Annotated in this window: 49 protein-coding genes and 3 pseudogenes (2 of these 52 only partly in view); 28 read left to right on the forward strand and 24 right to left on the reverse strand. The window is 61.7% G+C overall.

What is annotated here, in order from left to right; all coding sequences use genetic code 11:
• From IB234_RS05045 to IB234_RS05055, 3 genes are all read left to right on the forward strand, one after another.
• A protein-coding gene (locus IB234_RS05045; protein ID WP_192314830.1) for an MliC family protein crosses the window boundary here: on the forward strand, positions 1–162 show its 3' portion. Its footprint begins 150 nt before the window's first position; 162 of the gene's 312 nt are visible here — the last part of the coding sequence; the start codon falls outside the window, past its left edge; its stop codon occupies positions 160–162.
• A gap of 194 nt (positions 163–356) precedes the next feature.
• Positions 357–1421: a class II fructose-bisphosphate aldolase gene (fba, locus tag IB234_RS05050; protein WP_192314833.1), complete on the forward strand. Its 1065-nt coding sequence runs from the start codon at positions 357–359 to the stop codon at positions 1419–1421.
• A 60-nt stretch (positions 1422–1481) separates the two neighbouring features.
• Positions 1482–1925 carry a hypothetical protein gene (locus tag IB234_RS05055; RefSeq protein ID WP_192314836.1) on the forward strand — a complete coding sequence of 148 codons (444 nt, stop codon included), beginning with the start codon at positions 1482–1484 and terminating at the stop codon, positions 1923–1925.
• On the opposite strand, the gene IB234_RS05060 is transcribed toward IB234_RS05055, so the two are convergent.
• Positions 1922–2335 (reverse strand): hypothetical protein, encoded by a 414-nt coding sequence (locus IB234_RS05060; protein WP_192314839.1) that lies wholly within the window; start codon positions 2333–2335, stop codon positions 1922–1924. The two genes, IB234_RS05055 and IB234_RS05060, sit on opposite strands and share 4 nt — an antisense overlap.
• A gap of 667 nt (positions 2336–3002) precedes the next feature.
• Here IB234_RS05060 and IB234_RS24335 point away from each other — a divergent pair.
• The 5 genes and pseudogenes from IB234_RS24335 to IB234_RS05080 all read left to right on the forward strand — a co-directional run.
• Positions 3003–3821, forward strand: a pseudogene (locus IB234_RS24335) (cache domain-containing protein); the annotation flags it as partial.
• Between the two features lie 270 nt (positions 3822–4091).
• Positions 4092–4682: pseudogene (locus tag IB234_RS24340) on the forward strand (methyl-accepting chemotaxis protein); the annotation flags it as partial.
• A gap of 75 nt (positions 4683–4757) precedes the next feature.
• Positions 4758–5255, forward strand: a complete 498-nt coding sequence (locus IB234_RS05070; RefSeq protein ID WP_192314845.1) for a YgjP-like metallopeptidase domain-containing protein — start codon at positions 4758–4760, stop codon at positions 5253–5255.
• A gap of 421 nt (positions 5256–5676) precedes the next feature.
• A complete protein-coding gene (locus IB234_RS05075; protein WP_192314849.1) occupies positions 5677–6729 on the forward strand; it encodes a cyclic nucleotide-binding domain-containing protein in 1053 nt (350 codons plus the stop codon).
• A gap of 95 nt (positions 6730–6824) precedes the next feature.
• Positions 6825–7496 (forward strand): substrate-binding periplasmic protein, encoded by a 672-nt coding sequence (locus IB234_RS05080; protein WP_192314852.1) that lies wholly within the window; start codon positions 6825–6827, stop codon positions 7494–7496.
• Positions 7497–7503: 7 nt separating this feature from the next.
• Here the strand turns inward: IB234_RS05080 and IB234_RS05085 are convergent, their stop codons facing one another.
• The 6 genes from IB234_RS05085 to IB234_RS05110 all read right to left on the reverse strand — a co-directional run bounded on the left by IB234_RS05085 (position 7504) and on the right by IB234_RS05110 (position 12827).
• Positions 7504–7974, reverse strand: coding sequence for a transcription elongation factor GreAB (locus IB234_RS05085; protein ID WP_192314856.1), 471 nt, complete (start codon positions 7972–7974; stop codon positions 7504–7506).
• Between the two features lie 61 nt (positions 7975–8035).
• Positions 8036–8872 carry a hypothetical protein gene (locus IB234_RS05090; RefSeq protein ID WP_192314859.1) on the reverse strand — a complete coding sequence of 279 codons (837 nt, stop codon included), beginning with the start codon at positions 8870–8872 and terminating at the stop codon, positions 8036–8038.
• A gap of 87 nt (positions 8873–8959) precedes the next feature.
• Positions 8960–9907 (reverse strand): DMT family transporter, encoded by a 948-nt coding sequence (locus tag IB234_RS05095; protein ID WP_192314862.1) that lies wholly within the window; start codon positions 9905–9907, stop codon positions 8960–8962.
• A gap of 50 nt (positions 9908–9957) precedes the next feature.
• On the reverse strand, positions 9958–10416 hold the full coding sequence (locus IB234_RS05100; protein ID WP_192314865.1) for a GNAT family N-acetyltransferase: 459 nt from the start codon (positions 10414–10416) through the stop codon (positions 9958–9960).
• 40 nt (positions 10417–10456) lie between these two features.
• A complete protein-coding gene (locus IB234_RS05105; RefSeq protein ID WP_192314868.1) occupies positions 10457–10954 on the reverse strand; it encodes a DinB family protein in 498 nt (165 codons plus the stop codon).
• Between the two features lie 97 nt (positions 10955–11051).
• A complete protein-coding gene (locus IB234_RS05110) occupies positions 11052–12827 on the reverse strand; it encodes a diguanylate cyclase (RefSeq protein ID WP_192314884.1) in 1776 nt (591 codons plus the stop codon).
• Between the two features lie 174 nt (positions 12828–13001).
• Between IB234_RS05110 and IB234_RS05115 the strand changes: the two genes are divergently transcribed.
• Entirely contained in the window at positions 13002–13874 is an 873-nt protein-coding gene (locus IB234_RS05115) for a type 1 glutamine amidotransferase domain-containing protein (protein WP_192314886.1), read from the forward strand.
• Between the two features lie 122 nt (positions 13875–13996).
• Here IB234_RS05115 and IB234_RS05120 read toward each other — a convergent pair whose 3' ends face one another.
• The 8 genes from IB234_RS05120 to glnA all read right to left on the reverse strand — a co-directional run bounded on the left by IB234_RS05120 (position 13997) and on the right by glnA (position 23355).
• The gene (locus tag IB234_RS05120; RefSeq protein ID WP_263864180.1) at positions 13997–15214 is read right to left on the reverse strand and encodes an NAD(P)/FAD-dependent oxidoreductase; all 1218 of its coding nucleotides are present in this window, start codon (positions 15212–15214) and stop codon (positions 13997–13999) included.
• A gap of 1 nt (position 15215) precedes the next feature.
• Positions 15216–15437, reverse strand: a complete 222-nt coding sequence (locus IB234_RS05125; RefSeq protein ID WP_192314890.1) for a hypothetical protein — start codon at positions 15435–15437, stop codon at positions 15216–15218.
• Positions 15438–15528: 91 nt separating this feature from the next.
• A complete protein-coding gene (gene yccS, locus IB234_RS05130) occupies positions 15529–17721 on the reverse strand; it encodes a YccS family putative transporter (RefSeq protein ID WP_192314892.1) in 2193 nt (730 codons plus the stop codon).
• Positions 17722–17885: 164 nt separating this feature from the next.
• Positions 17886–19319 (reverse strand): nitrogen regulation protein NR(I), encoded by a 1434-nt coding sequence (gene ntrC / locus IB234_RS05135; protein WP_192314894.1) that lies wholly within the window; start codon positions 19317–19319, stop codon positions 17886–17888.
• A complete protein-coding gene (gene glnL / locus IB234_RS05140; RefSeq protein ID WP_192314896.1) occupies positions 19316–20398 on the reverse strand; it encodes a nitrogen regulation protein NR(II) in 1083 nt (360 codons plus the stop codon). The genes ntrC and glnL overlap by 4 nt, the downstream gene beginning before the upstream one ends.
• Positions 20399–20593: 195 nt before the next feature.
• Positions 20594–21217 (reverse strand): DUF4124 domain-containing protein, encoded by a 624-nt coding sequence (locus IB234_RS05145; RefSeq protein WP_192314898.1) that lies wholly within the window; start codon positions 21215–21217, stop codon positions 20594–20596.
• Between the two features lie 37 nt (positions 21218–21254).
• Complete coding sequence (locus tag IB234_RS05150) at positions 21255–21797, reverse strand: DUF4124 domain-containing protein (RefSeq protein WP_192314900.1); 543 nt, start codon at positions 21795–21797, stop codon at positions 21255–21257.
• Between the two features lie 151 nt (positions 21798–21948).
• Positions 21949–23355: a glutamate--ammonia ligase gene (gene glnA, locus IB234_RS05155; RefSeq protein ID WP_192314902.1), complete on the reverse strand. Its 1407-nt coding sequence runs from the start codon at positions 23353–23355 to the stop codon at positions 21949–21951.
• A 330-nt stretch (positions 23356–23685) separates the two neighbouring features.
• On the opposite strand from glnA, the gene thiI reads away from it, so the two are divergent.
• Entirely contained in the window at positions 23686–25143 is a 1458-nt protein-coding gene (thiI, locus tag IB234_RS05160; protein ID WP_192314904.1) for a tRNA uracil 4-sulfurtransferase ThiI, read from the forward strand.
• A gap of 131 nt (positions 25144–25274) precedes the next feature.
• Positions 25275–27092 (forward strand): translational GTPase TypA, encoded by a 1818-nt coding sequence (gene typA / locus IB234_RS05165; protein ID WP_192314906.1) that lies wholly within the window; start codon positions 25275–25277, stop codon positions 27090–27092.
• Between the two features lie 87 nt (positions 27093–27179).
• Here the strand turns inward: typA and IB234_RS05170 are convergent, their stop codons facing one another.
• Positions 27180–28877 carry a glycosyltransferase family 39 protein gene (locus IB234_RS05170; protein ID WP_192314908.1) on the reverse strand — a complete coding sequence of 566 codons (1698 nt, stop codon included), beginning with the start codon at positions 28875–28877 and terminating at the stop codon, positions 27180–27182.
• Between the two features lie 231 nt (positions 28878–29108).
• Between IB234_RS05170 and creD the strand changes: the two genes are divergently transcribed.
• Together creD and IB234_RS05180 are read left to right on the forward strand one after the other, a co-directional pair.
• Positions 29109–30461 (forward strand): cell envelope integrity protein CreD, encoded by a 1353-nt coding sequence (gene creD / locus IB234_RS05175; RefSeq protein ID WP_192314910.1) that lies wholly within the window; start codon positions 29109–29111, stop codon positions 30459–30461.
• Positions 30462–30506: 45 nt separating this feature from the next.
• Positions 30507–30812, forward strand: coding sequence for a hypothetical protein (locus IB234_RS05180; protein ID WP_225580241.1), 306 nt, complete (start codon positions 30507–30509; stop codon positions 30810–30812).
• Positions 30813–30926: 114 nt separating this feature from the next.
• Here the strand turns inward: IB234_RS05180 and IB234_RS23890 are convergent.
• The 5 genes and pseudogenes from IB234_RS23890 to IB234_RS05210 form a co-directional block, all read right to left on the reverse strand.
• Positions 30927–31824: pseudogene (locus tag IB234_RS23890) on the reverse strand (L-histidine N(alpha)-methyltransferase).
• A gap of 117 nt (positions 31825–31941) precedes the next feature.
• Positions 31942–32502: an NADPH-dependent FMN reductase gene (locus IB234_RS05195; RefSeq protein WP_192314912.1), complete on the reverse strand. Its 561-nt coding sequence runs from the start codon at positions 32500–32502 to the stop codon at positions 31942–31944.
• Between the two features lie 398 nt (positions 32503–32900).
• Positions 32901–34316 carry a glycosyltransferase family 2 protein gene (locus IB234_RS05200; RefSeq protein WP_192314914.1) on the reverse strand — a complete coding sequence of 472 codons (1416 nt, stop codon included), beginning with the start codon at positions 34314–34316 and terminating at the stop codon, positions 32901–32903.
• A 10-nt stretch (positions 34317–34326) separates the two neighbouring features.
• Positions 34327–34848, reverse strand: a complete 522-nt coding sequence (locus IB234_RS05205; protein WP_192314916.1) for a dTDP-4-dehydrorhamnose 3,5-epimerase family protein — start codon at positions 34846–34848, stop codon at positions 34327–34329.
• 47 nt (positions 34849–34895) lie between these two features.
• The gene (locus tag IB234_RS05210) at positions 34896–35795 is read right to left on the reverse strand and encodes a LysR family transcriptional regulator (protein ID WP_192314918.1); all 900 of its coding nucleotides are present in this window, start codon (positions 35793–35795) and stop codon (positions 34896–34898) included.
• Positions 35796–35937: 142 nt separating this feature from the next.
• On the opposite strand from IB234_RS05210, the gene IB234_RS05215 reads away from it, so the two are divergent.
• The gene (locus tag IB234_RS05215) at positions 35938–37011 is read left to right on the forward strand and encodes a polyamine ABC transporter substrate-binding protein (protein WP_192314920.1); all 1074 of its coding nucleotides are present in this window, start codon (positions 35938–35940) and stop codon (positions 37009–37011) included.
• Positions 37012–37070: 59 nt separating this feature from the next.
• On the forward strand, positions 37071–38024 hold the full coding sequence (gene speB / locus IB234_RS05220; protein ID WP_192314922.1) for an agmatinase: 954 nt from the start codon (positions 37071–37073) through the stop codon (positions 38022–38024).
• 6 nt (positions 38025–38030) lie between these two features.
• Here speB and IB234_RS05225 read toward each other — a convergent pair whose 3' ends face one another.
• Positions 38031–38948: a LysR family transcriptional regulator gene (locus IB234_RS05225; RefSeq protein WP_192314925.1), complete on the reverse strand. Its 918-nt coding sequence runs from the start codon at positions 38946–38948 to the stop codon at positions 38031–38033.
• Positions 38949–39044: 96 nt separating this feature from the next.
• On the opposite strand from IB234_RS05225, the gene IB234_RS05230 reads away from it, so the two are divergent.
• The 4 genes from IB234_RS05230 (at position 39045) to IB234_RS05245 (ending at position 43111) form a co-directional block, all read left to right on the forward strand.
• A complete protein-coding gene (locus tag IB234_RS05230; RefSeq protein ID WP_192314927.1) occupies positions 39045–40832 on the forward strand; it encodes an alkyl/aryl-sulfatase in 1788 nt (595 codons plus the stop codon).
• Positions 40833–40908: 76 nt separating this feature from the next.
• A complete protein-coding gene (locus IB234_RS05235) occupies positions 40909–42624 on the forward strand; it encodes a sulfatase-like hydrolase/transferase (protein WP_192314929.1) in 1716 nt (571 codons plus the stop codon).
• A 12-nt stretch (positions 42625–42636) separates the two neighbouring features.
• A complete protein-coding gene (locus tag IB234_RS05240; protein WP_192314931.1) occupies positions 42637–42870 on the forward strand; it encodes a DUF1145 domain-containing protein in 234 nt (77 codons plus the stop codon).
• A gap of 82 nt (positions 42871–42952) precedes the next feature.
• Positions 42953–43111 (forward strand): YqaE/Pmp3 family membrane protein, encoded by a 159-nt coding sequence (locus tag IB234_RS05245; protein ID WP_192314933.1) that lies wholly within the window; start codon positions 42953–42955, stop codon positions 43109–43111.
• Positions 43112–43178: 67 nt separating this feature from the next.
• Here the strand turns inward: IB234_RS05245 and IB234_RS05250 are convergent, their stop codons facing one another.
• On the reverse strand, positions 43179–44156 hold the full coding sequence (locus tag IB234_RS05250; protein ID WP_192314935.1) for a sulfite exporter TauE/SafE family protein: 978 nt from the start codon (positions 44154–44156) through the stop codon (positions 43179–43181).
• Positions 44157–44338: 182 nt separating this feature from the next.
• Here IB234_RS05250 and IB234_RS05255 point away from each other — a divergent pair, with 182 nt between their 5' ends.
• The gene (locus tag IB234_RS05255; RefSeq protein WP_192314937.1) at positions 44339–45601 is read left to right on the forward strand and encodes an MFS transporter; all 1263 of its coding nucleotides are present in this window, start codon (positions 44339–44341) and stop codon (positions 45599–45601) included.
• On the opposite strand, the gene IB234_RS05260 is transcribed toward IB234_RS05255, so the two are convergent.
• Positions 45586–47244 (reverse strand): hypothetical protein, encoded by a 1659-nt coding sequence (locus tag IB234_RS05260; RefSeq protein ID WP_192314939.1) that lies wholly within the window; start codon positions 47242–47244, stop codon positions 45586–45588. The genes IB234_RS05255 and IB234_RS05260 overlap by 16 nt on opposite strands.
• Positions 47245–47638: 394 nt before the next feature.
• On the opposite strand from IB234_RS05260, the gene IB234_RS05265 reads away from it, so the two are divergent.
• The 8 genes from IB234_RS05265 to IB234_RS05300 all read left to right on the forward strand — a co-directional run.
• Positions 47639–48529, forward strand: a complete 891-nt coding sequence (locus tag IB234_RS05265; RefSeq protein ID WP_192314941.1) for a glycosyltransferase family 2 protein — start codon at positions 47639–47641, stop codon at positions 48527–48529.
• Between the two features lie 26 nt (positions 48530–48555).
• Complete coding sequence (locus IB234_RS05270; RefSeq protein WP_192314943.1) at positions 48556–50415, forward strand: acyltransferase family protein; 1860 nt, start codon at positions 48556–48558, stop codon at positions 50413–50415.
• Between the two features lie 59 nt (positions 50416–50474).
• The gene (locus tag IB234_RS05275) at positions 50475–51803 is read left to right on the forward strand and encodes a glycosyltransferase (RefSeq protein WP_318651985.1); all 1329 of its coding nucleotides are present in this window, start codon (positions 50475–50477) and stop codon (positions 51801–51803) included.
• A gap of 390 nt (positions 51804–52193) precedes the next feature.
• Positions 52194–53582, forward strand: a complete 1389-nt coding sequence (locus IB234_RS05280) for a hypothetical protein (RefSeq protein WP_192314948.1) — start codon at positions 52194–52196, stop codon at positions 53580–53582.
• 137 nt (positions 53583–53719) lie between these two features.
• A complete protein-coding gene (locus IB234_RS05285) occupies positions 53720–54457 on the forward strand; it encodes a hypothetical protein (protein WP_192314950.1) in 738 nt (245 codons plus the stop codon).
• Positions 54458–54540: 83 nt separating this feature from the next.
• Positions 54541–55431 carry a peptidylprolyl isomerase gene (locus IB234_RS05290; protein ID WP_192314952.1) on the forward strand — a complete coding sequence of 297 codons (891 nt, stop codon included), beginning with the start codon at positions 54541–54543 and terminating at the stop codon, positions 55429–55431.
• A gap of 102 nt (positions 55432–55533) precedes the next feature.
• Entirely contained in the window at positions 55534–56337 is an 804-nt protein-coding gene (locus tag IB234_RS05295) for an ABC transporter permease (protein WP_192314954.1), read from the forward strand.
• Positions 56327–57264 carry the 5' portion of an ABC transporter ATP-binding protein gene (locus tag IB234_RS05300; protein WP_192314956.1) on the forward strand. The gene runs 298 nt beyond the window's last position, so only the first 938 of its 1236 coding nucleotides appear in the window; its start codon is at positions 56327–56329; its stop codon lies beyond the right edge, outside the window. The genes IB234_RS05295 and IB234_RS05300 overlap by 11 nt, the downstream gene beginning before the upstream one ends.

Here is a 57264-nt window from a genome sequence, read left to right on the forward strand (position 1 = left end):
CTGGGCGGCGGTGATATCGTCCACCGCCTGCAGCGCGAACCCTCGGGGTCCGGCGTGCTCTATAGCGACGGCATCCTGGCCTTCCACAGCAAGGGCGAGGAAGGCCTGGTGTACCGGGTGGCGGACAACGACCTGATCGGTCGGGGCTGCAAGGCACAGTAATTGCGGTAAGCAGGGTTCGGACCGTGGTCCGGGCCGCTGGTGCGGCGGGCGTGAGCCTCGCCGGATTCGAATCCCGCGCGCCGAACAGGGGCGCGGGGCGGGAGAGGGCGCCCCCCTATCCCCTGAAACTTGAACAACGCCCGCCCCTGCGGCAGGCTTGCACACTTAACGACCCTCATTTGGGAGCTTCACAGATGGCACTTATCAGCATGCGCCAGATGCTCGACCACGCCGCCGAATTCGGCTACGGCGTGCCGGCCTTCAACGTCAACAACCTCGAGCAGATGCGCGCGATCATGGAAGCGGCCGACAAGACCGACTCCCCGGTGATCGTCCAGGCTTCGGCCGGTGCTCGCAAATACGCTGGCGCGCCGTTCCTGCGTCACCTGATCCTGGCCGCCATCGAAGAATTCCCGCACATCCCGGTGTGCATGCACCAGGACCACGGCACCAGCCCTGACGTGTGCCAGCGCTCGATCCAGCTGGGCTTCAGCTCGGTGATGATGGACGGCTCGCTGCGTGAAGACGGCAAGACCCCGGCCGACTACGACTACAACGTCCGTGTCACCCAGCAGACCGTAGCCTTCGCCCACGCCTGCGGCGTGTCCGTGGAAGGCGAACTGGGCTGCCTGGGTAGCCTGGAAACCGGCATGGCCGGCGAAGAAGACGGCGTTGGCGCCGAAGGCGTGCTGGACCACAGCCAGCTGCTGACCGACCCGGAAGAAGCCGCTGACTTCGTCAAGCGCACCCAGGTCGACGCGCTGGCCATCGCCATCGGCACCAGCCACGGCGCCTACAAGTTCACCAAGCCGCCAACCGGTGACGTACTCTCCATCGAGCGCATCAAGGAAATCCACAAGCGCATCCCCAACACCCACCTGGTGATGCATGGCTCCTCCTCGGTGCCGCAAGAGTGGCTGAAGGTGATCAACGAGTTCGGCGGCGACATCAAGGAAACCTACGGTGTGCCGGTCGAGGAAATCGTCGAAGGCATCAAGCACGGCGTACGCAAGGTCAACATCGACACCGACCTGCGCCTGGCCTCCACCGGCGCCATCCGCCGCATGATGGCCGAGCACCCGAGCGAGTTCGACCCGCGCAAGTTCTTCGCCAAGACCATCGTCGCCATGCGTGACATCTGCATCGCCCGCTACGAAGCCTTCGGCACCGCCGGCAACGCCTCCAAGATCAAGCCGATCAACCTGGAAGGCATGTTCCAGCGCTACGCCAGCGGCGAGCTGACCGCCAAGGTCAACTAAGCCACCTGCTACACCGAAAGCCCCGCTCTGCGGGGCTTTCGTCTATCTGGGGGAGGGAGTATGCGGCTCATCGTTCGTTGCGTCTTGTGGGGAACCGTGATGGTGCTCACCGGTTGCGCTCAACAGACGCGGCAGGCAAGTCCAGTTGAACCAGCTACGCCTGTGTCGGTGCTGGCCGATCCACAGCGTTGCATCGAACGCGCCGACTGCACCACCAAGGTGTCGCGCACCCTGCTGTTTGTCTTCGACTACGCCGCTGTTGGCGGTCATCTGGTGCTGCGCCAGGAGCGCCTGCTGTTCACCCCGGCGGACGCCGCGGTGAACGACTGGCCGGCGATCTATATCCGTCTGGCCGAGCCGGCCGACAGCCGCTTCGACTTCAATGCCGGGTGCCGGGTAGACCACTGCCGCTACAGCACCGAGGAGCTTTTGCGGATCTACCGCAGCTACCTGGCGGGCGAGCCCTGTTCGCTGGATGGCGTAACGGCCTGCGCAGGGTACTAGCGGTTGGCATCGGCCCGTTCCATCACCTGCAGGGTATAGGTCTGCTCCACCTGCTGGCCGGAGCACTGGGTGCCCATGCCGCTTGCTTCTACGCGTATCTCGTAGGTACCGGACCTGGTGGGCTCGCCCTGGATAACGCCATGGGCTTCCGTGTCGACGTAGACGAACTCCAGCCCTTCCGGAAGCGGTTGGTCCTCAGTGCCAGCCCGTAGGCCACTGAGCAGGGAGAGCTTTTCGACCCCGACTTGGACATGGTAGGGCTGGCCTACGATGGCGGGCGGCAGCTGGGACGGGTACAGGTTTAGGCCGGGCCGCAGCATGCATCCGGCGGCTATCGGAATGACCATGAATGCCTCGCATCCGCTCAGCAGCGTGCAGAGGCCCAGGGCCGGCAGGGCAGCGGGTTTCATCTTCGGTCGTTCTCCTGACAGACGTGCGCGTCCGTTGCCAAGAGGCAGGCGCGGCGTGGTAGCAGGGCAGGGGCGTGGTGGCGGGCAGCCTCACAGGCCAATGTCCTTATCGGTGTGGGGTTGGCAGACAATGCGTCGTACCAGGCCGGAGCACCAGCGTTGCTCCGTCATTCTGTGAGCCCGTCATCAGCAGGCGTTCGTCCGCATTCGGCAAGCGCCCAGTGTTTCTTGATCAAGTCCGGTGCCCGCCAGCCGATATCCCGGATATGCTGGCACCAGGCCCATACCGGGCCTTTTTCCCGCTTGCATCGTGCGGGCGGGAGCACCGGCAGTCACAGCAGGAGCAACCATGGGCTCAATAAAAACAATCCAGGCCCGTTACACCCTTATCTTCGTCGTCTTCATCGCAGTGGTGTTCCTACTCACCGAGGAAGGCATCCGTCATTTCGTTGCGCCCAAACTCAAGGCTTCCGAGGAGCAGCTGGTCCTGAATCAGGTCAGCAAGATCTCCGAGTCGATCCTTTTCGAGCTGGCCAAGGTCGAGGCGCAGTCGCGCAGCATCACCCAGACCATCCCGCTGCTCGACAGCGACACCATCGACGTCGTGGTGCCGGGCCTGGTCGATCAGTACGGTGATCCCAAGGTGTTCGGCGGCGGCATCTGGCCGATGGCGCAGAAACGTTCGGAGCAGAACAAGCACAGCACCTTCTTCCACCGCGACGCCAGCGGCCAGATGACGGTGAACACCTACTGGAACTCTGACGCGGCGCCCGCCTACTACGAGCAGCCCTGGCACCGCGCCGGACAGCAGGCGCCTGCTGGACAGTGCGCCTGGGCCGCGGCCTACAAGGACGATGCCAGCGCCCAGCCGCGCACCAACTGCGCCATGGCCATCCGCAAGGATGGCGCGCTGTTTGGCGTGTCCACCATCGACGTGACCCTGGGCTTCTTCAATAACCTGGTGGCGGAGAAGGAGAAGCAGATCCAGGGCGAAGTGATGATCGTCGAGCCGGATGGCAAGATCCTCAGCAACCAGTCGCGCATCGGCGGCGAGATCGTGCTGAAGAACGTATCCGAGCTGGCTCGCCAGTCCGCCTTTGTCGGCGAGATCCAGGAGGGTCTTGGCAAGATCGGCCGCGATACGCTGTACAAGCACGAGTTCGACAACGCCGATGGTGAAGCCTGGACCTTCTACCTGCAGCCCATCGAAGGCACTCCGTGGTTGCTGGCGGCGGCATTGCCGACCCGCCTGCTGACCGAGAACAGCTCGGATGTGCTGAGCACATTGGCCTATATCCAGGTGCCGCTGGTGATCCTGCTGCTGGCCATCATGCTGTTCTCCATCTACCAACTGATGCAACGCTTGCACGTGCTGCGCGGCAACATCGACTCGCTGTCGGCCGGCGATGCCGACCTGACTCGGCGCATCGCTCTCAAAGGTGACGACGAGATGGACGCGGTGGGCCAATCGGTCAATCGCTTCATCGCCTACCTGCAGAACATGATCGCCGACGTCACCCAGGCCTCGGCGCAGATCGCCGAGGAGCTGGCCCAACTGCAGCAGCAGTCCCGTCGCACCAACGAAGTGCTGAGTCGCCACGCCAACGAGACCGACCAGGCGGTGACCGCCATCACCGAGATGAGCTCCACTGCCGACACCGTGGCGCAAAGTGCCACCGAGACTGCCAGCTTCACCCGCGATGCCAATGACAACGCCGAGCAGTCCAAGCAGGTGGTGGCCGAAGCCTCGGCCAGCGTGCTGGCTCTGGTTGGCGAGGTGGAGAGCGCCACTGCGCGGGTGCTGGCCATGCAGCAGGACGCCCAGCGCATTAACGACGTGCTCGGCGTGATCGGCGAGATTGCCGGGCAGACCAATCTGCTCGCACTCAACGCAGCCATCGAGGCTGCGCGCGCCGGCGAGCAGGGCCGTGGTTTCGCCGTGGTGGCCGACGAGGTGCGCGCTCTGGCGGGTCGTACCCAGCAGAGCACCTCGGAGATCAACGAGATGCTGTCCAAGCTGCAGCAGGGTGTGAGCTCCGCGGTGCAGGCCATGGAGCAGACCAAGGCCAGTTGCCAGGCCACTGCTGACCGCACTGCGCGGGTCAACGTTGGCCTCGACGACATGGCCTCGTCGGTCGGTCGCATCCACGACCTCAGCGCACAGATCGCCACGGCCGCCGAGGAGCAGAGCGCGGTGACCGAGGAGATCAACCAGAACATGGTCGCCATTCGCCACATGGTCGACGATCTGGTTGCCGGCGGGCAGCAGGCGGACCGTAGCACCGACGCGCTGCTGGCCTCCAACCGACGCCTGGTCGAGCTGGTCAATCGCTTCAAGGTGCGCTGACCGCTCGCCGCCGACGGGTGCCGGAAGCCACCCGTCGGCGGTTACACTGGCGCCCCATTTCTTCAGCGCCAGGCCATGACCACTCCCTTCAAATACCTTCAGCACTATCCGCCACACCTGCAGCAGCAGGTGATGCAGATGGTTGCTGAGGGGCGCCTGGGCGATTACCTGAGTAAGCGTTATCCGGGCCGCCACCAGGTGCAGAGCGACAAGGCTCTGTATGGCTATACCCTGGAGCTGAAGCAGGAATATCTGCGCAGCGCGCCGGCAATCGACAAGGTGCTATACGACAACCGGCTCGACCTGACCCACCGTGCGCTCGGTCTGCACACGGCCATCTCGCGGGTGCAGGGCGGCAAGCTCAAGGCGAAGAAGGAAATCCGTGTGGCCGCTCTGTTCAAGGAGGCGGCGCCGGAGTTCCTCAACATGATCGTGGTGCATGAGCTGGCGCACCTGAAGGAAGCCGAGCACAACAAGGCCTTCTACAAGCTCTGCCAGCACATGCTGCCGGACTATCACCAGTTGGAATTCGACCTGCGCCTGTACCTGACCTGGCGCGAACTGGTGGCCTGACAGGAACAGCTACTCATGGATGAAGTCGCACACTACGCCACGCCAAGCCATACCGGGCAGTGCATTGTGTGCCGATGCCGGCCGCGCGGGGGCTGCGGTTGGTGCAAGCGGGGCGGTCTGTTCCAGGGAGCGCTCTTCATAAGCGTTGGTTCGGCAGACCTCCAGGACTTCCTTGACCGGCGTCGTCATGGCGCTGGTCGTGTTTTCACCTCCGAGCGATTGGGCAAAAACTGAGCGCTGGCGCGCGGCCCGCGCGGGCCGTGGCTCACCGTGAATCATCACCGGCTTATCCACAGACTCATCCCCGGCACCTGTGTACAACGCACTGATTGAAAAGCGTTTTTTATACATATGACCAACGGACTGGAGCGCCCCTCCAGCTGGTGCCATAGTGGGTGGCACACCTCGTAGGAGAGCCATCATGAGCAGCGTCTCGCTCACTCCCGAGCAGTTGAGCAGCTTCAGCCCCATGGACTTCCTCACTCCGGCCTACCGGCAGCAACTGCACGCCAGCCTGAAGTACCTGCAGCGGCCGGCCGGTACGTTGCTCCTGCAGAAAGGCGAGCGCTCGCTGGCCCAGTATTACCTGCTGGAGGGCAAGGTGGCGGTAGATTCCGGGCCTGGGCGGCAGACCATAGAAGGTGGTTCGCCGCAGGCGCACATGCCGCTCAACCCCGGCCAGATCAACCCCAACAGCATCAAGGCCATCACCGACGTGCACCTTTTCGCCGTCGAGCACCAGTTGCTGGAGCGCCTGCTCGGCTGGAGCCAGGATGCAGCCTACCAGGTAAGCAGCCTGGGTGCCGACAGCGTGGTCGAGGAGCACAACGAGGATGACTGGCTGGCCCGCCTGCTCAGTACTCCACTGTTCGGCCGCCTGCCGCCTTCCCACCTGCATGCGCTGCTGGCGCGCTTCGAATATCTGCCAGTGGCTGCCGGGACCAGCGTGGTGACATATGGCGAACCGGGTGAGCACTTCTATGTGATCAAGCGCGGTCGCGCGCGGGTGAGCCTGCCCCAGGCTTATCGCGCTCAGCCCACTCAGGTGTTGGCATCCGGTGACTTCTTCGGTGAAGAGGCGCTGGTCAGCGGCGCCGTGCGCTCCGCCAGCGTGGTCATGCTGGAGGAGGGCGAACTGGCCCGCCTGCACCGCGACGTCTTCGTCGAGCTGGTGCGGCCAACCCTGATTCCACGGATCAGTTCCCATGATCTGGCGCGGATTGGGCAGCAGGGCAATCGCAAGCACCTGTTGCTGGACGTGCGCCTGGCCGCCGAGTACCGTTTGGCTCACCTACCAGACAGCCTCAACTTGCCGGTGGCCAACTTGCGCACCAACGTGCATACCCTGGATTACTCCACCTGCTACGTCGTCACCCCGGAGGGCGGCATCCGCAGCGAATTGGCCGTGCACCTGCTCAACCAGCTGGGCTTCGATGCCTACTTGCTGGGCGACATTCCCTCCGAGGCGGCCTGAGCATCTTGCCGGCGATATGTCTGCGGGCATTCCGTGCCTGGCTGTTGGGTTTCTGCCTTTTCACAAACATCGCTCAGGCACAAGAATGGCTGGTAGTGGGCACCTACTTCCCAAAGATTTACGAGCAGGATGACCAGGGAGCCTTCGTCGGCTTGGCTCCGGTGGTGCTGCGTCATCTCGCCGCCGAGCTGGGTGGCCAGATGCGCTTCGAGATGTATCCCTGGCCGCGCGCCCAGCGCATGGTCGAACAGGGCTCCGCGGATATTCTGGTTGGCCCCTATCGCACACCTGAGCGGGAGGGCCGCTTTGCCTTCGCCTCCCTGCCGTTCTATCAGGACCGCATCCTCTTCTATGCCCGCCGTGACAGGCCATCGCCCTGGAGTGGCGACTACGCCGGCCTGCAGGGCAAGCGCGTTGCGGTTATACGTGGCTGGATCTACGGTCCCCGATTCGAGCAGGCCCGTGAGAGCTTGCAACCGATCCCGGTAGAGTCGGTACGCAACGGCCTGCGCATGCTCGAAGCGGGACGCATCGACCTGCTCGCCAGCAACCAGCGCAACACGCTGCCGCATCTCAACGCGCTGTTGCTACAGGAGCAGGTGGGTGAGCTGTCACCGCTGATCGACACGCAAGGAGGCTTCTTCGCCTTCCCTCGGGACGCCGCGCACAACGAACTACGCCAGCGTTTCGACCGCGCCTTCGAGGCATTCGTCGCTTCGGGCCAGCTGGCACGGCTGGCGGAGTCGCTCGGGGTTGGCGTGCCCTGAGCAGGGCTCAGAGCACCCGAAGTATCCGCCGCGGGGATGGCCCTGCCTGGACTTCGTCACCCGGGCCGCGACCCAGTAGCTGCTGGCCGAGTGGTGCCTGCGCGGTGATCAGCATGATTTCCAGTCCCTCACGCTCAAGCTTCAGCCCGGCGCCGTCCGGTCCCAGCAGCAACCACTGCTCGAGCTGGCGGTCATCGACCAGGCAGATCAGTGCGCCGAGCTGGATGCCGGTGTCGTCGTCATAGGGACGTATCTGCAGGGTGCGCCAGGCGTTCAGTGCACGGCGGATTTCCTCCGCTCGGCGTGACTGGCCGGCCGCCAGGTAAGAGGCCTCCAGGCCGCGGGTGTCGTACTTGTTCTCGGCCTTGCTCTCCTCGTGGGTGGCGGCCTGGCGGGCGACGTCGGCGGCGGTGAGCAGCGTGGTCAGGTCGGCCTCCAGGCGCTGGCAGACCTGTTGCTGTAGCAATTGCTTGTCCATGGTGACTGATCGTCATGGGAGAGAGGTGCAGGTTAACAGTCCCGGCGCCCGCGGTCTGTCTTCAGGAGCGGCTAGCCGCATCCAGGCTGCGACAGTCGTTGCGCAGGCGGATGAAGGCTGCGCGGCTGATACGCTGCGGCGGTGAATAGCTGTAGTGGTACTCGCCCTGCGCCACAAGCACGATCTGCACCCGGTAGAACCCCGGCGGTTGCACGATCTGCACGGGGTCGGCGCCGACGGCGTTCAGCTCCAGTGTCTGTTTGCTTGCGCGGCTGCTGTAGGCGCTGAAGCAACTGACATGCACCTCGGCTTCTCCGTGTTGCGGTCGCGACCAGCGTAGCTGTATCTGGTCATCCTCGATTCCCAGCCGGCGTTCATCCTGGATATCGCCGATCAGGCCCAGCTCCGGGCGGTCGGGTGCCACGATGTCCTGTTCATCGTCGAGAGGGAACTGGTACATAGGACGGCCATGGACGTCGGCAACCACTACCAGGTCGGGTAGGCGGATCTGGTAGTGGGTGTCGCCTGCTAGTTTGTCCAGGACGCCGTTGCTGCTCTCGTATTCCCAACTGGCCCAATAGCTCACCTCGGGGCGAAAGCGGGCATAGTCGCTATGGAGCTGGGCCAGATTGGCATAGGCCTCAGGGTAGGCGAAGGCCACGGCGGCATCGGCCATCTGCTGGCGATCGGCGCGGCCCATGTGCTGCCAGCTGAAGCCATACAGGGCGCCCAACTCCCAGAGAAGTACACCCCCACACAACAGCAGGCTCAGTGCATAGCGGCGCAGGGCCGGCGACCAGCCCTGGCGTCGGCCTCGTAAGGGAAACAGCAATAAGGCGCGTATCAGCACCGTCAGGCAGAACAGTACGAATAGCAGAACACCCAGCAGGAACAGCATGGCTTATCTCCCTCGATCATTGGGGAGCAGTCTGTTTTACCTGTATGGAGCTTCTGCGGAGGCGGCAAGGAGATTCTGCGAGGTATCTCAGTCGCGCACCGGCTTCACCCGTACCGCCCACAGCACGCCGACGATCAACAGGGCGATACCGGCCAGGGTCAGTGGTGCAGGCCAATGGCCGCGCAGGATGAAGGCGTAGCTGAGTGCCGCCAGCGTCTCGAAGACGATCAGTTGGCCGGCGATAGAAGTGGGCAGGCGCTGGCTTGCCTCGTTCCAGCACAGAGTACCGACCCAGGAGGAGAGCAGGGCGATGGTCACCATGAGGGCGATAAAGTGTTCCGGGCGTGGCCCCAGGGGCATGACGAAGTCGCTGTCGCCGATCGCCATGCCGATCCACAGCAACGCGTAGCCGAGCAGGGCCATGGGCAGTGTCACCAGGCCCTGGGCTGTGGCCCAGGTGCGTGGGCTGCGGCCGGGATGGTCGCGTAGCCAGTCGGCGTTGCGCAGTGGGTACCAGGTCCAGCACGCCACAGCCACCACTGCCAGCAGTGCGCCGCTGGCGTAGCGTGCCCAGTCCGGCTCGCCGGCTGCTTCCAGTGCATGTAGCTCGGCCTGGTTGACGCAGGCGATCCCGGCCGCGATCAGTGCCAGGGAGGGCAGCAGCTGGCCCCAGGGCAGCCGGCCGTCGCGCTTGGCGTTGCGCAGGTTGGCAGCGATGGCGATAACCACTGGCAGGGTACCGATGATCATGGTCGGCAGTGGCCCGCCAGCGCGCTGGATGGCGCTGGCCAGGCACAGGTAGTAGATCAGGTTGCCTACTGCCGATAGCTTCAGCGCCTCCAGCCAGTCGCCACGCGACAATTGGCCCAGGCGCGCACGGTCGAACCAGGCCAATGGCAGGGCGATAAGACCGAAGGCCAGGTAGCGGCCGGCCGACAGCAAGGCGGCCGAGTACTCCGGCAGCAACAGCGGACCGACGAACACCAGCCCCCACATCATTCCGGCGATCAGGGCGAACAGCGTACCCATCCACATCAGCGCGAACCTCGAAAAGTGCCGGCCTGCCAGGCTCGGTCTTGATGAATCTATTGCGGCTGGCGGCGCATGCCGATGTGCGGGATGTCGTCTTCCAGATACTCGTCCGTCACTGGCACGAAGCCATAGCGACCGTAGTAGCCCTGCAAATGCGCCTGCGCCGAGAGGTAGACCGGTAGGTTTGGCCAGCGCTCGGCGCAGGCCTGCAGCGCCTGCTCCATCAGGGCATGGCCGAGGCCGATGCCGCGTGCCTCGGGAGCGATCACCACGCGGCCGATCACCACCTCGCCTTCGTGACGGATGGGGTCGAGCAATCGCAGGTAGGCGGCCAGGTCATCGCCCTGCCAGGCCATGATGTGACAGGTATCACCGAGCAGATCCTGGCCATCCACTTCCAGGTAGGGACAGTTCTGCTCGACCACGAAGACGCGGGTACGCAGGGCTAGGAGGGCGTACAGCTCGTGCTTGTCCAGTTCGGAATGGTGCTTGGTGTGCCAGGTGAGAGTCATGGATGGTGCGAGCTTCCGTGAGAGTGAAGGCGTGATTCTGTCATGCGTGGACCTCGGTAACGATCTTGCCGAGCAGCCACTGCAGACCGGCCAGATGCTGCTGGTCATGGCTGCACAGATAATGCACCAGGCTGTGCAGGGTCAGGTCGCCGTAGCCTTCGAAATGCGCTGGGCGTAGCAGCTGCTCGGGCGTGATCGATGTGATCAGTGCCAGGGTCTGGCTCCGCGCCAGCCGGAGGTCGGCCAGCACTGCCGTCGCATCGGCCCCTGCGTAGTCACGTTCGTGGGCGAGCCTCTCGCTATCCAGAGAGACCAGCAAGGGATTCTCTTCCGCGAGCGTGCGGCGGATGCGCACCTGATAGCCCTCCACTTCGATATCGCGAACATGACAGAGCTGCTCGATGGCCGTAAATGGCTCGCTCGGCACGCCGTCCCATGATGCGGGTGCCCAGTGCCGATACTCGACGGGAAAGGCCGAGTAATAGGCATCCAGCTGGTCGGGGAAGCTGGCGAGGGCCTCAAGGGTGGCGGTGAGCATGGTGGTGATCCGGTTTGATGGAGTCACCATGCTGGCATGGCTGAATCTGACTGACTCGATACAGATGAGGGATTTTTCGAGCCGACAGTGGCGATGCTCAGGGTAGGGTCGCCAGGTCGATACGGACCCGATTGCGACCCTCGGCCTTGGCCTGGTACATGGCCATGTCGGCCTGGCGGATCAGTTGGGTGGGGCTGTCTTCGCCGCGACTGAGAGCGATGCCGATACTGGCGCCGACCCGGACTTCGCCCTGAGGGGTGGCAATGGGCTGGCCGATCTGCGCAAGGATGCGTTCGGCCACTTCGCGGGCCGCTTCTTCGGAGGCGAGTGACTCGCAGACCAGCACGAATTCGTCGCCACCGAGGCGGGCCGGTAGGTCGCAGTCACGGGCGCAGTGCTGCAGGCGCTGCGCCACCTGCGCCAGTACCTGGTCACCGAGAGCGTGGCCGTGCTGGTCGTTGATCGGTTTGAAGCCGTCCAGGTCGATCAGCATTACGGCCAAAGGCTCGCCGCTGCGCAGGGAGCGGCGCAGGGCCATCTCCAGATGCTGTTGCAGGGCGTTGCGGTTGGCGATGCCGGTCAGCGGATCCTGCAAGGCCAGGGCCTGCAGGCGCTGGTTGGCAGCGGCCAACTCTTCCGTACGCTCGGCCACGCGTTGTTCCAGTTGGCGCTCCTGAGCCTGCAGGCTCGCTTCGCGCAGGCGCTTGTGCGCGTTGAAGCGGGCAGCCAGGGCGAACGACAGCAGGATCATCTCCAGCATCGAGCCGATCTGCATGGCGTGCAGGGTGAAGAAGTTCGACGGGATCAGGGCGAAGTTGCGCAGGGCCAACAGGGCGGCGCCGCACAGCAGCATGGTCCAGGCCAGGGCGAAGAAGCCGGCCCCCGGTACCCGGCTGCGCACGCTGACGAAGGCGACAGTCAGCAGCACGGCGCAGACGCTGACGCCGGAGATGGACATGGTCTTCAACGCCAGTGGCACCGGCAACAGTAGGGTGGAGAGCGCGCAGGTGAAGATCACCACGAACCACAGGCCGAGGAACCTGTCCCAGCGCGGTAGCCACTGGCGTGTATCGAGGAAGCTGCGGGCGAACAGCAGGGCGATGGCTCCAGCGGCGCAGATGCCGAAGGGCAGCGCCCGGTTCGTCCACCATCCGGCGCCTGGCCAGAGCAGTTGGGCGCCCAGGCCGTTGAGGCCGAGCAGGCCGACGCAGAAAGTGGAGACGAACAGCACGTAATAGATGAAAGGTCGCTCGCGCAGGGCGATGAACAGCAGCAGGTTATAGCTGCCTAGCGCGAGCAAAGCGCCGAAGTAGATGGCCTGGATCACGTAGCCGCGGATGCTGTGCTGCTCGTGCTCGGCCAGGCCATAGACACTGGCACTGAGTGTCATGCTGCCGCTGGAGCTGGCGCGCAGGTAGAGCGTACGGCGCTCACCCGGTTGCAGGTGCAGGTCGAAGACCGGAGTGCGGTTGCCGACGCTGCGCTGGTCGTACACCACCATGTCGCCGCCCTGGCTCATTCGGATGCCGTCGCTGCCGACGTCGAACAGTTGCACCAGATCGAGCGAGGGATAATCCACCTCCAGTCGCCAGCGGCTCGGATGGCTCGCTGCCGACTGCACCTCAAGCCGCAGCCAGATGGCACCGGTCACGTAGCCGAAGCCCAGGTCGCGGCGGGTGGCGCTGTTGCTGAACCGCTCGGGGTGAGCGATCAGGTCGTCCAGTTGCAGCTGGCCTTCGGGGTCGGCCAGGTAGTCAGCCACGCCATACAGCGGCTGCGCCTCGCCATTTTCTGTCAGTTGCAGGGGTGCGGCCCAGCCAGGCATTGCCAGCAGGCAGAACAAAAGCAGCAGCGAAGACAGGGCAGAGCGCATCAGGGTTCCATGGCGGAGTGCCGGTGGCTAATACTGGCAGAGCGCCATGGCCGCCGCCAAGCCGAACCTTGGCCTGGCTGGCATTGGCGGCGCGTTGCGCTGGCGTGTTCGGTCTGCCTCTGTGGGCGGAGGGCTGCTATGGTCTGTGCCCATCGCCCCTTCGAGAGCCTCGCCATGCCTGCTCCCTGCGTTCTTATTCCGTTGCCTCGCCGCGACTACGACCCCAGCGAGACTGCCCTGGCTTGGCGCCAGTTGCGCCAGGCCGGCTACCGGGTGTGCTTCGCCACACCGGATGGCCAGCCGGCGCGGCCAGACCCGCAGATGATCAGCGGCGAGGGCCTGGACGCCTGGGGGCTGATCCCCGGCCTGCGCAGGGTCAAGCTGCTCGGTCTGTTGCTGCGCGCCAACGGTGAGGCACGGGCGGCATGCGCGGAAATGCTGCAGGACCCGGACTATCTGAATCCGTTACGTCATGAGCGCCTGCGCGAGGAAGACTTCGCCGGCCTGATGCTGCCCGGCGGGCATTGGGCGCGGGGTATGCGTGAGTACTTGGAGAGCGAGGCGCTGCAGGCACTGGTAGTGGCGTTCTTCGTTGCCAACAAACCGGTGGCGGCAGTCTGTCACGGTGTGCTGCTGGCGGCGCGCAGCAAGGGTGCGGATGGGCGCTCGGTGCTGCACGGGCGCAAGACTACCGGGCTGACCTGGAAGATGGAGAAGACTGCCTGGGACCTGACCCGTTTCTATGGCCGCTGGTGGGAGCGCGACTACTACCGTACCTACTCCGAGGCGGCGGGCGAGCCGGCTGGGCATATGAGCGTGCAGGGCGAAGTGGCGCGCGTGCTGGCCAGCCCGGATGACTTCCTCGACGTGGCCAAGGACGCGCCCGACTTCTGGCGAAAGACCAGCGGCCTGCACCGCGACGCGCCGAACGACAGCCGGCCGGCCTGGGTGGTGCGCGACGGTAACTATGTATCTGGCCGTTGGCCCGGTGACATGCACGAGCTGATGCGGCGCTTTATCGAGCTGCTGCCCCGGCAGGCCGAGTGACACCTGCGAATGGCGTGCATGACGGGTAGGGTGCGCCGTGCGCACCGACGAATTTCTCACACATCCAGGCGCGCACGGCGCACCCTACGATCGTAGGGCGGGTGATTCCGCGTAATGGCCGATCAGACGAATTGCGCGGCCGCGTGGGCCGATGCCCAGGCCCACTGGAAGTTGAAACCGCCCAGGTGGCCGCTGACGTCCAGCACCTCGCCGATGAAGTACAGGCCCGGTGACTTCTGAGACTCCATGGTCTTCGATGACACCTCACGGGTATCGATGCCGCCCAGGGTCACCTCGGCAGTGCGGTAGCCCTCGGTGCCGGCTGGTACCAGGGTCCACTCGGCCAGTTTCTGCGCCACCGCCTCCAGCTCCGCCGGGGTGTACTGCTTGAGCGGCTTGCTGACGAACCACTGCTCGGCCAGCAGGCCGGCCATCTTCTTGGTGAACAGCTCGCTGAGCAGCGTTTTCAGCTCGGTATTCGGTCGTTCGCGCTGCTGCGTCGCCAGCCACTCGGGCAGATCGATATGCGGCAGCAGGTTGATCTCGATGGCATCGCCCGGCTGCCAGTAGGAGGAGATCTGCAGGATCGCCGGGCCTGACAGGCCACGGTGGGTGAACAGGATGTTCTCCTTGAAGCTCTGCCCGTTGCAGCTGACCACGCAGTCCTCCACCGAGGTGCCGGACAGCTCGCCGCACAAAGCCTTGAGCTGTGGCTCGGTGATGGTGAAAGGCACTAGGCCGGCGCGGGTCGGCAGCAGGTTGTGGCCGAACTGCTTGGCCACCTGATAGCCGAAGCCGGTGGCGCCGAGGGTGGGGATAGACAGGCCGCCGGTGGCGATCACCAGCGACTGGCAGGTGAACTTGCCGGCGCTGGTGTGCAGGGCGTAGCCAGCCTCGGTCTTGGCGATGGTCTCGACGCTGGTGTCCAGTCGCAGATCGACGCCGTGTTCGTCGCACTCGGCCAGCAGCATGTTGAGGATGTCGCTGGCCTTGCGGTCGCAGAACAGTTGGCCGAGTTTCTTCTCGTGGTAGGGCACGTCGTGCTTGACCACCAGCTCGACGAAGTCCCACTGGCTGTAGCGGGCCAGGGCCGATTTGCAGAAGTGCGAGTTCTGCGAGAGGAAGTTGGCTGGCTCGCAGTACATGTTGGTGAAATTGCAGCGGCCGCCACCGGACATGAGGATCTTCTTGCCCGGCTTGTTGGCGTGGTCCAGCAGCAGGACCTGGCGCCCGCGTACGGCGGCTTGTGCCGCGCACATCAGGCCGGCGGCACCGGCGCCGATGATGATGACCGGGAAGAAAGACACGGCTGAACCTCGATGAGTCGCGAAGTCGCGCATTCTAGCGGAAAGGCGCGATGAATCCGCGGGCGCTGAGCCTGCTGTTGTGGTTGTTGCCTTTGGGTTGCTTGCTGTGGGTCTCGCCACCGAAGCTCTGGTTGCGATCCTCCGCGCGCTTGCGGTTGGTGTTCTTGCTCTGGTCCTTGCAGTTGCTGCAGTACTCGGCCGATTCGGCCGGTGCGCTCTTGGCCAGCTGGGAGCCGCATTGGGGGCAGCGTTTCATGGCATCACCTCATCACTGAACGGCCCCGGAATGGGGCCGACAGTGCGATGGTCGGCGGCGGCTCCGCCGTGACGCAGAGGGAAGTGCCTCCTCAGGCGGCCTTGGCCTGCGGTGCCTCGGCCGGGCCCTTCTGCAGGTGTGCTACCAGGGTGCGCAGCGGCGCCAGCTGGCGGCAGATCAGGCCGAGCTGCACCTGCACCAGGCGGTGACCTTCGTCCATCTCCTCGGGCAGCTGCTCCAGCTCCTCGGCCAGGGCCTGGTCGGTTTCGTCGTACACCGCCACTGGCGTACCCGCCTGCAGGCCCGTGGCGATGGTGTCGAGGCTCTGACTGATATGGGCCACGGCGCGGTCGTGCAGGGCGTCACTGGCGTCGTCGCTCAGCGTCGCTCGGTGCGCGCCCAGGGCCGACAGATAGCTGAGCAGGGTGTGCGACAAGACCAGGAAGCGGAAGCCGGTCTCGGCATCCTTCCGGAAGTGTCCGGGCTCCAGCAGCATGTTGGACAGGGTGGTGGAGAGTGCGGCGTCGGCGTTGTGCGCGTTGCGCCGGGCCAGGCGGTAGCTCAGGTCGTCACGGGCGCCGGACTCGTACTGCTGCATGATCTGCAGCAGGTAGCGGCTGTTGCTGCTCAGGGTGCTGGCCAGCACCTGATTGAGCTTGCGCCCCTGCCAGTCGGGCAGGATGAAGAACACCGCCAGACCGGCGATCGCCGTGCCCAGCACGGTATCCACCAGGCGTGGCCAGAGCAGGGTGTACGCATCGCTGATCTGGTTGAAGCAGAGCACCACCACCAGGGTCATGGCCGTGGTGGCCAGGGTGTAGCGGTCGACCCGGTTGGTGAAGAACAGCACCCCGGCGACCACGGCGAACAGCGATTGCAGCAGCGGGTCGGGGAACAGGCGGATCAGCGCCCAACCGAGCACCAGGCCGATCAGCGTACCGCTGACCCGCTGCACCAGGCGCAGGCGAGTGGCACCGTAGCTGGGCCGGCAGACGAACAGCGTGGTCAGCAGGATCCAGTAACCCTGCTGCGGGTGGATCCAGTGCAGCAGGCCGTAACCGGCGAGCAGGGCGACGGACAGGCGCAGGGCGTGGCGGAACACCAGGCTGGTCGGCGTCACATGCTGGCGCAGGCGTTCGAAGGCTTCCTTGAAGGTCTGCGGCGAGCGGTCGAGCAGGCTGCTGTCCTGCTCATCGGCCAGGGCGTCGGGGTTGCTGGCGCTGGAGAGTTTGCGCTCCAGGCTACCGAGGTTGTTCGCCAGGGCGCCGAGGGAGCGCAGCAGACGGCGCCAGGCCGGGTTGTGCTGCTCGCGCAGGTAGGTCATGGAGGCTTCGAGATCGGCCATGGCCTGACTGTTGTCGTTGTAGTCGAACGGCTGGCGCAGACGGATGGCTCGCCCCAGGGCCTGGCAGGCCTTGCCCTGCTGGCTGAGCAGGCGGCCGCAACGGAACATCACGTCGCTGTGGAAGAAGGCTTCGGCCAGGGCGTTATACGGGTAGTGCGAGGAGCTGGCGCGCTCGTGGATGTCCTGGGCGATGAAGTACAGCTTGAGGTAGCGGTTGGTCTTCTGCCCGCTGCGCTTGCGGCTCATGCGGTTGAGGATGATTTCCTTGGCCAGGTTCAGCGCGGTCACTACTCGCCCGTTCTGCCGAGCCAGTTCCAGGCGTCGGGCCTCAAGGTCCATCTGCCGGACCGGCTCGAACAGCGAGGCTTTCAGCCGCAGGTAGGTGCCCAGCTCGTCGAATACGCGCGACAACGCCTGCTGCACCGGCTGTTGGCTGAACAGTGCGCTCCAGATAATGCCGAGCAGGCCGTACCAGGCGGCACCGGTGATCAGCAGCAGCGGCTCCTGCCAGAAGCTGCCCTCCACACCGCCTCGGTGTTCGAGGCCGATGGCCGTGTAGATCGCCAGGATTAGCGTGGCCTGGGCCACAGCAGCGTAGCGCTCGCCGATGCCGCCGAGCAGTGTCATGGCGAAAGCGGCCAGGGCCAGGCCGCTGCCGAACAGCCAGGGATAGGGGAACAGTAGCTGTACCGAGACGGCGGTAGCGCCGAAGCACACCAGCGTCACCACAAGGGCCTGGCTGCGACCGCGCCAGTGGTCGTCGTTTTCCGCCAGCGCGCTGGCGATGCAGCCGAGGAAGAGCGGGATGACGAAGGCGACGCGCTCCAAGTACCAGCACAGCGCCATGGCCCCGGCCAGGGCGATGAACACCCGCACGCCGTAGGTGAATTTTTCGCGCGCCCAGAGGTGGCGCAAAGTATGGCTGAACGATGAGGGCATGGGTGAACGGCTACCCGCCGAAAAATGGGTTGGTTGCCGGAGAAGACGGCAGAAGGCGCCGGCGAGGCACCATTTTTATTGACCTTGTGTACAGAGAATAGTCTGCCGCCGTCGCCAACGAAAAACGGGCCCGATAGGCCCGTTCCGTTCAGTGCAGGGTGCGCTCAGTCCTCGCCGTCGTCCTCGTCGCCGCCATCGACCTTCATGCCCAGCTCCTTGATCTTGCGGGTCAGGGTATTGCGACCCCAGCCCAGCAGCACGGCGGCATCGCGGCGGCGGCCGGCGGTGTGCTTGAGGGCGGTCTCGATCATGATCCGCTCGAAGGCTGGTACGGCGCTATCCAGCAGGCTGGACTGGCCGCGTGCCAGAGCCTGGTCGGCCCACTGGCGCAGGGCCTGTTCCCAGTTGGCGGCCGGTGCACTTTCCTGGGGCTGGGTCAGCAGTTCCGGTGGCAGGTCGTCGATGTGCACTTCGCGGCCGGAGGCCATCACGGTGATCCAGCGGCAGGTGTTCTCCAACTGGCGCACGTTGCCCGGCCAGGGCAGGTGCTTGAGGTAATCCTCGGTCTCGCTTTTCAGCAGCTTGGGCTCGACGGCCAGCTCCTGGGCGGCGCGGCCGAGGAAATGGCGGGCCAGGGTCGGGATGTCTTCGCGTCGATCCGACAGGCGCGGAATGTGGATGCGGATGACGTTGAGGCGGTGGAACAGGTCTTCACGGAACTTGCCGGCCTGCACCAGGGTTTCCAAGTTCTGGTGGGTGGCGGCGATGATGCGCACATCCACCTTGACCGGGGTATGACCGCCGACGCGGTAGAACTCGCCATCGGCCAGCACGCGCAGCAGGCGGGTCTGGGTATCGGCCGGCATGTCGCCGATCTCGTCGAGGAACAACGTGCCACCATCGGCCTGCTCGAAACGCCCACGGCGCTGGTTGGCCGCGCCGGTGAAAGCGCCTTTCTCATGACCGAACAGCTCGGACTCCATCAGGTCCTTGGGGATCGCCGCCATGTTCAGGGCGATGAAGGGCGAGGCTGCGCGCGGGCTGTGACGATGCAGGGCGTGGGCGACCAGCTCCTTGCCGGTACCGGATTCGCCGTTGATCAACACGGTGATGTTGGAATGGCTCAGGCGACCAATCGCGCGGAACACCTCCTGCATCGCCGGCGCTTCGCCGATGATCTCCGGGGTGCGGCCCAGCGAAGCTGGCGCCTCCAGGCTCTGTTGCTCCTGGGCGTGCTGGTTGGCGCGTTTGACCAGGGAAACGGCCTCATCGACGTCGAACGGCTTGGGCAGGTACTCGAAGGCACCGCCCTGGTAGGACGCAACGGCGCTGTCCAGGTCGGAATGGGCGGTCATGATGATCACGGGCAGGCGCGGGTGCATGTCGCGGATGCGTGCCAGCAGTTCGAGGCCGCTGGCGCCCGGCATGCGGATGTCGGAAATGATCACGTCCGGCTGCTGGCGGGTCAGGCGGGTCAGCACGCCATCGGCGCTGTCGAAGCTCTGGGTGGTCATGCCCTCCTGTTGCAGGGCTTTTTCCAGGACCCAGCGGATGGAGCGGTCGTCATCGACGATCCAGACGGTTTCACTGCGGCTCATGAAGGTGCGGCTCCTTGGTCCAGGGGCAGGAAGATCGAGAACACGGTATGGCCCGGATGGCTCTCGCATTCGATCAGGCCCTGATGCTGGCTGATGATGTTCTGGGTGATGGCCAGACCCAGGCCGGTGCCGTCGGGGCGGCCGCTGACCATGGGGTAGAAGATGGTTTCCTGCAGCTCGGGCGGAATGCCCGGGCCGTTGTCGATGATCTCCACCTTCACCACCAGACGGTGGCGGGTGTGGCCGATGGTGAACTGGCGCAGGGCGCGGGTGCGCAGGCTGATGCGGCCCAGGCGCAGATCGCTCTGAGCGGCCAACGCTTGCATGGCGTTGCGCACGATATTGAGCACGGCCTGGATCAGTTGTTCACGGTCGATCAGCACATCAGGGATGCTGGGATCATAGTCACGCACCAAGGTGATGCTGCCCTGGGCTTCCGCTTCGATGAGACTGGCGACGCGCTCCAGCACCTCATGGATGTTAGTGATGGAGAGCGACGGCAGCTTGTTCGAGCCGAGCATGCGATCGACCAAGTTCCGCAGGCGGTCGGCCTCCTCGATGATCACGTTGGTGTAATCCTTGAGGCTCTCTTCCGGTAGCTCGCGCGACAGTAGCTGAGCCGCGCCGCGAATGCCGCCGAGCGGATTCTTGATCTCGTGAGCTAGGCCGCGCACCAGCAGCTTGGTGGTTTCCTGCTTGGACAGCTGGGCCTCTTCCTTGGTGATGCGCAGCAGGCGATCGCGGGGATGCACTTCCAGCAGCAGCAGGGTCTGGCTGCGGTTGAGGATCGGCGTTACCGCGTAGTCGACGGTGATGGTCTGACCGGCCAGCGAGGTCAGCATGGCCTCGCGTTTGGTGAAGGGGTGGGCATGCTCGACCGCCTGGCGCAGCGAACTGAGCGCCTCGGGCGACTCGGTGAACAGTTCGCTGATGAACTGGCCGTGGCTGCGCTGGCCGCTGACTGCTAGCAGCATCTCGGCGGCCGGATTCATGTATTCCAGGCGCAGCTCGGCATTGAGCAGGATGGTTGCGGTGGTGAGGTTATCCAGCAGTAGGCGGTGCAGCGCGTCGTTGATCATGGCAGGTCTGAGTCCTGGCGATGGGCTGGAAAATGCAAGAAGCAAACCAAAGCCCTGAAAAGACGCGTGAATGTACTGTTCAAGGCCTCAAGAGGTGCGTTTCAGCGCACTCGTGGTGGGTGGGGGTGAATCAAAATGGGGATAGAGTAGAAAAGAGTGCGGTGATGAGCACCATAATGGTGCGATTAGCTTCGATCAAATGAAGGGTATGAAGGGGATGTTTTTGGGTGGGTCGGCGGGCTTGTCCTTCAGCGGACATTCGGGGCGTACCCCCCATTCCCCCTTCTTGCAGGGATTGGTGCGACGCTTATCGGCCAAGGTGGTGCGTTTCATATGAAACGGCTGGCTAGGAGTGCGCTCCACGATGCGTCCGTTGCTGTCGAGTATCTCGAGTGACAGCTGGTGGGTGCCTCGATCTATGTTCTGCAGCGGGAAAACCGGGCTTCGTCCGGGCTCTCCTAGGGGTTGACCGTCCATCAACAGTCGATAGCTGTGATCTTCGTGCAGGTTCGGCTCGCTGGTGACGGTGACCATCAGGTTGCCAGCCGCATCTCGAACCGTTGCGTCAGGTTCAGGGAACAGAATGCGTACTACATAGTATCCGGGCCTGACGCTCGGAGCTGAGTCGGGTTTTCGTGGCTGGACAGCCTGAGGGGTTGCCATGCGGTTGCTCGGGGTAATCTCTATTCGCTCGGCCTTCTCCGATGGAGGCTGGTCGGTGAAGACGCGATTGCCGTCGCTGTCGATGTACGTGTAGACCCCTGCATGGGCGGTGGGAAGACACAGGCATAGCAGGATGCATGGCAACAGACGGTGCATGGCGGGCCTTGATGCAGTATTGGGTTTGGGTGGGCTTTCAGCGTGGCATGGGTTTGGCGCGGGCAGGGCTGTTCACGCTGACTCGCTGCACGGTGAAGCTGATGCTGCCACTGCGCTGAATCGGCTGTTCGGCGGCCAGGACTTCCACAGCCAAAGTATGCTCACCACGATCTGCATTGGTTACCTGCAGGCTGGTCACGTTGGCGGGTTCGCCGTAGGGTTGCCCATCCATTACCAGGCGGAGCATGTGCCCGGGTTGAAGCTTGGGCTCCATGGCTACCCCAACGATAAAGGTCCCGTTATTGGCTCTGAGCGCTTCTTCGGTAGGCACTCCTGTTATTTCCAGGCGGCTGTAGACCTGCTGATTCTGCTCTGTTCCTTCTTCCGGCGTAGCCGGTGTGGCGACGGGCTTTTGTGACTCGACGGTGTTGGTGGGAGGAAGGTCGACCGACTCGGTGGGCTGCCCTTCGGGGGGCTGGTTGGTGAATACCGTATTTCCGTTGGAGTCCGTGTACTTGTAAATCTGTGCCGTAGCGGGAAGGGCCAGTGTGCACAGCAGGCAGGCAGTGAGCAGGCGCATTCGGTAGGCTCCTGAGTGATCCTTAGGCAAGGGTTGCACCGGTGGGCGTGTCTGGCAAGCCTGTGCATTGCTGAGCGTGGCTTGGCGCATAAAAAAAGGCCTCCCGAAGGAGGCCTTTTTCAAGCGAGCCGCCTAGGCGGTCGACGCTGGCTTAGACGCTGTAGTACAGGTCGTATTCCAGCGGGTGCACAAAGGTGCGCACCTTGATTTCTTCTTCCGATTTCAGCTCGATGTAGGCATCGATGAAGTCGTCGGTGAACACGCCGCCCTTGGTCAGGAACGCGCGGCCCTTGTCCAGCTCTTCCAGGGCTTCTTTCAGGCTGCCGCAAACCTGCGGGATCTCTTTCGCCTCTTCCGGCGGCAGGTCGTACAGGTTCTTGTCGGCTGCGTCGCCAGGGTGGATCTTGTTCTGGATACCGTCCAGACCGGCCATCAGCAGCGCTGCGAAGGCCAGGTACGGGTTGGCAGCCGGGTCCGGGAAGCGCGCTTCGATGCGGCGGGCTTTCGGGCTGGATACGTACGGGATACGGATCGAGGCGGAACGGTTACGAGCCGAGTAGGCCAGCATGACCGGAGCTTCGAAGCCTGGGACCAGACGCTTGTAGGAGTTGGTCGACGGGTTGGTGAAGCCGTTCAGGGCTTTGCCGTGCTTGATGATGCCGCCGATGAAGTACAGGGCGGTGTCGGACAGACCGGCATAGCCTTCGCCGGAGAAGGTGTTCTTGCCATCTTTGGAGATGGACATGTGTACGTGCATGCCCGAGCCGTTGTCGCCATACAGCGGTTTCGGCATGAAGGTAGCGGTCTTGCCGTAGGCGTCGGCCACGTTGTGCACGCAGTACTTCAGGGTCTGAACTTCGTCAGCCTTGTTGACCAGGGTGTTGAACTTCACGCCGATTTCGTTCTGACCGGCAGTCGCCACTTCGTGGTGGTGAACTTCGATGACCAGGCCCATTTCTTCCATGGCATTACACATGGCGGTACGGATTTCGTGGTCGTGGTCGCACGGCGGAACCGGGAAGTAACCACCTTTGACGGCTGGACGGTGGCCCTTGTTGCCGCCTTCCACGTCCTGGTCGGTCATCCAGGAGCCTTGTTCGGAGTAGATCTTGAACATGGAGCCGGAGATGTCGGACTTGAACTTCACTTCGTCGAAGATGAAGAACTCGGGCTCCGGGCCAACGAAGACGGTGTCACCGATACCGGTGGTCTTCAGGTAGGCCTCGGCGCGCTTGGCGATGGAGCGCGGGTCGCGGTCGTAGCCTTGCATGGTGCTCGGCTCGATGATGTCGCAGACCAGGATCAGGGTCGGCTCTTCGGTGAACGGGTCCAGAACGGCGGTGTCGTCGACCGGCAGCAGGATCATGTCGGAGGCTTCGATGCCTTTCCAGCCATGGATGGAGGAACCGTCGAACATCTTGCCGACTTCGAAGAATTCGTCGTCCAGGGCGTCACGGGCCGGCATGGTCACGTGGTGCTGTTTGCCCTTGGTGTCGGTGAAGCGCAGGTCAACCCACTTCACGTCGTGTTCTTTAATCAGTTGAATCGACTTCGACATGCTGTCCTCCAGGTGGATGGGGCCGGCTACGCCGGCCTCCAAAATAGGTGCTTGAGCCGGGCGCGATAGTCCGCCAGACCAGGCTGCCTCACAAGGGAGCAAATTGCATGCCAGTGCCCCGGAATGGGCTGGAGGCCTGAAAGTCAGGGGCTGTGCGGGCTGCGGCGAATCTCTGATCGTATTTGTGCACTCAATCGGTGCCTTTTGATTCCTTTGCGCACTATTGTGGTGCCAAATCTTGCGTGAGATTGTTTTTGGTCAAACCTTGAGCAATTTCCGCTATAATCCGCGCCCCTGTTTTTAGGCCTAACGCCCGGCGCTTGTTTTTCCATGAAGCTCATCGTCAAACCCTTCGCAGAAATCACCATCAAGAGCCGGCCGGTGCGCAAGCAGTTCATTCGCCAGCTGGCGAAGAACATTCGCACGGTACTGCGTGATCTGGACCCGGGTTTGGATGTGCAGGGCGAATGGGACAACCTCGATCTGATCAGTCAGGTCAGCGAGCCGAAGGTGCAGGCCGAGATGTTCGAGCGCCTGCGTTGCACGCCGGGTATCGCCCACTTCCTCGAAGTGCACGAGTATCCGTACGTCGATTTCGATGACACCTTCGAGAAATGCCGTGCGCATTTCGGTGCGCAGCTGGCGGGCAAGGTCTTCGCCGTGCGCTGCAAGCGCGCCGGCAACACCCACGACTTCACCTCGATGGAGCTGGCCACTCATGTCGGCAGCCGCCTGCGCCGCGAGTGCGGGGCCGCCGGCATCGACCTGAAGAAGCCTGAGGTCGAGGCGCGCTTCGAGGTGCGTTACGACCGCCTGCTGATCGTCCATGCCCAGCACGAAGGCCTCGGCGGCTACCCGCTGGGTTCGATCGAACAGACCCTGGTGCTGATGAGTGGCGGCTTCGACTCCACCGTCGCCGCCTATCAGATGATGCGTCGCGGCCTGCTCACCCACTTCTGCTTCTTCAACCTCGGCGGTCGTGCCCACGAGCTGGGCGTGATGGAAGTGGCCCACCACCTGTGGAGCAAATTCGGCAGCTCACACCGTGTACTGTTCATCAGCGTGCCGTTCGAAGAAGTGGTCGGCGAGATTCTCGGCAAGGTCGACAACAGCCAGATGGGCGTGGTGCTCAAGCGCATGATGCTACGCGCCGCCAGCCGCATCGCCGAGGAGCTTAATATCGATGCGCTGGTTACCGGCGAGGCGATCAGCCAGGTCTCCAGCCAGACCCTGCCGAACCTCTCGGTGATCGACGCGGTCACCGACACCCTGGTACTGCGCCCGCTGATCGCCGCGCACAAGCAGGACATCATCGACACCGCCACTGCCATCGGCACCGCCGAGTACGCCAAGAACATGCCCGAGTATTGCGGCGTGATCTCGGTGAACCCGACCACTCGTGCCAAGCCTGGCCGCATCGAACATGAAGAAAGTCACTTCGACATGGCGGTGCTCGAACGCGCGCTGGAGCGTGCGACTCGCGTGACCGTGGACAAGGTGATCGATGCGCTGGGCCAGGACCTGCAGGTCGAGGAAGTGCGCGAGGCGCTGGCCGGGCAGATCGTCATCGATATCCGCCATCCGGATGCTGCCGAGGACGAACCGCTGGAGCTGAGTGGCATCGAGGTGCAAACCTTGCCGTTCTATGCGCTGAACAACCGATTCAAGGAACTGGATGAGACTCGCCAGTACCTACTCTATTGCGACAAGGGTGTGATGAGCCGACTGCACGCTCACCACCTGCTCAGCGAGGGGCATGCGAATGTTCGCGTCTATCGCCCGCATTAAGCGTGCAGGTCTGCTCGGTGGCAGCATCCGCCACCGACCTCCCGACCCTTGCGCCGCGTAATCCCGAGTTCACAACGGCCAGGCAGACTGCAGGGCCAAAGCTTTCAGAATCATTAATCGAGACGACATCCGTGATCGAAAATCTCCGCAACATCGCCATCATCGCCCACGTCGACCATGGCAAAACCACCCTGGTAGACAAGCTGCTGCGCCTGTCCGGCACCCTCGACCGCAAAGAAGCGGAAAACGAGCGCGTGATGGACTCCAACGACCAGGAAAAAGAGCGCGGCATTACCATTCTGGCCAAGAACACTGCCCTGAAATGGGGCGACTACAACATCAACATCGTTGACACCCCCGGGCACGCCGACTTCGGTGGTGAAGTAGAGCGCGTAATGTCGATGGTCGACTCCGTGCTGCTGGTGGTTGACGCCCAAGATGGCCCGATGCCGCAAACCCGTTTCGTGACCCAGAAGGCGTTCAAGGCCGGCCTGCGTCCGATCGTGGTTGTGAACAAGATCGACCGTCCGGGCGCGCGTCCTGACTGGGTCATCGACCAGATCTTCGACCTGTTCGACAACCTCGGTGCCACCGACGAGCAGCTCGACTTCCCGATCGTCTACGCCTCGGCCCTGAACGGCATCGCCGGTCTGGACCACGAGAAGATGGACGACAACATGGACGCCCTGTTCCAGGCGATCATCGACCACGTGCCGGCCCCCAAGGTCGACGTCGACGGTCCGTTCCAGATGCAGATCTCCCAGCTGGACTACAACAGCTTCCTCGGCGTGATCGGCATCGGCCGTATTGCCCGTGGCCGCATCAAGGCCAACACCCCGGTAGTCGCCATCAGCGACGACGGCAGCAAGCGTAACGGCCGTATCCTCAAGATCATGGGCCACTCCGGCCTGCAGCGCGTCGAAGTAGCCGACGCCGAAGCCGGCGATATCGTCTGTGTTTCGGGAATGGATGAGCTGTTCATCTCCGACACCCTGTGCGACCCGCAGAACGTTGAAGCCCGTCCGCCGCTGACCGTTGACCAGCCGACCGTGAGCATGACCTTCCAGGTCAACGACTCGCCGTTCGCCGGTAAGGAAGGCAAGTTCGTCACCAGCCGCAACATCAAGGACCGTCTGGACAAAGAGCTGCTGCACAACGTGGCCCTGCGCGTCGAAGCGGGCGAGTCCGCCGAGAAGTTCAAGGTCTCCGGTCGTGGCGAGCTGCACCTGTCGGTACTGATCGAAACCATGCGCCGTGAAGGCTTCGAGATGGCCGTAGGCCGTCCGGAAGTGGTGATCATCGAGAAGGACGGCGAGAAGCAAGAGCCGTACGAGAACGTCACCATCGACATCGAAGAGCAGCACCAGGGCTCGGTGATGGAGCAGATGGGTCTGCGCAAGGGCGACCTGACCAACATGGTTCCCGATGGCAAGGGCCGCGTGCGCCTGGAATACACCATCCCGGCGCGTGGCCTGATCGGCTTCCGTAACAACTTCCTGACCCTGACCTCGGGCAGCGGCATCCTGACCTCGACCTTCAGCCACTACGGCGTGATCAAGGCTGGTGAAGTCAGCAACCGTCAGAACGGCGTACTGGTCTCCATGGCCACCGGCACCGCGCTGACCTACTCGCTGGAAACCCTGCAGAGCCGCGGCAAGCTGTTCCTGGCCCCGGGCGACGAGATCTACGAAGGCCAGCTGGCCGGCATCAACAGCCGCGACAACGACCTGGTGATCAACCCCACCAAGGGCAAGAAGCTCGACAACATGCGCGCCTCCGGCAAAGACGAAGTCATCGCCCTGGTTCCGCCGATCAAGTTCACCCTCGAGCAGGCGCTGGAGTTCATCGCCGACGACGAGCTGGTGGAAGTGACGCCGAAGTCGATCCGCCTGCGCAAGAAAATGCTCAACGAAAACGACCGCAAGCGCTACGAGCGCGCCAAGGTCTGATCGAAGACTTAACAAGAAGGCCGGGCAAATGCCCGGCCTTCTTGTTTCTGTGTCCTGTGATTGGCGCCGCCAGATGGCAGGATCTGACTAGTCCGGCTTCACTCGTGACCGATCCTGCTGATCGGGGGGACCATATTCGCGAATGACCAGATATTGTGCGCCGCTGACCTGGAAACGTGCCACTTCGCGATAAGGGAAGTCCGAGATAGCAAGGTTGGTGCCGTCCGCCCCAAAGGCTTCCAGGTTCAGCTGCAGGATGTGCTGGAACAACCCGTTCTCCAGATTCATCTTCAGGTCTTCCTGGCGTCTGGCGGCATTGTCCGGGTACAGGGCGGAGTATCCGAGAGAGGCATACATGCCGCTGCGATCGCTGATCACCAGCGAGTGCTCGGTGGGATAACGCTCGGTAAGGAAATCCTTCGCCAACTTGAACTCCCTATACAGCAGCAGATTCTTGCCCTGAACATTGGCCTGGCCGATGGTCAGCCCGTGGATCAATATCATCCCCGCCAGGCCACACGCATAGATCGCCTTGGTGCCCGTCAGTCGCAGGGCGAACAGAAGCGCCACTGCTGCCAACGGAACTAGCCAGGTCAGATGAATCTGTGCCAGGCGGCTTATCCACGGTAGGTGGTAATTGCCCGTGTAGTAGGCGAAATGCGCGAGCGATAGCAGCGCCAGGCCAAGGGCCATCAGCGCCAGGAAACTCCAGGTTTTGCTGTCCTGGCGCCGAATGCGCCAGAGCAAGAGAGCGCCACCGACCAGTGCGGTGTAGGAAAGCCAGGATTGTACCGGCAGCCCGGCACTGTCCACCTTGAAGAAAAAGAGCACGGCCTGCAGCGCGTTGCCCGGGATGTTGGCGATGGCGAAGGCCTGTTCTGCTGCGTCGCCGGCATTGGCGAAGTTTTCGGCGACCGCCTTCTGCCAGACGATGGGCAGTGCAAGCAACGGCACCAGTGCCAGCGATGCGCTGTAGTGCTGGCGCAGCAGAGTGCGTGCATGGAGGAGGAGAGCCAGTCCGATAGGCAGCAGAAGCACTGCAGTCTCATACCTGGCCTGGGCTGCGAGTATGCCGAGAACCAGCAGAAGCTCGGCCTGCTGCGATTCAGGTCGCTGGAGGAAGCGATACAGCTGAAAGTACACGGCCATGATCATCAGGCTGTTCAGGGCATCGAAGCCTGAGGACGTTATGTTGAGCTGGAACAGCGGGGCCGATGCCAGCAGGCATGCGCCCAGCAGGCCCAAGGCGCGGCCACCGGCTCTCGCCAGTCCTATCTGCACCAGTGTCAGGCTGGCAACGCCAACCAGGAAGTTGAGGACTATTCCGTTGCTCCAGCGAAATCCGCTGACGAAATGCAGCAGGCTCGTGAGGATCGGATAAAGCGCGGGGCGATGAGCAGGTTCGCTGTTGACGAGGAGCGTGCTGTCGAAGAAGTTCAGTTGCTCGGTGATGTTCAGGAGCTGGAGATGGCTGTGCAGGGCATAGCTGGTTGAAAGTAGATTGGTTTCGTCGGCGAGGATGCGGAACTCGGGCGTCACGTTGGCGAAGACGACTGCGCAGAGAAAGGTGGCCAGCAATGCAGCGAGGCCCAGTTCTCGCCATTTGTCCGTGGTCATCTGGATGCTGGCCAGCAGCCTGTCCAGGGCGATCAGGATCCCGACCACGCAGAGCAACGGAGCTATCTTGGCGAACCAGGCGGCCCTGGGGTCGCCGAGCATCAGGCTTCCCGCGAGAGCGAGCGCGATGAGGCCGCTCAGAAAGAAGATGCCGAGAGATCGATGCATGAAACGGTTTCCTGCTGACAGGTTGGGTAAGCGATGGCGAGGATGCCATAGATGGTCGCAAGCTAGGAGGGCAATGGCGCAGGATGGTTCGAGGCCATCCTCCGGCGAGGCTTGTGAGCTGTCTCGAAGCTCCACCACATAAACCCCACATGCTCTCCACACTTTCGGCACGTCCCCGCCATGGGGGCCGTAGAGACTCTCCCCACGGTCACACCCAAGGAGAGCTTTCATATGAACCGAAACCTGCTGATCAAGCTCGGGGCCATCGCCGTCCTGATCATTCTGTTGATGGTCCCGATCATCATGATCGACGGCATGATCGAAGAGCGGCAGAGCCTTCGCGATGGCGTGCTGGACGACATCGCCCGCAGTTCTAGTCACAGTCAGAAGATCACTGGCCCGCTTCTGGTCGTGCCCTATCGCAAGGCTGTGCGTGAGTGGAAGACCCACGCCAAGACGGGGGAGCGCTACCTCGAGGAGCGTGAGGTCAGTGGGCGAGTTTACTTCTTGCCGGAGCGCCTCGCGGTAGCCGGTGATATCGGCACCGAACTGCGTGCCCGCGGTATCTACCAGGCTCGTCTGTTCCACAGCAACAGCCGCCTCTCCGGCCATTTCGAGGTGCCGGCCAACTTCGGCGTCACCGAGGACCTGGATGACTACCGGTTTGGCGACCCCTTCGTTAGTGTCGGCATCAGCGATATCCGCGGCATCAAGAACAATCTGGTGCTGGAGCTGGGTGAGCGCAGGCTGTCTTTCCAGCCTGGTAGCGCCGACTCCCTGCTAGGCGCTGGCGTACATGCCCCACTGTTGGCTGCCGCCACCGATATGCACCAGGTGCAGCGTCTGGACTTCGCCTTCGACCTGTTGCTGCAAGGCACAGGTGAGCTAAGTATCGCCCCGCTTGGCAGAGAGACCCTGGTCGACCTCCGCGCTGACTGGCCGCACCCGAGCTTCATTGGTGAGTATCTGCCGAGCGAGCGCGAGATCACCGCCAAGGGCTTCAGTGCGCGCTGGCAGACCAGCTTCTTCGCCACCAACATGGAGGAGGCCCTGAACGACTGCGCCAGTGCCGGCGATTGCAATGCCTTCCTTGGCCGCCAGTTCGGTGTCAACTTCGTCGACCCGGTGGATCAGTACCTGAAGAGCGATCGCGCTCTGAAGTACGCCCTGCTGTTCATCGCCCTGACCTTTGCAGGTTTCTTCCTCTTCGAGGTGCTCAAGCGCCTGTCGGTGCACCCGGTGCAGTACGGCCTGGTCGGCCTGTCGCTGGCGATGTTCTACCTGCTGTTGCTGTCGCTGGCCGAGCACATGGCCTTCGTCCAGGCCTATGCCCTGGCAGCCTCCAGTTGCGTGCTGCTTATCGGCTTCTACGTCAGCCATGTGCTGCACAGCTGGCTGCGCGGCGCCGGTTTCACTGCTGCCCTGGCCGCGCTGTACGCGATGCTCTACGCCCTGCTCAGTGCCGAGGACTATGCACTGCTGATGGGGTCTCTGCTGGTGTTCGGCCTGCTCGCAGTGGTGATGGTGCTGACCCGCAAGCTTGACTGGTACAGCCTGGCAAAGTCGGCAGATTCCGCTGCCTGAATCGACCGGCGCGGCGTAAGCCGCGCCTCCAAAAAGGAGTTCACCATGATTCGCATGATGATGCAGTTTTCTGCCTGCTTTGCCCTTGGCCTCGTAATCGCAGGTCTGATCCTCATCGGCCTGATGTTTTTCGGTCAGTTCGATCTGATCCACGGGCTCAATCTCAGCGGCAAGCCGCTCGCCGGTGCTGCCCTTGCAATGCTGCCCGGTGGCTTCTGGGACTCCTTGACTGGCCTTAACGGCGCGGCCGATAACGCCAGTGTGCGATCCTTCCTGCAGCTGTGCGTCGCGCTTGTGCAGATGGCGCTTCTACTGGCTGCTGGCTTCTTTCGCCTGTGGTACCGCTCATGAGTGGCCATGTGGGTTTGCGAGAGGAGACACGGCTCGGACGAATGCTGGCCCGGCGAATATCACGCCTGTTCTCGCATAGGCTTGCTCATGTCGAGGGTGATCAGCGTACCCGGCTCAATCGCGCTGCAGGAAATGCACGCTGAAGAACTGCCAGGGGTCACGCCACATGGCGATCGAATCGAAACCACCGTCGGCCGCCAGCTGGCGGAAGCCTGCCGGGGTGTACTTGTAGGAGTTTTCGGTATGCCGGGGCTCGCCGGCGATGAAGTCGAACACGCGGTCCTCGATTCGAATCTGTTGGGAACGGCTGCTGACCAGGTACATCTCGATGCGTGATTCGGCTTCGTTGTAGAGAACCTGGTGCTGAAAACGGTTGGGGTCGATGTCGCTATCCAGCTCGTGGCGGATGCGTTCAAGCAGGTTGAGATTGAACTGGGCGGTGACGCCGGCCTTGTCGTTGTAGGCGCGCTCCAGTACCTGGCGGTCCTTGATCAGGTCCACCCCGATCAGCGCCCACTGCCAGGAGGCAGGGCAGCATGAAGATTGCGCAGGAAGGCGCGTGCCTGCACCGGGTCGAAGTTACCGATGCGGGAGCAGGGAAAAGATGCCAGCGGGCACGCGCCTAGCGTCTCGGCTGGTAATGTCAGGGGCTGGCTGAAGCCGGCACACAGGGCGTACACCTCGCTGACCGTCGGTCGCGACAGCAGGCCGCGGCGGGAGCGCTCGAAGGGGGGGCGTGGGGCTGGTAGTAGGAGTTGAAGAGATGCTCGTAGCGTGCATCCAGAGGCCGGTAGCCCTTCAGGAAAGGTTGCAGCACGAAGGCCTCGAAGAGCCAGCTTACATGTGCCAGGTGCCATTTGGGCGGGCTCACCTCCGGTGTGCTCTGGATGACATAGTCCTCACGCTCCAGTGGTTCGCACAGGCGTTCGGTGGCTGTGCGTACAGGCTGGTAATGAGTCAGATGTTCAAGTCCGGACCGTGAGGCGTCAGTCCTGCGAGCTCGGTTAGGCATGTCGCTGGGCCATCGCGTTGGTGCGACGGTTCATAGGACCGACTGGCCGGCCGAGGCAAAGGTTCAAGCGGTTTTCGCGAAGGAGAGGAGCCGGGTCGGGCGACCCGGCCGGAAGGTTCAGGCGTGATTCTGGATCTCGATCCAGCGGGCGAAGGTGTCGATGAACTTCTGCAGGAAGCTCTTGATGCTGTCGTTGGGTTTGCCGGCTTCGTCGAAGAAATTGCCGGCGCCGCCCAGATACGACTCAGGCTGTTGCAGCACCGGCATGTCCAGAAATACCAGAGACTGGCGCAGGTGATGGTTGGCGCCGAAGCCGCCGATGGCGCCTGGTGAGGCGCTGACCACCGCTGCCGGCTTGCCACTGAATACGCTCTGACCGTAGGGGCGCGAGCCCACGTCGATGGCATTTTTCATCGGTGCGGGAACCGAGCGGTTGTATTCGGGGGTGACGAACAGTACTGCGTCTGCGGCTTTCAGCTGGTTTCGGAAGGCGGTATAGGCCGCAGGTGGTGGATCGATGTCGATATCCTCGTTGTACAGCGGCAATTCGCCGATCTCCACGATCTGCAGCTTCAGCGAAGCCGGTGCTAGGTCCGCCAGGGCAAGTGCCAGCTTGCGGTTGATGGAGGCCTTTCGCAGACTGCCGACCAGGACGGCGACCGTGTATACCTTGCTCATAAATGCTCCTTTGGGAGGGAGTACAGGAAGTGGAGCTGGAACTATAGACGCCATGAGGTTGACGAATCAGGCTGCTGGGCAGAAATTGATCCAACCCCAGTGAGGCTGCAGTCGCGCAAGATGACCCGGCGAGAACAATCTGCAAGATTTCTGAACTGCCGATAGCCCGCGGTTTGCGCCGCACTTCACTGTTGAGGAAATCTCCATGAGTAAGCTCGATCTGTTCGATCCACGCTATCAGCTCGAAGCCGAAGCCGAAGCCGAAGCCGAAGCCGAAGCCGAAGCCGAAGCCGAAGCCGAAGCCGAAGCCGAAGCCGAAGCCGATGGCAGGCGCTCGAGTCGCCCCCTCTCACGCGGGGAGATACGCCACACGATCCTGATGCTCGATAGGTTGGCGCTCAGCCTTGATGCACGGGGGACTCAGGGCTCAGGCGAAGAAAGACAAGCGCGAGCCCCAGCTGGCGGGAATCGCTTCCCAAGCTGAGGGAGGTGGGCGCGTGGGCGTCGGGTAGGAGCAAGCGCAGTCGAAGCTCCGGGCCGGACATCAGCTCTGGAGGGATACGGAGGCTGTGCAGACCGTGATTGTTCGGTTGCTCGAAGACCCATTCGCCCAGCCATGTTTCCCCGAGATGAACGATGACGCGCTGAGCCTGACATTGCTCGGTAAGAAAGCACTGCCCCTCGATTTCCAGTAGCAGGCCGCCTTGCGCTGGGGATTCGAGTTTCAGATGGAGCTCCGCCTCTGCGCCGTCGGTCCAGGTGCCCCATGGTTCCGGGTAAGACCAGCCACGGCCCTGGAACGCGGTGGCGTTGCCCGCCGCAAGAAAGCAGATGTTGTCGCCGAGACGGTAGGGCGGAATGTTGTGCAGTGTGCGGTTGCGGATGACATTCAGGTTGCCGAATCGGTCTCCCTCCGTGGTCAGGCCTCGACGCTCACGCAATCCGCGGATGAGCTGGCCCTTGCCTAGCCCTCTCGCCCGATACTCCACTGCTGCGGGGAATACGCCCAGTTCTGCCAACAACCTGAACAGGATACGTTGCCAGCGGGGGCGGGGCGGATTCTCCGCGTTGCCTGCCCTGGCCAGCAGTTGCTGGCGCAGGGTAGGGTTCTGCCACACCTGATCCCAGAACCAGCGCTGCTCATGAGCCTCGCGTTTGACGTAGGCCGCCTCCCTGAGGCCGGAGTGGAATGCCAGCACCGAGATCCAGGGCAGCGCCCGTAGGTCCATGCCGAGGCGCCAGGCACGAAACAGTAGCTCGCGCGAGCTCTCGGTGACGCAGTCGGTTGCCGGCTTCCAGGGTCCGACGCGTTCCGCGGTTTCCCTGTGCATCAGCCAGCTCGAGGCTGGAGCGAAGGTGTCTACGGGGTCGAAGCGCCCGTCACGGCCCAGGCCGTGTAGATGAGTACGCCAGCGATGCTGCTCGAGTTGCTCGGTGGTGCTGGGCATGACGACTGCAGTGAGCGGAAATACCAGGTCGGCACCGGTTGCCTGCAACCACTCCAGCGCTGCTTGCAGGTGGTCGGGCAGCCACAGGTCATCGTGGTTGAGGAGTGCGATGTAGCGACCGCGCGCCCTTGCTATCCCCAGGTTGTTCGGGCCCGACTGCTCGCCGAAGTTGTGCATCAGGTTGATGTAGTGGATGCGCGGATCGTCGAGCGTGGCGATCAGCGCTCCGGTGTCTTCGTCGCAGGCATCGCCGATGATCAGCAGCTCCCAGTCTTCCAGGCTTTGAGCCTGGACGCTGGCAATGGCCAAGCCCAAGGTTTCCGGGCGGTTGTAAGTGGACAGAACCACAGATACCAAGGGCTGCATGGATGACGGCTCAGCTGAAACGATAGGGAATCTGTGGCGTGTCGGCAGGCAGCCGCCAGTGATCCGGGTCGTCGTAGTCGTAGGCCTTGTCCACCAGATTGATCAGCAGCGCGGGTTTGCTGCCGAGGCAGGCGACGCCGTGCCAGACACCCGGCGGAACCGTGACCAGCATCGGGCGCTCTTCACCGAGACGCACCTCGATGACCGTGCCATATGTGCTGGACTCGCTGCGCGCATCGTAGAGCGCCAGTTTGATCCTTCCAAACGCACAGAACATGCGATCCATGGTTTCCACGTGGCAGTGCCAGGCGGTGATGGCACCCGGTTCGAGCAGGCTCTGGAACACCTGGTCGATTGGCTGGTCGTCGAGTTGCCAATCACGGCGCCAGATCTCGGTCAGGCGAGCGCGATCTCCCAGCATGTTGGCGATCGACTTGATGCGCACACCTTCGATATGCGGCAGGTTGGCCGGCTGCCAGTCGGCGTCCACCAGTCGTGCGTCCTTCTGGCCATCCAGCGTCCATTCCGACATCGCGTGTCCCCTCGATAAAAATCCGATTGTACTCGCTGGTGCCAAGGTTAGTAGTTGGCAAAGCTCGCCAGCAGGTCCGCGTTGAGGGCCTGCTGCGCCTCGCTGGGTTGGCGCCCGCGGTGGCGGGTGAGGCGGAACTGCACGTTGAAGCCGACCTCGTTCGGCAGCAGCTCGCGCAGCTGCCCGCTGGCAACCCAGGGCGCCGCCACGTGCTGTGGCAGATAGCCGATGTGCGCGCCGGAGAGGATGAACGCCAGACTGCCTTCGACCTGCTCGCAGCGCGCGCTGCTGGTGCCGGCCTGCCATGGTTCGTCGGCGGCGATGAAGCGGTAGGGGTGCAGCACCCGGTCGCAGGCGTCGAGGTCGGCATGGCTGATCCTGGCCTGGCCAAACAGCAGGTGACCCTGGGCGCAATACAGCGATTGCTGTTCCTCGAACAGTGGCTGGTAGTCCAGCGCGCTCTGGTTGCCGGAGAAGTAGCCGATGGCCAGGTGCAGCTGGCCCTGCAGCAGACGCCGCTCCAGTTCGGCCGGGGTGGCGCTGATCAGCTCGATCTGCACCGCCTGGTTGCGCCGGCGAAAGCGCCCGATGGCGCCTGCCACGCGCTGCAGAACATGGCCGTCGAGCGATTCGGAGAGACCGACGCTGAGCTCACCGAGCAGCTTGTCGGCCATGCCCTGGGCCTCGCCCTTGAAGGTCTCGATGGCGCCGAACAGCTTGCGCGTGGCGGCCAGCACCTGCTCGCCCTTGGGCGTCAGGCGAAAGCCAGCCTTGCCGCGCTCGCACAGGCGAAAGCCCAGGCGCGTCTCCAGCTTGGCCATCTGTGTGCTGATGGTCGACTGGCCGATGCCCAGTTCGCCCTGGGCGGCGCTGAAGCCACCGTTCTCCACCACGCTGACGAACAGGCGCAGCAGCTGCAGGTCGAGGTCACGCAGTTGGCTGAGCATCGTGGCTCCATACATTGATAGATATCGATGCCAGAGTAGATCACTTCGTATTTATCGGAAGCAAACCGCGGCGCAGGATGGCTCCACTCCAGAGCCCCCAGCAGAGGGGCGCGGGCTACCGAATCTGCCGAGGAATCCGCTCATGCGTCTTGTCGCCAGCTTGCTTGTATTCGCCTTCGCCCTGCCGCTGCAGGCCGAGGAAAAAGTCCTCAATCTCTACAACTGGGCCGACTACGTGCCGGCGCAGGCGTTGCAGCGCTTCCAGGCCGAGACCGGGATCAAGGTCAAATACGACACCTTCGACAGCGTCGAGGTGCTGGAGAGCAAGCTGCTCACCGGCAACAGTGGTTACGACGTGGTCTTCCCATCCTCCAGCGTGCTGGCCCGCACCATCGGCGCCAAGGCGCTGCAGCCGGTGGGCGAGTTGGCCGGCAAGGGCAATCTCGATCCCGAGTTGCTGGCCAAGCTGGCCGGCGTCGACCCCGGCAACGCCTACGGCGTGCCCTACACCTGGGGCACCATCGGCCTGGGCATCAACAAGGAAGCGGTAGAGAAACGCCTGCCCGGCGTGGCGCTGGACAGCCTCGATCTGCTGTTCAAGCCCGAGTACGCCAGCAAGCTCAAGGACTGCGGCATCAGCGTGCTCGACTCACCGCAAGAGGTGATCGCGGTGGTCCTCAACTACCTGGGCAAGGACCCCTACAGCACCGCCGAGGCCGATCGCGAGGCGGCCAAGGCGTTGCTCGTGCAACTGCAGCCGAACCTGCGCTACGTCGGCCAGAGCCGGCAGATCGACGACCTGGCCAAGGGCGAGACCTGCCTGGCGCTGACCTACACCGGCGACGCCGGCATGGCCACCGCCCGCGCCATCGAAGCCAAGCAGCCGTTCACGGTGGTCTACCGGATTCCCAAGGAAGGCACGCTGATCTGGTTCGACACCCTGGCCATCCCGGTGGATGCGCCGCACCCCGAGGCCGCGCGCGCCTTCATCGACTACATGCTCAAGCCCGAAGCCATCGCCGAGCTGACCAACTCGCTGTTCTTCGCCAACGCCAACCGCGCGGCCACGCCGCTGCTGGACGAGGCGGTGAGTGGCGACCCGGACATATACCCGGCCGCGGACATACGCGCCAGGTTGTTCGCCGAGCAGAGCCTGCCGCTACGTGAGATGCGCCAACGCACCCGCCTGTGGACGGCGTTCCGCACCCAGTACTGATTGCCGTATGGCCACTCCGGCACTGAGTGGCCCGTTCTGCAGAAATCGAGCATCCGACCATGGAACAAGCCTTCGTCAACGATCAGGCCATCACCCGCGACAGCCTCTACGGCACTGCGGCCGAGCCGACCTACGCCGGCATCACCAGCTTCATGCGCCGCCGCTACACCCGCGACCTGCGCGGGGTGGATCTGGTGGTCAGCGGCGTGCCGTTCGACACCGCCACCACCAACCGCCCGGGCAGCCGCTTCGGCCCGCGCGCCATCCGCACCGCTTCGATCCAGTCGGCCTGGGCGCGGCACTTCCCCTGGGAGTTCGACCCGTTCGACCTGCTGGCCTGCGTCGACTACGGCGACTGCTACTTCGACCACGGCACCCCGCAGGACACCCCGGCGGCCATCGAGGCACACGCCGACAAGATCCTCGACGCCGGCTGCGCCATGCTCACCCTGGGCGGCGACCACTTCATCAGCTATCCACTGCTCAAGGCCCATGCCAAGAAGCACGGCACCCTGTCGCTGATCCACTTCGACGCGCACAGCGATACCTGGCCGGACGAGGAGGGCGCGCGCATCGACCACGGCACCATGTTCTACCACGCCGCCAAGGACGGTCTGGTCGACCCGGCGCGTTCAGTGCAGGTCGGCCTGCGCACCACCAACGATGACGTGATGGGCTTCCAGGTACTGGATGCGCGGCAGGTCAACCGCAGCACCCCGGAGCAGATCGCCGAGCTGATCCGCGCCCGCGTCGGCGATAACCCGGTGTACCTGACCTTCGATATCGACTGCCTCGACCCGGCCTTCGCTCCCGGCACCGGCACCCCGGTATGCGGTGGGCTGTCCAGCCACCAGGCCCTGGAAATCCTCCGTGGCCTGCGTGGCATCAACCTGGTTGGCATGGACGTGGTCGAAGTGGCTCCGCCCTACGACAACTCGGAGATCACCGCCCTGGCTGGCGCCACTCTGGCGATGGAGATGGTCTGCCTGTACGCCGCCCGGCATAAGCTCTGAGGCGGATCAGGGGGAAGGCAGGGCCGGGATATCGCTATCGCGGTCCTGCTCGCGGAGCAGCTGCAAGAGCTGCTCCGCCGCGGGCGAGAGGCTGTGTCCGGCTCGGCTAACGATGCCGTAGGCCGAGCTGGCCAGCGGCAGTTCGCTCAGCTGCAAAAGCGCCAGGCGCCCGGCCTGCACGTCGTGGGCGATTACGTCCCAGGGCGCCATGCTCAGCACATCGCTGCTCGATACCAGTTCCTTGAGCACCATGAAGTTGTCGCACTGGATGCTCAGCGCCTGGCCCCCGCCCAGGTGTTGCAGTGCATCCGCCACCGTCTGCGGCAGCTGCGTGCCAGCCAGGGCATAGGCATGTAGCTCGCCGCTCTGCAGGGTGCGGGCGTGTTGGCGCAGGGGATGCTGCGGGCGGCAGAACAGCACGCCGGGGTGGCGACGCAGCGCCTCCACCCGCAGTTGCGGGTCGTCGTGCAGCTCGCGGATATCGGCGACGAACAGTTCCAGCTGGTCGTTGAGCAGGCGCGCGCGCAGCTGCTGCCAGTTGTCGATCTGCAGATCCACGCGAACCTGCGGATAACGCTGGGCGAACTGGCCGATGGCCTGCGGCACCAGGCGCGCGGCGGGGTAGGGGCCGGAACCCAGGCGCAGTTCGCCGCTGGCCAGGTTGCCCAGCTGGCTCACCGCATTGCTCAGTGCCTGGCTGCCGGCGAGTAGGCGCCGCGCGTGCTCCAGCACCAGTTGGCCATGGGCGGTGAGGCTGATGCCCCGGCTGTGCCGATCCACTAAGGTGCAGCCCAGGCCGCTTTCCAGCGCCTGGATGCTGCGGCTCAGCGCCGGCTGGCTGAGGTGCACGGCCTCGGCGGCGCGGGCGAAGTGCCCGTGGTCGGCGAGGGCGACGAAATGGCGAAGCTGACGAAGATCATTCATGCGCTTTATGCATCGTTTGCTGAAGTGGAATGCATTGGAATTATTGAATGGGCTTTGTCAGTCTGCCAAGCGAGATAACAACAACGAGTCTGTCCCATGTCGTCTTTCAGCCGCTTCAGTGGCCTGCTGCTGGCCGCCGCCCTGCCTTTCACCGTTCAGGCCGATCTGCCTGAAGAGCGGATCGAACCCTCGATCAACGCCGAACTGGCCGAGCACACCAAGCACTTCAGCGAGAAGGTCTACCCGATCGCCGACAACGTCTGGTCGGCGGTGGGCTGGAACCTGGCCAACAGCGTGATGATCGAGGCGCCCGAGGGGCTGATCATCGTCGACACCGGCGAGTCGGCCGAGCAGTCGCGCAAGGTGCTCGCCGAGTTCCGCAAGATCAGCGACAAGCCGATCAAGGCCATCGTCTACACCCACTTCCACCCGGACCACATCAACGGCGTGAAGGGCTTCGTCAGCGAAGAGCAGGTGAGGAGCGGCGAGGTGCAGATCTACGCCCAGGAAACCCTGCTCGACAACGTCGTCACCCAGGGTGCGCTGGTCGGGCCGATCCTTTCCATGCGCTCGGCTTACAGCTTCGGCGCGGCCCTGCCGGACAGCGACAAGCAGCAGATGAACGCCGGCCTCGGCCCGCTGGCCCATGAGGGGCAATCGACCTTCATCGCGCCGACCATCACCTTCAGGGACAAGCTCGATACCACCATTGCCGGCCTGCCGGTGCAGTTCCTCCATGTGCCCAGCGAGGCGCCGGACGAGATCGTCCTCTACCTGCCGAACAACCGCGTGCTGATCAGTGCCGAAGTCACCCAGGGCCCGACCCTGCCCAACGTACACACCCTGCGCGGCACCAAGTTCCGCGACCCGGTGGTGTGGGTGAAGAGCCTCGACGCCCTGCGTGCCTTCCAGGCCGACTACATGGTGCCGCTGCATGGCCAGCCGGTGAGTGGCAAGGACAAGGTCGAGGAAGTGCTGCGCATGACCCGCGACGCCATCGCCTACATCCACGACCAGACCGTGCGCTGGATGAACAAGGGCCTGACCCCCGACGAGCTGGTCGAGAAGGTCAAGCTGCCGCCGCACCTGGCCGGCTACACACCCTACCTGCGCGAGTACTACGGTACGGTGAAGCACAGCGTGCGGCAGATCTACCAGGGTTACCTGGGCTGGTTCCAGGCCGACCCGGTGGACCTCGACCCGATCCCGCCGGTGGAAAAAGCCAAACGCCTGATCGAGCTGATGGGCGGCCGCGACAAGGTGCTGCTGGCCGCCGGCGACGCTTACCTCAAGGGCGACTACCAGTGGGCCGCCGAGCTGTCCGGCTACGCCATCCGCGTCGACCATGGCGACAAGCTGGCGCGTGACATCAAGGCCCGCAGCTTCCGCAAACTCGGCTACGCCAGCATGAACATCAACTGGCGCAACTGGTACCTGATGAGCGCCATGGAGCTGGAAGGCAAGTTCGACGACGGTGGTGCCGAGGAACTGGGCCGGCGCATCCGCGGTGCGTTCCTCTCCGCCGATATGCTGAAGAACCTGCCGGCGCGCATCTTCCTGCAGAACTGGGTGACCCGCATCGACCCGCAGAAGAGCGCCGACGTCGAGCTGACCCTGGGCTTCGCCTTCCCCGATATCGGCGAGGAGTGGGCCCTGGAAGTGCGCCGTGGCGTGGTCGAGCTGCACAAGGGCATTCCGGCCGGCACCGCGCTCAAGCTGACCCTGGACAAGACCTACCTGGACACCGTGATCAGCGGCGAGAACGGCCTGCTCAAGGGCGCCCTGCTGGGCGACGTGAAGGTCGATGGCAACCTGCTCGACATCAAGACCTTCCTCGGTTGCTTCGACTTCGGGGATGCCCCCATCGCCCTGACCGTGCGCTGAGCACCGGTCATCCGCCATGTGCAGCTGCCGGCTCGCCGGCAGCTGTCGACCATCCCTCGTCTGGAGGAATAGCGTCATGCAGCGTCGCGAACTGTTGAAGAAGGCGGCCGCGTTGTCCGCCGCAGGCCTGGCGGCTCCGGTGCTCGGGCAGCAAGCCGCCCCGGCGCTGGTACGGCCCGCCGGGCGCAAACCGAACATCCTGCTGATCGTCACCGATCAGCAGCGCGCCCACCACGACCTGCCCAGCGCCGTGCCGCTGCCCGGCCACGAGCGCCTGCTGCAGCGCGCAGCGAGCCTGGGCAACTTCCACGTCAACACCACGCCCTGTTCGCCGTCGCGCTCGGTGCTGTTCACCGGCCAGCACACACAGAAGACCCTGATCACTGCCAACGTCGGCCTGCCGCCGTTCCGCGAGCTGTCGCCGCAGATTCCCACCCTCGGCCACATGTTGCGTGAGCAGGGCTACCTGACCGCCTACAAGGGCAAGTGGCACCTGTCGCACATCGAGCAGTCGAGCAACCTGACCTACGGCGTGGTGCAACCGAGCACCGATGCGTTGCTGCCGTACGGCTTCGCCGACTACAACCTGAATGGTGACCCGCATGGCTCGCTGATGACCGGCTTCATCTACGACAAGGTAACCGCCAGCGACTCGGTGGCCTGGCTGCAGCAACACCGCAGTGACGAGCAGCCGTGGTTCCTCGCGGTCAACTTCGTCAACCCGCACGACATCATGTTCTATAGCTCGGGGATCAAGCAGGAGCAGAGCCGCCTGCGGCGCAACTTCCTCGGCCCGATCTCGCCGGGGCCGAGCACCGGGCTGTATGAGAAACACTGGGACCTGCCTCTGCCGAAGAGCTTCTACGCCGAGGACCTGAGCCGCAAACCCTGGGCCCAGCGCGCTGACGTGGAGCTGTGCAACAACGTCTACGGCCGCCTCGATCCCAAGGACGAGCAGGCCTGGCAGGGGCTGCAGAGCTACTACCTGAACTGCGTGCGCGACGTCGACCAGTCCATCGAGCAGGTGCTGCAGGCGCTGGAGAGCAGCGGCCTGGCTGACGACACCATCGTCATCCTCACCGCCGACCACGGCGAGATGGCTGGCGCCCACCAGCTACGGCAGAAGGGCCCGCACATGTACAAGGAGAACACCCGGGTCAATTTCATCGTCCGTCACCCGGACATCCAGCAGGGCTTCACCAGTGAAGCGCTGGGCTCCACCGTCGACATAGTGCCAACCGTGCTGGAACTGGCAGGGCTGGATGCAGTGGGGCAGGCCGAGCGCTATCCGCAGCTGGCGGGCGTCAGCCTGGCCGAGAGCATCGGCGGGGCGAGCAAGCGCTCCGTACGCGACGAGCGCGGCCACCTGTACGACTACGGCGTGGTCATGTACCTGGACCCGGAATTCACCGAGGCGGTGATGCGCGACCATGACCAGGTCACGCCCTGGGCGATCATCCAGGAGTCGCTGGCGCAGATGCAGCTCGGTCCGTCGATGAAGAACCGCGCGCTGTTCCGCGGTATCCACGATGGCCGCTACAAGTTCGCTCGTTACTTCGCCGCCAACGACCACCACATCCCGGCCAGTTTCGAAGACCTGCTGGCACGCAACGATCTGGAGCTGTACGACGCCGAGAACGATCCGGACGAGCTACACAACCTGGCCGCCGACCCACAGGCACAGCGCGCCCTGATCGAGCGACTGAACGGCCGGCTCACCGAACTGCTGGCCCTGGAAGTCGGCGTCGACGACGGCCGCGAACACCCGGGCCCGAGCTTTCTCTACAGCTGATAGGAGCTACTCATGCTGAAAATCGCCAAGGGCGCACTGGCCGTGTTCTGGCTGCTGGCGCTGGTCAACCTGCTACACCCCTTCGCTGGGCCCTACATGACCTGGGTCGCCGCACTGATGCTGCTGGTGCATGTGCTGGAGATTGCCCTGCTGCACCGCCGCCTGCAGCGCCAGGCCCAGCCCTGGCAGGATCGTTTGCAGGTGCTGCTGTTCGGCGTGCTGCATGTGCGTGGCATGAGTACCTGAAATTCAGGCTGAACCGCGCTTCGCTTCAACGGGTCTGTGCTAGTACGGCGATTTTGCCACCATGGACCCCAAGGAGTACCGCATGGACCTCATCCGCATTCTCATCGCCATCCTGCTGCCGCCGCTGGGTGTATTCCTCCAGGTTGGCTTCGGCGGGGCGTTCTGGCTGAACATCCTGCTCACCCTGCTGGGCTATATTCCAGGCATCGTGCACGCTGTCTACATCATCGCCAAGAAGTAGCCCAGCGACGAGGTGAGCCCAGGAGCGATCCTGGCTCATCCGGCGGCTACCTGTCTGGGGCCTGGCTTCAGCGTAAGGCCATATAGATGTTGAAGGCGCTGATCAGTGTGATCAGGCATCCGACGATGGTCATGAGGGTGCGGGCTGGCAATTTCTTGCACAGGAAGGCCGCTAGCGGTGCGGCGAACAGGCCGCCAAAGACCAGGCCGGCGACCATCAGCCAGGTATTCAGCTCTCCGGCCAGTAGGATGAAGGAGGCCGCGCTCGAAAGAGTGAGGAAGAACTCGGCGAAGTTGACCGAGCCGATGGTGGTGCGCGGGTCGCTGCCAGAGCCGAGCAGGCTGCTGGTAACTACCGGGCCCCAGCCGCCACCGCCAGCTGCATCGACGAAGCCACCGAACAGGGCCAGCTTGGCCACATGTTTCGGCTCCTTGCGCTGAGCCACGTGTTTGTAGGCCTTGCGCAGAATGTACAGCCCCATCAGCAGCAGATAGGCGGAGATGAAGGGCTTCATCACTTCGCCGTCGAACTGGGTGATCAGCACCGCACCGAGGACGGCGCCGATGATGCCCGGCAGCAGCAGGCGCAGGAACAGCGACTTGTTGACGTTGCCTAGCTTGGCATGGGAGATGCCGGACAGGCCGGTAGTGAATACCTCGGCAATGTGCACGCTGGCGCTGGCGGCGGCTGGGGAGGCACCGGCGCTCAGCAGGAAGGTCGTCGCCGTGATGCCGTACGCCATGCCCAGTGCGCCATCGACGACCTGGGCCAGGAAACCTACTGCTACCGCGCTCCAGAACGTCGGGCTACTCAGGGCGCTCTCGATGATCTCCAGGCCACTGTGGCCACCGTTGTCACCGAAGAACAGGCGCCACGCGAGGAAGCTCAGCAGGCTTATCAGGATCAGAACCGCCGCCCACATGGCGGCTCGCAGCACTGGGTGGTTGTCCGGATGGGAAACATAGTCCTCCACCGGGGGCAAGCCGAGTGCTTCATGTTCGGTATTGAGCGGGCTCTGGCTGAGGTCTAGATCGCGGATTTTCATGCACAGCTGCCTGACAGTGGGTGGTAGAACAGGCTGGAATAAGCAGGCTGCGAAGATAATGACGTTCGCTTATAGAGTCTAAGAATGTTTGTGTAGGTTTATATTCTTTTTAGTTTTGTGACTCTGTTGCTTCGCTTCCCCGCCCTGACCTAGGCTTGGCCACCTTTCTGTGGGAATGCTCCATGAATTCCGCTGACCGTCCTGGCAATGCCACCCTGATACTACTGGCGTCGCTTTACTGCGCACAGGGTCTGCCGTCCGGCCTGGTGGCGCATTCGCTGCCGGTGCTTCTGCGGCAGAACGGGGTAGACCTTGGGTTGATCGGCCTGCTCAAGCTGCTGGCACTGCCCTGGCTATTGAAAGTGTTATGGGCGCCGTGGATCGACCGCATCGGTTCCCGTCGCCTCGGGCATCATCGGGGCTGGATATTACCGTTGCAGGGTACGGTAGTCCTCTGCCTGCTCGGTCTGGCGTTGATCGCTCCGCAAGCGCTGTTTGGAACGGCCTTCTGGGGGCTGCTGGCAACCCTGCTGATCATCAACCTGGCGGCGTCCACCCAGGATGTCGCCACCGATGGTCTGGCCGTACGCTTGCTGCCGGAGCGCTGGCGGGGGCTGGGTAACAGCCTGCAGGTGGGAGGCTACAAGGTGGGCATGCTGGCCAGTGGCAGTGGGTTGCTGCTGGTGATCGGATCGCTGGGCTGGAACCTTTCCATCGGATTGCTGGCTGTCGCCTTGCTGCTGCTGACCCTGCCGATCTGGCTGTTTCCTGAAACACGCCTGTTGCCGCAACACATCGAGCAGGCTGAGCCTGCCGGTCCTGGCCTGCTGTGGCGTCACTACAAGGGGTTGTTAGCCCAGCCGGGCATGTTTGCCTGGCTGGCGGTAGTGCTGACATTCAAGCTCGGAGACGCTCTGGGCTCGCCCATGATCAAGCCGATGCTGGTTGATCAGGGCTGGGAGACAGCCGCCCTTGGCCAGCTGACACTGATCAGTAGCATCGCGGGCATCGGTGGCGCGCTGCTTGGTGGCTTGCTCTACGCCCGCTTTGGCGCGCTCCGCTCATTGCTGGCCTTCGGTACGCTACAGGCGCTGGGCATCGCAGCTATGGCGCTGCTAGTGGGAAGGGGTGGCGAAACCGTGGTGGTCTATGCGGTTTCGCTGTTTGAACAGGTCGCCGACGGAATGTCCACCGTAGCCCTGTTCGCCGTGATGATGCGCATGTGCCGACCGGAGCATGAGGGTGCCGACTTCACTCTGCAGGCGAGCGCGCAGATTCTCCTCGCGGGGATCATCGGAGCCTGCAGTGGCGTGCTGGCCAAGGCGGTCGGCTACGAAGCACTGTTCGCCGGGGCTGGCGCGCTCGCTGTCGTTGGATTGATCGTTACTGCCTGGTGCTTCACGAGCGGAGGAAGCGAGCCGCGGTACCGTCAGAATCCCAGATAGCAATCTGTATCGATCCCCATCATGGCGGCTACCTTGCTGTCAGCACGGACATAGCCTACATAGCCCGCTGTACGGAAGTTGTCGCCGGTGAACTCTTCGGTGTCAGGGCGAGGCAGTCCGCTCAAGGCGAAGCCCACTACTTCACCGCTGTCAGAAAGCAGCATCACCTGCCTAGGCACTGTCTGGCTGGCTGTTTCGAAAATCCAGCCCTCGACTCGCGACATATTTCCGCTGTCCAGGGGGGTAGTTACATCGAGGCCTCCGCGACAGGCCGCCTTGGGATGAGGCGGAGTCTGTGCCATCCAGCGCTCGGCATCGGCAATCAATGGATAGGCGAAGACCGATGTGTTGCGCTCCTTGGCCATTGTGGCGATGCGCTGCAGGTTCTTGGGGCTGAAATAGATCTGATCGAGGTACTTAGCGTCGACTGCATCGAGCTGCAGGGCGAGCCCCGCGACGAGTCTGTTGAACGTCTGGGGCAGAGGGACGGTAGTGCTCAATTGGGCTGGCAGCAGTAGAGCGGGCAAGAGAAGCAGCAAGAGGCTGTAGCGAGATACTCGCATGTGGCTTACGACCAGAAGGAGTAGCGCCGCCCATGCCAATAGCTGGGGCGTAAGGTATCGGCTGGAAAGTGACTGCTCTAACCCTATCGCCAGTCGCCCTGAGGCGGTTCCCAGGGCGGTTCCACCGATGAAAAGCAAGAATGCCAGCAAGGCCCATTGAAGTGGTGATGAAGAGACTCGCCAGGTTTTCCAGGTCATGGCTAGGCAGCCCGCTATCAGGATCGCCCCTGCAATCTGGGCGGCAAGGAGTGATTCGCTTCCCAGCATGAAGAACCACGGGCCACCCAGATAGGCCAGCAGATACTCCAGTAGCAGCGCCGGTTGGGACTGGATGAGCGTGCCGAGCGAAGGCGAGGAAATCACATCTGTCGGTGACGAGAAATACACCTGCCATACGAGCGCCGCCAGCGCCGCGAGAATGCCGATTCGGAGCCAGCCCAGTCTCAAGACCACGGCCAGAGGGACCAGTACTGCCGATGCCAGAAGGCCGTTGGCCATGGTGCCGGCACTCATGACACCCAAGGCAGCCGAGGCCAGGAACAGGGTAGAGGTGCGTTTTTGGCTGTACTGGGCGAGCAGGATGAAACTGATCAAGGGCAATAGATAGGAAAGGAAGAACTGGCTCTGGAAGGCCCATACGAAGTTGTCGACTTGTAGCCAGGAAAAGCAGAGCGCCCCCAGCACTCCAATCATTACATGACGCGCTATCTGATCCTGGTCTCTCAATAACAGGCGATTTGCCATCCATGCGAAGCAGGCGAAATTACAGGCTGCGAGCGCGACGTTGAGAGAAAAGAGAAGGGATAGAGAGTTGTTGAACAGTTGGCCATCCAGCCAGAAGATCGCCTTTGGGATGACCAGTCGGTGTTCGTTGTGTAGCTCCCACCAGGCCAGCCAGCCTTCCCCTGCCTCTACCCGAAAGTTGAACAGCAGCTGGCCGTTCCACATGTCCCAGAAGGGCACAGGGGTATAGTTCAGCCAGGTGCCGTAGGTGGCCAGAGCTGCGAAGAGTGCGACCAGCAAAAAGGTCGGTAGCCCGCGAACGGTATTGTACGGGCGCAACGTGTTGTTGGTGGACATTGAGAATCCTGCTACGGGCATGGCATGCACCAGGCAAAGCCGATGCGCTGACTTCCTGTCTGTTGCTGCTCCGGCTCAGAGCCAGTCATCAGACGGACGGGGCGTACTGCTTTCCATGGCGTATAGGCCTACGCTATTTCCAGTTCGGTCAGGAGCGGCTCGAGGTGAGGCGCGAATTTGAGCACACTCGGCAAGGCGAGGTCACCTGCGCCATTCTGATATCGTTCGGGGTGTCGCTAGTAATGTATGGAAAAGACTGTACCATTACCGGTTTGTCTTTTTAGCTTAGGTTGTGCCCGCTGTGAACGTGAGTACTTGGGGTGGCCTTTTGAGTCCAGCTGAACATACACCGGGTTGTAACTCGCCTAAAGCGGAGATGTGCGTAGCGATTTTGATGGCTACATACAATGGCGAAGGCTTTTTGCGTAAGCAGCTCGACTCAATTATGTGCCAGTCCCACCAGAATTGGGTGTTACATGTTTCGGACGATGGCTCCAGCGATTCAACACTCGATATAGTCAGGGAGTACGCTGAGAAGTTGCCTCAAGGGCGTGTGCATATACATGAAGGCCCGCGCATGGGCTTCGCCCAGAATTTTCTGTCACTGGTTCGCCGAAGGGAAGTGATTGGGGATTTCTATGCTTTTTGTGATCAGGATGATATTTGGCTTGAGGATAAGATTTCTCGGGCCTTAAGCATGGTGAAAGTGGGTGGTGGATATCTTTACTGCTCAAGAACCTTCCTGATAGATGAGGTTGGCTGCTCTATTGGATTGTCTCCTCTTTTTCAGCTTCCCCCCTCTTTTTGTAATGCGTTAGTCCAGAGTATTGCTGGTGCAAATACGATGCTGTTTGACTCGCGCATTCGAGAGTTGCTTGCTCAGGTGCCTGAGGATGCTAGGGTCATTTCTCATGATTGGCTAGCTTATATGTTGGCTGCGGGGTGTGGTGCCGTTGTTGATTACGATGCGCAGCCATCGTTGATGTATCGCCAGCATCAGCAGAATCTAATTGGCACTAATACAACCATAAGGGGCAGAGTTGCTCGTTTCTTCAGGATGCTGGAGGGGGACTACCGTGGGTGGAATTCTTCTAACTTGAGTATCCTTAAAGATTTTGAGGCTAGCCTTACGCCTGATAGTCAAATGGTGCTGCGGCGCTTTTCTGTCGCAAGGGCGTCGGCTGGAGCTAAGGGCTTGATTCTGCTAAGGCGCTCCGGTGTGCGTCGGCAAACCGCTATAGAGAATATGGGGTTGGGGCTGGCAGCGCTGCTTGGTCGTGTTTGAACTGGCTTTCGTGGGTTTGAGATGATATGAGCGCAGTTCAGTACCGATCAGATATTGATGGTTTGCGTGCAGTTGCTGTATTGGCTGTAGTTGCCTTTCATGCGTTCCCTCAGTTTCTGGCGGGGGGATTTATTGGTGTTGATATCTTCTTTGTTATATCAGGCTACCTGATGTTCTTTGCTTTGAGAAAAAAGGAGCTTTCCTTTATCTCTGTGCGGGATTTCTTTGTTCGGCGGGTAGTTAGAATTTTTCCCGCGCTTCTGCTTGTTTTGTCTGTTTGCTATTTGCTCGGCTGGGCTGTCTTGTTGCCTGAAGAGTATGTGTTTTTGGCGAAGTATATTGCCGCTGGCGCAGGGTTCGTTGCGAATTTCGTCTTGCTTGGTTCTGGTGGCTATTTTGAGCTGTCGTCTGACAGTAATGCTCTCCTGCATCTGTGGAGCTTGGGGGTTGAGGAGCAATTTTATTTATTTTTGCCGGCGTTCCTTTGGTTTGTATCCTGGCGTCGTTTGCATTTAGGGTTGTCGCTGGCTTCTGCTGTGCTGTTCTTTTTTTTGTTGGGTTTGTGGTTGGTAGAGATGTTTCCCTTGTGGGGGTTCTATTCGCCGTTCTCTAGGTTCTGGGAGTTGTTTTTCGGTGTTTTGTTAGGGTGGCTTGTTTATTCTTATCAAAAAGAAAGTAATTTTCTAATTGGATCGATTTTTTCATTGCTTGGAGCGTGTTTAATCGTTTTGGGCTTTTTCCTTTTGCGTGGGGATGAGCCGTTTCCAGGGGTTAGGGCGATATTGCCTTGTCTCGGTGCTGCATTGATTATTGGTGCGGGTGAGAAGGCTTTAATTAATCGATACATTTTGTCTCAGTCTTTTCTTGTTTGGGTTGGCCTGATTAGTTATCCGCTGTACTTGTGGCATTGGCCGGCCCTGGTATATATGCGCTTGTTATTTGGTGGTGATATTGATTTTTTCTGGCTGCTTGTTGTTTTGGTGGTTGTGGTAATTGTTTCGTGGTTGACATATTTGTACGTTGAGCAGCCCTTGCGTAGTGGCTCTGGGGTGCGAAAGGCTTTGTATTTGCTTGGGGGGATGGTTGTTGTCTTCTCTGTTGGGCTTGGGACTATGTATGCCGGAGGTTTTTCTTTTAGGCAGCCCGAGCTGATTCAGCAGCTGGTTTCATATCGCTATGACTATGCGGCGGCTTATCGAGAGGGGCGCTGTTTCTTGCGGCCAGAGCAGGGGGCAGAGGCCTTCTCTGAATGTGAGGATGTTGGTCATGGCTCCCTTGTGTACCTGTGGGGGGATTCGCATGCTGCTCATCTATACCCTGGCCTTGAGCTGGTGTATGGCCAGTCCTCTACTATTACTCAGAGAACAGCCTCCGGATGCCCCCCGGTTTTGGGGTTAAAGGTTGCGAATCGTCCGCATTGCCAGTCTATAAATCAGGCTGTAATGAAGGATGTTTCAGAGCGTCGCCCAGAGACCGTTCTGCTTTCTGCGCGGTGGGGTGAGTATGATTTAGATGGTCTGTCCGCGACTGTTTCGGATTTACGTGCGGCAGGCGTTCGTAATTTGATAGTTGTTGGGCCTGCACCTCTCTGGCAGGAGAGCTTGCCGCGCCAGTTATATCTTTATTACCGGCGTAATCTGGGATTGGCATTGCCGTCACAAATGAGTTTCGGGTTGGATGCCTCCTTCGAGGGCGTGGATGCTCAGATGCGCTCTTTTTCTGAGAAATCGGGGGTGCGATATATTTCTGTCCGAGATCTGCTCTGTGCGGCAGGTGAGTGCCGGACTTTGACGGATGAAGGGCAGTTAATGGTATGGGATTACGGGCATCTGACGCGGGAGGGCTCGCTGTACCTGATGTCGCGGATTGATTTGCAAGTTCACTGAGGTGGCAACTCTGTATGCCACATGGGAAGCCTTGTGCCAGTGCGGCGGGTTAGGTGTTTGTGGCTGGTGATTTTGAGTGTGTTAAGGCGGAGCTTCAGAGGCTTCGTTCGGGTTGGCTCCCCGTTGTCCTTTTCGTTACTCATGACCTGGGTGGGGGGGTTGAGACGCATGTGCGGGAGCTGGTGGCGGCTCTTCGTGGAAGGGCGGTTGTGCTTTTTTTGCGTCCTGGGCCGTTGGGGGGAATGGTCAGTTTGATGGGGTTGCAGCGTCGTCTGAGCTTTATTGGTTTTGAGGGGCTGCTGGAAGCGCTCTCATGGGTTGGATTTGATCGTGTCCATGTTCATCACGTAGCTGGTTTTCCTGCAGGTGTTGCCGACGCGCTGTTGCGTTTGGGAGTGCCCTTGGATCTTACCTTGCATGACCATTCCATTATTAATGGTAACCCGACGCTAACCGATCGTTCCGGCGTCTTTGACGAGCGCGCTCTGCTGGAGTGTATGCCCGATGGGGATGTCTGGCTTGAGCAGGAGTTGCGCCTGCTGGCTTCTAAGGCGGATAGGATATTTTTACCGTCTGCCAGGCAGAAACGTCTTATTGAGGCGTTTCTGCCTGATTTGGAGTTGCAGGTGAGGCCGCCGCCAGAGGCTGAGGGGGAGCGAACATTGCCGGTTGAGGCTCGGCCGTCGCATGCGGCTGGCAGCTTTCGCGTTCTGTGTCTGGGGAGTTTTACTCTGGAGAAGGGCGCGTCGGTATTGGCCGCCGTTGCGCGGCTTGCCAAGAGTCGAAGGATGGCAATTGACTTTATCCTGTTGGGAGAAAGCCTTTATCCAATGCCGGGGTGTGTGCGCCAATTTGGCCGCTATGACGAAGCGGAGCTTCAGGCGCTGATATCCGAGATGTCCCCCGACATTCTGTGGTTGCCGGCGCAGTGCCCGGAGACTTGGAGCTATACGCTGAGCGCGGGTGTCGATTGTGGCCTGCCTATCTTGGCAAGTGATCTGGGGGCGTTGGCTGAGCGCTTGGAGGGGCGGCCTCTTAGCTGGCTTTTTAGTCATCGTGCTAGTGCGGAAGGTTGGCTTGATGAGTTGATGAGGGTGCGGTCGCTTATAGAAGGAGGGGGGCGGTGTTCGTGGCTGATGCCCGGAGCGCCTGTGTTCTATGGTAGGGGTGGAGCGTACTTGTCGAGTGTGCGGGGCGGTCAGCATGAGGGCGGGGCATTGGTTTGGCTGCCTGCGGCCTTGCGGGATGGAGAAAGAGAGCCTGTTGCATGGCGCCGCTGGTGGCTGCGTCGGCTTGTACGTTTGCGCGGGCATCCCTTATTCGGGTTGCTCGGTAGTAAGCTGCCTAAGAAATGGTTGAGGATGGTGAGGCGTTTTTTGATGCGCTGATTTCGATTGGCTGTCTTGTAAAGGTTGTTGGGCTGCGAATACAATGGTAAGGCTCTAGGGCAATAGCGGCGTTCTGGCTCTATGCCGTGTTGTGTTGAGGGCCTGGTTGGTCGGAAGGTCAGCCAGGCCCTCAATTTTAGCAGGCAATGATGCCCGCTCCTGTTGCTGTAGGGTGCGCTAGCCGGAATCGGCGAGGCGGCTTGGCCGATAATGGCTGTGATCGCAAGCTGTAGTTGAATGGACGAAACCTTGACGCCAGCCTGCAAAAAATGAGTATGATTGTGCTGTCTTGCTTGATAAACCTGGGTGGGTTGGATAGCATCCCGCACGGTTTGCAGAGTTTGACTCTACAACACGTAACTTTAGAGCCTAAATAAAGGAATACCTGTGATGAAAAAATCACTGTCCAAAGCTGTTGCGCTGGCGGCGACTATTGGTGCTGCTGCTTCCGTGCAAGCGGTTAGCCTGAATCATGATGGTGTGGGTCAGGTTCTGCTGTATCCCATCTATACCGCTGAGAACGGTAACGACACCTATGTGTCCGTAACCAACACCACTAACCAGTTCAAAGTGGTTAAGGTGCGTTTCGTTGAAGGCATGAACTCCAAAGAAGTTCTCGACTTCAACCTCTTCCTGTCTCCGCAAGACGTTTGGACTGGCAACATTGTTCAGACTGCTGCTGGCGCCAAGCTGACCACCGCTGATACTTCTTGCACCGCTGGTGTTGTTCCGGCTGCTGGTCTGGAGTTCCGTAACTTCGAGTATCAGGCTGATGCTGCTGAGTTCCGTGGTACTGACCGTGCTCGCGTAGGTCACCTGGAAGTCATCGAGATGGCTGAGGTTCTGGATCCGGCTCTGCAAGCTGCCATCGACCACCGTGCCAACAACGGTGTTCCGGGCAACTGCGAGCTGGTTCGCAATGCCTATAAGACTGGCGGTGTATGGAATACTCAGGCCGGCCGTAACGGCGCTACTGTAAGCGTTCCTACTGGTGGTCTGTACGGTACTCTGACCGTTATCAACGTAGAAAGCGGCACTGAAATCAGCGCCGACGCTACCGCTCTTGAGAACTTCCGTCCGACTACCGGTGCTGGCGCTGCTCCGATTCACTTCGAGCCGGGCGACATGCTGCCGAACCTGGACCAAGCCTATCCGCAGGCTGAGTTCCCGGGTGTCGTCACTCAGTACGCTGGCTTCGCCAACGTTGACGCTGTATCGGCTGTGCTGATGAAAAATCGTATCGCTAACGACTACGCCTACGGCGCTGGTCTGAACGCGCAGACCGATTTCGTTATCACCTTCCCGACCAAGACCTACTACGTAAACGGTACTCTGCGCGCTCCGTTCGCTCAGCTGTGGAATCCGACCACTGCTAAGTCTTGCGACGCCATTGATGTTACCTACTACAACCGTGAAGAGCTGAGCCAGGTTATCGATCTGGATCAAATCTCCCCGCGTCCGCCGGCTGCTGAAGGCATCGCTCTCTGCCACGAAACCAACGTGTTCAGCATGGGTGCCGACAGCAACCTGCTGGGTGGCAAGTTCGTTCGTAGCGTCTTCAACCTGGCTGCTGGCTTCGAAGCTGGTTGGGTAGACATCAACCTGGCTGGTCCGGCTACCCGTATCCTGGAAGCCGACGGTGGTGAAGTTCAGCAGGGTCTGCCGGTTATCGGCTTCTCCGCTGTTGCCATCCAGAACGGCGACGTTGGTGGTCTGCTGTCTAACTACGCAACTGCTTACAACCACAAGTCCACTTCCGTGATCCCAGCGATCCCGTAAGCTTGTGTTTGGGCGAGTGGCGTTCCCACTCGCCGTCGCAACGCCAAAAAGCAGGACCAGTTATCTGGTTCTGCTTTTTTTTTTGTACTAACATCGGTGTACTTGCTGCGTTCGTTTTTCTTTTGAGGTGTGGAATGATGAGAAAATTATTGGGTCTTCCGTTCGTCGGACTGCTCCCTCTGCTGGCGATTGCGCCCTTTGCTAATGCTGCCGACGTGACGATCAATGGCACCAACTGCGGCGCATACAGCTCTGCCAGCTTCGATTCCAGTGGCAACCTGACTTTGGTTGCGTCAACTTGCTCGATTGGCACTGGCACCGGCACCGGCACCGGCACCGGCACCGGCACCGGCACCGGCACTGGTACCGGCACTGGCACTGGCACCGGCACTGGCACCGGCACCGGCACCGGCACCGGCACCGGCACCGGCACCGGCACCGGCACCGGCACCGGCACTGGCCCTATAACTTCGGGCACTGTAACTATGAGCGATGGCAAGATCGCTAAAGTATTCTCGGTCGGCACTATGGGTAATTTCAGCCGAGTTGAGTACGCATCCGGCAAGGATTACAAGGCGCTCGCTGTGCACTTCGTTGCGCCGGCAGGCAAGACTGGCAACTTCGCAACTGTGAAGTATGATGGTGCTGGTGGTAACAGGCAGGTCGTTATTTCAAGTGAGCCTGGTGTCTTTACGGGTGCCAGCATATGCGTTTCAGCTTATAGAGCTGATGTAAGTCGGTACTGGACGACAGAGGGTGGTCTGGGTTGTCCTCTGGTGGGTGGTCAGGACTACTACATTAATATCAGAGATCAAAATTCTTGCTCTGTAGATAACAATCCGGCATGTCGCTTTACTATGAATAATAGTATGTAACTATCTGCTGGTACTGTTTAAGAGAAGAGAGAGCAATGCTCTCTCTTCTTTATTTCGCTCTGTGTTGGTTTTAGGAGGTTGTTTTGCGGTCTTCTGTCAGTGTTTTTGTGCTAGGAGGAGTCCTCCTGTTTTCGTCTCTTCACGCCTCTGCTGCCCAGGTTCTTCTGGAGCGTCAAGGCATCCGAGTGACGGATGAAGAGCTGGAGCGTTTTGCTCTGGGTGCTGTTCCTGTAGAGCAGCGCGATGCGTGGAAAAAGAACGAGAAAGCTGGGCGTGAGCTACTGGCTGAACTCTTCCTTATGAAGGTGCTAGCGGCGGAGGCTGTAGAGGAAAAGCTGGACTCCAGGGCGGATGTCAAGGCCGGGTTGGAAAATGGCCGCCTGCGGCTTTTGGCTCAGGCTCGGCTGCAGCAGGTCGCGGAAACAAGCGAGTTGCCAGATTTGGAGGCGCTGGCCAAGGAGGATTACGTGACCAATCGTGATCGTTACAAAACTCCTGAGCTCGTAGATGCCTCGCATATTCTGATCGCCGTGAATGAAACGCGTACAGATGCGCAGGCTTTGGCTCGTGCGAAGGAAGTATTATCCAAGCTCAAGGCCGGTGAGAATTTTTCTACGTTGGCAGCGGAGTATTCAGATGACCCCTCTGCGAAAAGCAATGGTGGCGGCCTCGGGTATTTCCCCAAAGGGCAAATGGTCAAAGGCTTTGAAGATGCCGCTTTCGCTATGACCAAGGTTGGCTCGCTGAGTGAGCCGGTAAAAACGCAATTCGGCTATCATATTATTCGTTATGACGGGCGCAGGCCTGCTGAAACTCCTTCTTTTGAACAGCTCAAGCCGCAGCTAGTTGAGGCTGCAAAAGCTAAGGCGATTCAGCAGGCTCGCAGCCAGAAGGTTGAGTCCGTCCGTATGGCGAGTGATATAAAAGTGAATGAAAGTGCTGTTAAGGCATTCTTCTCACCGCAAGCCAAATAAGTGATGGAGTGCCATGGGTAGCTGCCGACTGGCTTTTGGTCGTCGGCCTACCCAGTGTCACTAATAGTTGGTTTCTGTTCGCGTGGGCGCGTAAGGACCTGTATGTATAAGGGGCTGAAGCGCCTGCGCTGGCAGCAGTTCGATCTTCTGTTTCAATTGATCCGCCGAGATATCAGCGCGCGCTATCGCGGCTCGTTGATGGGCGGGCTGTGGGCAATCGTATCGCCCTTGGTCATGCTATTGGTCTATACCTTCGTGTTTGGTGTGGTATTCCAGGCGCGCTGGGGGGCTGGTGGGGGGCAGGGAAATTCCGGCTTTGCACTAAACCTGTTTGCAGGCATGTTGGTGCATGGTCTGATTGCGGAGTGCCTCTCTCGAAGCCCGGCGTTGATTGTCCAGCACTCCAGCTATGTGAAGCGGGTGGTTTTTCCGCTCTGGATTTTGCCGCTTGTCGTGGTGGGCGGCGCACTGTTTCAGACTGCAATTGGCTTTGGCGTGCTTCTGGCTGCGATGCTTCTCTTGGGGCAGTTGCCTCACTGGGAGCTGCTGGCGTTGCCTTTGTTGCTCCTGCCGTTGCTGCTTTTGGCGGTGGGGCTTGGGTGGCTCCTCTCTGCGCTGGGTGCTTATGTGAGAGATATCGGGCACCTCATGCCGATGATAATCACCGTCCTGATGTTCCTTTCCCCTGTATTTTATTCAGTTGAAGCAATTCCTGAGGCTTACAGGTCATGGATGTATCTGAATCCACTGACGCCCGCCATTGAGGCGATGAGGGCATTGCTCTTCGGAGGTGATTTGCCTTCCGTTAAAGGTTACCTCACTTATTTGGGTGCGACCGCGCTCTTCGCCGCTGCAACCTGCTGGATTTTTAATCGTTTGCGTCGGGGCTTTTCAGATGTGCTCTGATGTTGTTGCGTCCATTCAGGGCGTATCCAAGCAGTATTCTCGTTATGGCTCGCCTTGGCAGCAGCTCTGGGGGGTCTTGCGAGGTCGCCATGAGTCCAAAGGCAGTTTCCATGCTGTCGAGGATGTCAGCTTCACACTCAAGCCGGGGGAAACCCTGGGAATCATCGGGCGTAACGGAGCGGGCAAGTCCACCCTTCTGCAGATGTTATGTGGGGTCCTAGTCCCTACTAGGGGGCGTGTGCAGTTGAATGGGCGAATCGCGGCTCTGCTGGAGCTGGGGGCCGGCTTCAATCCCGAGTTCACGGGGCGTGAGAATGTGTATCTGAGTGCTGCTCTATATGGGCTCGGTCATGCAGAAGTGACATCGCGCATTGAGTCCATTCTTGCCTTCGCGGAGATTGGTGAATTTATCGATCAGCCAGTCAAGACATACTCGAGTGGCATGTTTGTTCGCTTGGCCTTTGCCGTTATCGCGCATGTAGATGCGCAAATCCTGGTGATTGATGAAGCTTTGGCTGTGGGTGACTTCGCCTTCACGCAGAAATGCATGCGCTTCCTTGAGAGCTTTGCAGCGAAAGGGACGCTGATTTTCGTCAGTCACGACATCCATTCGGTGATTAAGCTGTGTCATAAGGCTTTGTGGCTCGATGCCGGGCGAGTGCGGGCATATGGTGCTGCACGGGGCGTTTGTGATGAGTACCTGGCCTCATTTTATGAAGAGACATCATCTGTTTCAGATGAGACCAAAGACACAGCACCCGACGATCAGGAGTTCAAGCGAGAGTTCGGTCTGGGTGGCGGACGAATTCAGCTGGTCGAGATGCTTGGCGAAGACCAGCAGCCGCTGCGGCTACTCGAGCGCCCCCAGCACGTTTGCCTGAGGGTCCGGGGCCTGGCGATAAAGGACATCGCAGCCCCGTTAATAGG

It is taken from the genome of Pseudomonas sp. PDM16, assembly GCF_014851865.1.
Taxonomy (GTDB): Bacteria; Pseudomonadota; Gammaproteobacteria; order Pseudomonadales; family Pseudomonadaceae; genus Aquipseudomonas.

Excerpts from the sequence above, each read along its gene's own strand:
- fba (WP_192314833.1), top strand. The coding sequence starts at position 357 with ATGGCACTTATCAGCATGCGCCAGATGCTCGACCACGCCGCCGAATTC.
- IB234_RS05055 (WP_192314836.1), top strand. The coding sequence starts at position 1,482 with ATGCGGCTCATCGTTCGTTGCGTCTTGTGGGGAACCGTGATGGTGCTC.
- IB234_RS05060 (WP_192314839.1), bottom strand. The coding sequence starts at position 2,335 with ATGAAACCCGCTGCCCTGCCGGCCCTGGGCCTCTGCACGCTGCTGAGC.
- IB234_RS05070 (WP_192314845.1), top strand. The coding sequence starts at position 4,758 with ATGACCACTCCCTTCAAATACCTTCAGCACTATCCGCCACACCTGCAG.
- IB234_RS05075 (WP_192314849.1), top strand. The coding sequence starts at position 5,677 with ATGAGCAGCGTCTCGCTCACTCCCGAGCAGTTGAGCAGCTTCAGCCCC.
- IB234_RS05085 (WP_192314856.1), bottom strand. The coding sequence starts at position 7,974 with ATGGACAAGCAATTGCTACAGCAACAGGTCTGCCAGCGCCTGGAGGCC.
- IB234_RS05090 (WP_192314859.1), bottom strand. The coding sequence starts at position 8,872 with ATGCTGTTCCTGCTGGGTGTTCTGCTATTCGTACTGTTCTGCCTGACG.
- IB234_RS05095 (WP_192314862.1), bottom strand. The coding sequence starts at position 9,907 with ATGTGGATGGGTACGCTGTTCGCCCTGATCGCCGGAATGATGTGGGGG.
- IB234_RS05100 (WP_192314865.1), bottom strand. The coding sequence starts at position 10,416 with ATGACTCTCACCTGGCACACCAAGCACCATTCCGAACTGGACAAGCAC.
- IB234_RS05105 (WP_192314868.1), bottom strand. The coding sequence starts at position 10,954 with ATGCTCACCGCCACCCTTGAGGCCCTCGCCAGCTTCCCCGACCAGCTG.
- IB234_RS05110 (WP_192314884.1), bottom strand. The coding sequence starts at position 12,827 with ATGCGCTCTGCCCTGTCTTCGCTGCTGCTTTTGTTCTGCCTGCTGGCA.
- IB234_RS05115 (WP_192314886.1), top strand. The coding sequence starts at position 13,002 with ATGCCTGCTCCCTGCGTTCTTATTCCGTTGCCTCGCCGCGACTACGAC.
- IB234_RS05120 (WP_263864180.1), bottom strand. The coding sequence starts at position 15,214 with ATGCGCGACTTCGCGACTCATCGAGGTTCAGCCGTGTCTTTCTTCCCG.
- IB234_RS05125 (WP_192314890.1), bottom strand. The coding sequence starts at position 15,437 with ATGAAACGCTGCCCCCAATGCGGCTCCCAGCTGGCCAAGAGCGCACCG.
- yccS (WP_192314892.1), bottom strand. The coding sequence starts at position 17,721 with ATGCCCTCATCGTTCAGCCATACTTTGCGCCACCTCTGGGCGCGCGAA.
- ntrC (WP_192314894.1), bottom strand. The coding sequence starts at position 19,319 with ATGAGCCGCAGTGAAACCGTCTGGATCGTCGATGACGACCGCTCCATC.
- glnL (WP_192314896.1), bottom strand. The coding sequence starts at position 20,398 with ATGATCAACGACGCGCTGCACCGCCTACTGCTGGATAACCTCACCACC.
- IB234_RS05145 (WP_192314898.1), bottom strand. The coding sequence starts at position 21,217 with ATGCACCGTCTGTTGCCATGCATCCTGCTATGCCTGTGTCTTCCCACC.
- IB234_RS05150 (WP_192314900.1), bottom strand. The coding sequence starts at position 21,797 with ATGCGCCTGCTCACTGCCTGCCTGCTGTGCACACTGGCCCTTCCCGCT.
- glnA (WP_192314902.1), bottom strand. The coding sequence starts at position 23,355 with ATGTCGAAGTCGATTCAACTGATTAAAGAACACGACGTGAAGTGGGTT.
- thiI (WP_192314904.1), top strand. The coding sequence starts at position 23,686 with ATGAAGCTCATCGTCAAACCCTTCGCAGAAATCACCATCAAGAGCCGG.
- IB234_RS05170 (WP_192314908.1), bottom strand. The coding sequence starts at position 28,877 with ATGCATCGATCTCTCGGCATCTTCTTTCTGAGCGGCCTCATCGCGCTC.
- creD (WP_192314910.1), top strand. The coding sequence starts at position 29,109 with ATGAACCGAAACCTGCTGATCAAGCTCGGGGCCATCGCCGTCCTGATC.
- IB234_RS05180 (WP_225580241.1), top strand. The coding sequence starts at position 30,507 with ATGATTCGCATGATGATGCAGTTTTCTGCCTGCTTTGCCCTTGGCCTC.
- IB234_RS05195 (WP_192314912.1), bottom strand. The coding sequence starts at position 32,502 with ATGAGCAAGGTATACACGGTCGCCGTCCTGGTCGGCAGTCTGCGAAAG.
- IB234_RS05200 (WP_192314914.1), bottom strand. The coding sequence starts at position 34,316 with ATGCAGCCCTTGGTATCTGTGGTTCTGTCCACTTACAACCGCCCGGAA.
- IB234_RS05205 (WP_192314916.1), bottom strand. The coding sequence starts at position 34,848 with ATGTCGGAATGGACGCTGGATGGCCAGAAGGACGCACGACTGGTGGAC.
- IB234_RS05210 (WP_192314918.1), bottom strand. The coding sequence starts at position 35,795 with ATGCTCAGCCAACTGCGTGACCTCGACCTGCAGCTGCTGCGCCTGTTC.
- IB234_RS05215 (WP_192314920.1), top strand. The coding sequence starts at position 35,938 with ATGCGTCTTGTCGCCAGCTTGCTTGTATTCGCCTTCGCCCTGCCGCTG.
- speB (WP_192314922.1), top strand. The coding sequence starts at position 37,071 with ATGGAACAAGCCTTCGTCAACGATCAGGCCATCACCCGCGACAGCCTC.
- IB234_RS05225 (WP_192314925.1), bottom strand. The coding sequence starts at position 38,948 with ATGAATGATCTTCGTCAGCTTCGCCATTTCGTCGCCCTCGCCGACCAC.
- IB234_RS05230 (WP_192314927.1), top strand. The coding sequence starts at position 39,045 with ATGTCGTCTTTCAGCCGCTTCAGTGGCCTGCTGCTGGCCGCCGCCCTG.
- IB234_RS05235 (WP_192314929.1), top strand. The coding sequence starts at position 40,909 with ATGCAGCGTCGCGAACTGTTGAAGAAGGCGGCCGCGTTGTCCGCCGCA.
- IB234_RS05240 (WP_192314931.1), top strand. The coding sequence starts at position 42,637 with ATGCTGAAAATCGCCAAGGGCGCACTGGCCGTGTTCTGGCTGCTGGCG.
- IB234_RS05245 (WP_192314933.1), top strand. The coding sequence starts at position 42,953 with ATGGACCTCATCCGCATTCTCATCGCCATCCTGCTGCCGCCGCTGGGT.
- IB234_RS05250 (WP_192314935.1), bottom strand. The coding sequence starts at position 44,156 with ATGAAAATCCGCGATCTAGACCTCAGCCAGAGCCCGCTCAATACCGAA.
- IB234_RS05255 (WP_192314937.1), top strand. The coding sequence starts at position 44,339 with ATGAATTCCGCTGACCGTCCTGGCAATGCCACCCTGATACTACTGGCG.
- IB234_RS05260 (WP_192314939.1), bottom strand. The coding sequence starts at position 47,244 with ATGTCCACCAACAACACGTTGCGCCCGTACAATACCGTTCGCGGGCTA.
- IB234_RS05265 (WP_192314941.1), top strand. The coding sequence starts at position 47,639 with ATGGCTACATACAATGGCGAAGGCTTTTTGCGTAAGCAGCTCGACTCA.
- IB234_RS05270 (WP_192314943.1), top strand. The coding sequence starts at position 48,556 with ATGAGCGCAGTTCAGTACCGATCAGATATTGATGGTTTGCGTGCAGTT.
- IB234_RS05280 (WP_192314948.1), top strand. The coding sequence starts at position 52,194 with ATGAAAAAATCACTGTCCAAAGCTGTTGCGCTGGCGGCGACTATTGGT.
- IB234_RS05285 (WP_192314950.1), top strand. The coding sequence starts at position 53,720 with ATGAGAAAATTATTGGGTCTTCCGTTCGTCGGACTGCTCCCTCTGCTG.
- IB234_RS05295 (WP_192314954.1), top strand. The coding sequence starts at position 55,534 with ATGTATAAGGGGCTGAAGCGCCTGCGCTGGCAGCAGTTCGATCTTCTG.